Annotated in this window: 50 protein-coding genes and 1 other RNA gene (2 of these 51 cut by a window edge); 23 read left to right on the forward strand and 28 right to left on the reverse strand. The window is 47.1% G+C overall.

Features of this window, described 5'->3' with window-relative positions; genetic code table 11:
• On the forward strand, window positions 1-330 hold the 3' portion of the coding sequence (locus ACN0UN_RS04465; RefSeq protein ID WP_417658909.1) for an alkaline phosphatase. 1,035 nt of this gene lie to the left of the window's left edge; the window shows 330 of its 1,365 coding nt (coding positions 1,036-1,365); its start codon lies off the left edge, out of view; its stop codon occupies window positions 328-330.
• On the opposite strand, the gene asnB is transcribed toward ACN0UN_RS04465, so the two are convergent.
• From asnB to ACN0UN_RS04485, 4 genes are all read right to left on the reverse strand, one after another.
• Complete coding sequence (gene asnB / locus ACN0UN_RS04470) at window positions 327-2,342, reverse strand: asparagine synthase (glutamine-hydrolyzing) (protein ID WP_417658910.1); 2,016 nt, start codon at window positions 2,340-2,342, stop codon at window positions 327-329. The two genes, ACN0UN_RS04465 and asnB, sit on opposite strands and share 4 nt — an antisense overlap.
• A 17-nt stretch (window positions 2,343-2,359) precedes the next feature.
• Complete coding sequence (locus ACN0UN_RS04475) at window positions 2,360-3,424, reverse strand: aspartate/ornithine carbamoyltransferase family protein (protein WP_417658911.1); 1,065 nt, start codon at window positions 3,422-3,424, stop codon at window positions 2,360-2,362.
• A gap of 126 nt (window positions 3,425-3,550) precedes the next feature.
• Entirely contained in the window at window positions 3,551-4,978 is a 1,428-nt protein-coding gene (locus tag ACN0UN_RS04480) for a sodium:solute symporter family protein (RefSeq protein ID WP_417658912.1), read from the reverse strand.
• Window positions 4,971-5,450: a hypothetical protein gene (locus ACN0UN_RS04485; protein WP_417658913.1), complete on the reverse strand. Its 480-nt coding sequence runs from the start codon at window positions 5,448-5,450 to the stop codon at window positions 4,971-4,973. The genes ACN0UN_RS04480 and ACN0UN_RS04485 overlap by 8 nt, the downstream gene beginning before the upstream one ends.
• Before the next feature lie 96 nt (window positions 5,451-5,546).
• Between ACN0UN_RS04485 and ACN0UN_RS04490 the strand changes: the two genes are divergently transcribed.
• Together ACN0UN_RS04490 and ACN0UN_RS04495 are read left to right on the forward strand one after the other, a co-directional pair.
• A complete protein-coding gene (locus tag ACN0UN_RS04490) occupies window positions 5,547-5,963 on the forward strand; it encodes a 2-amino-4-hydroxy-6-hydroxymethyldihydropteridine diphosphokinase (RefSeq protein WP_417658914.1) in 417 nt (138 codons plus the stop codon).
• The gene (locus ACN0UN_RS04495; RefSeq protein WP_417658915.1) at window positions 5,956-6,669 is read left to right on the forward strand and encodes an SDR family oxidoreductase; all 714 of its coding nucleotides are present in this window, start codon (window positions 5,956-5,958) and stop codon (window positions 6,667-6,669) included. The genes ACN0UN_RS04490 and ACN0UN_RS04495 overlap by 8 nt, the downstream gene beginning before the upstream one ends.
• On the opposite strand, the gene acnA is transcribed toward ACN0UN_RS04495, so the two are convergent.
• A complete protein-coding gene (acnA, locus tag ACN0UN_RS04500) occupies window positions 6,666-9,347 on the reverse strand; it encodes an aconitate hydratase AcnA (protein ID WP_417658916.1) in 2,682 nt (893 codons plus the stop codon). The two genes, ACN0UN_RS04495 and acnA, sit on opposite strands and share 4 nt — an antisense overlap.
• Window positions 9,348-9,582: 235 nt before the next feature.
• On the opposite strand from acnA, the gene ACN0UN_RS04505 reads away from it, so the two are divergent.
• Together ACN0UN_RS04505 and tesB are read left to right on the forward strand one after the other, a co-directional pair.
• Entirely contained in the window at window positions 9,583-10,479 is an 897-nt protein-coding gene (locus ACN0UN_RS04505; protein ID WP_417658917.1) for a diguanylate cyclase domain-containing protein, read from the forward strand.
• Between the two features lie 92 nt (window positions 10,480-10,571).
• Window positions 10,572-11,444: an acyl-CoA thioesterase II gene (gene tesB / locus ACN0UN_RS04510; RefSeq protein WP_417658918.1), complete on the forward strand. Its 873-nt coding sequence runs from the start codon at window positions 10,572-10,574 to the stop codon at window positions 11,442-11,444.
• Here the strand turns inward: tesB and ACN0UN_RS04515 are convergent.
• Both ACN0UN_RS04515 and udk read right to left on the reverse strand, forming a co-directional pair.
• The gene (locus ACN0UN_RS04515) at window positions 11,433-12,677 is read right to left on the reverse strand and encodes a NupC/NupG family nucleoside CNT transporter (protein WP_417658919.1); all 1,245 of its coding nucleotides are present in this window, start codon (window positions 12,675-12,677) and stop codon (window positions 11,433-11,435) included. The two genes, tesB and ACN0UN_RS04515, sit on opposite strands and share 12 nt — an antisense overlap.
• A 25-nt stretch (window positions 12,678-12,702) precedes the next feature.
• Window positions 12,703-13,335, reverse strand: coding sequence for a uridine kinase (gene udk, locus ACN0UN_RS04520; protein WP_417658920.1), 633 nt, complete (start codon window positions 13,333-13,335; stop codon window positions 12,703-12,705).
• A 192-nt stretch (window positions 13,336-13,527) separates the two neighbouring features.
• On the opposite strand from udk, the gene ACN0UN_RS04525 reads away from it, so the two are divergent.
• From ACN0UN_RS04525 to ACN0UN_RS04540, 4 genes are all read left to right on the forward strand, one after another.
• Window positions 13,528-16,305 carry a M16 family metallopeptidase gene (locus ACN0UN_RS04525; protein WP_417658921.1) on the forward strand — a complete coding sequence of 926 codons (2,778 nt, stop codon included), beginning with the start codon at window positions 13,528-13,530 and terminating at the stop codon, window positions 16,303-16,305.
• Window positions 16,306-16,428: 123 nt separating this feature from the next.
• A complete protein-coding gene (locus ACN0UN_RS04530) occupies window positions 16,429-17,553 on the forward strand; it encodes an S-(hydroxymethyl)glutathione dehydrogenase/class III alcohol dehydrogenase (RefSeq protein ID WP_417658922.1) in 1,125 nt (374 codons plus the stop codon).
• Entirely contained in the window at window positions 17,546-18,391 is an 846-nt protein-coding gene (gene fghA, locus ACN0UN_RS04535; protein ID WP_417658996.1) for an S-formylglutathione hydrolase, read from the forward strand. Before ACN0UN_RS04530 ends, fghA begins: the two co-directional genes overlap by 8 nt.
• Before the next feature lie 104 nt (window positions 18,392-18,495).
• Complete coding sequence (locus ACN0UN_RS04540) at window positions 18,496-20,016, forward strand: putative bifunctional diguanylate cyclase/phosphodiesterase (protein WP_417658923.1); 1,521 nt, start codon at window positions 18,496-18,498, stop codon at window positions 20,014-20,016.
• Here ACN0UN_RS04540 and ACN0UN_RS04545 read toward each other — a convergent pair.
• Entirely contained in the window at window positions 19,988-20,905 is a 918-nt protein-coding gene (locus ACN0UN_RS04545) for a diguanylate cyclase (protein ID WP_417658924.1), read from the reverse strand. The genes ACN0UN_RS04540 and ACN0UN_RS04545 overlap by 29 nt on opposite strands.
• Window positions 20,902-22,242, reverse strand: a complete 1,341-nt coding sequence (locus ACN0UN_RS04550; RefSeq protein WP_417658925.1) for a diguanylate cyclase domain-containing protein — start codon at window positions 22,240-22,242, stop codon at window positions 20,902-20,904. The genes ACN0UN_RS04545 and ACN0UN_RS04550 overlap by 4 nt, the downstream gene beginning before the upstream one ends.
• 146 nt (window positions 22,243-22,388) lie before the next feature.
• On the opposite strand from ACN0UN_RS04550, the gene ACN0UN_RS04555 reads away from it, so the two are divergent.
• Window positions 22,389-23,741, forward strand: a complete 1,353-nt coding sequence (locus ACN0UN_RS04555; protein WP_417658926.1) for a patatin-like phospholipase family protein — start codon at window positions 22,389-22,391, stop codon at window positions 23,739-23,741.
• Here the strand turns inward: ACN0UN_RS04555 and ACN0UN_RS04560 are convergent.
• Genes ACN0UN_RS04560 through ACN0UN_RS04575 form a run of 4 tightly spaced genes read right to left on the reverse strand, consistent with a single transcriptional unit; the run spans window position 23,715 to window position 25,473 of the window.
• A complete protein-coding gene (locus ACN0UN_RS04560) occupies window positions 23,715-24,164 on the reverse strand; it encodes a SixA phosphatase family protein (protein ID WP_417658927.1) in 450 nt (149 codons plus the stop codon). The two genes, ACN0UN_RS04555 and ACN0UN_RS04560, sit on opposite strands and share 27 nt — an antisense overlap.
• Window positions 24,165-24,218: 54 nt before the next feature.
• A complete protein-coding gene (locus ACN0UN_RS04565; RefSeq protein ID WP_417658928.1) occupies window positions 24,219-24,707 on the reverse strand; it encodes an LURP-one-related family protein in 489 nt (162 codons plus the stop codon).
• A gap of 53 nt (window positions 24,708-24,760) precedes the next feature.
• Window positions 24,761-25,282 (reverse strand): GNAT family N-acetyltransferase, encoded by a 522-nt coding sequence (locus ACN0UN_RS04570; protein ID WP_417658929.1) that lies wholly within the window; start codon window positions 25,280-25,282, stop codon window positions 24,761-24,763.
• Window positions 25,258-25,473, reverse strand: coding sequence for a diacylglycerol kinase (locus ACN0UN_RS04575; RefSeq protein ID WP_417658930.1), 216 nt, complete (start codon window positions 25,471-25,473; stop codon window positions 25,258-25,260). The genes ACN0UN_RS04570 and ACN0UN_RS04575 overlap by 25 nt, the downstream gene beginning before the upstream one ends.
• Window positions 25,474-25,763: 290 nt before the next feature.
• On the opposite strand from ACN0UN_RS04575, the gene ACN0UN_RS04580 reads away from it, so the two are divergent.
• The gene (locus tag ACN0UN_RS04580) at window positions 25,764-27,944 is read left to right on the forward strand and encodes an EAL domain-containing protein (RefSeq protein WP_417658931.1); all 2,181 of its coding nucleotides are present in this window, start codon (window positions 25,764-25,766) and stop codon (window positions 27,942-27,944) included.
• On the opposite strand, the gene murI is transcribed toward ACN0UN_RS04580, so the two are convergent.
• The 4 genes from murI to ACN0UN_RS04600 are packed head-to-tail and all read right to left on the reverse strand — an operon-like array spanning window position 27,941 to window position 31,953.
• A complete protein-coding gene (murI, locus tag ACN0UN_RS04585; RefSeq protein WP_417658932.1) occupies window positions 27,941-28,729 on the reverse strand; it encodes a glutamate racemase in 789 nt (262 codons plus the stop codon). The two genes, ACN0UN_RS04580 and murI, sit on opposite strands and share 4 nt — an antisense overlap.
• Window positions 28,689-30,077: a serine hydrolase domain-containing protein gene (locus ACN0UN_RS04590; protein WP_417658933.1), complete on the reverse strand. Its 1,389-nt coding sequence runs from the start codon at window positions 30,075-30,077 to the stop codon at window positions 28,689-28,691. Before ACN0UN_RS04590 ends, murI begins: the two co-directional genes overlap by 41 nt.
• 20 nt (window positions 30,078-30,097) lie before the next feature.
• Complete coding sequence (locus ACN0UN_RS04595) at window positions 30,098-30,991, reverse strand: aspartyl protease family protein (RefSeq protein ID WP_417658934.1); 894 nt, start codon at window positions 30,989-30,991, stop codon at window positions 30,098-30,100.
• A gap of 50 nt (window positions 30,992-31,041) precedes the next feature.
• Entirely contained in the window at window positions 31,042-31,953 is a 912-nt protein-coding gene (locus ACN0UN_RS04600) for a glycosyltransferase (protein ID WP_417658935.1), read from the reverse strand.
• Window positions 31,954-32,090: 137 nt separating this feature from the next.
• Here ACN0UN_RS04600 and ACN0UN_RS04605 point away from each other — a divergent pair, with 137 nt between their 5' ends.
• Together ACN0UN_RS04605 and ACN0UN_RS04610 are read left to right on the forward strand one after the other, a co-directional pair.
• Window positions 32,091-32,972: a hypothetical protein gene (locus ACN0UN_RS04605; RefSeq protein ID WP_417658936.1), complete on the forward strand. Its 882-nt coding sequence runs from the start codon at window positions 32,091-32,093 to the stop codon at window positions 32,970-32,972.
• Window positions 32,973-33,077: 105 nt separating this feature from the next.
• Window positions 33,078-34,013 (forward strand): ATP-grasp domain-containing protein, encoded by a 936-nt coding sequence (locus ACN0UN_RS04610; RefSeq protein WP_417658937.1) that lies wholly within the window; start codon window positions 33,078-33,080, stop codon window positions 34,011-34,013.
• A 53-nt stretch (window positions 34,014-34,066) separates the two neighbouring features.
• On the opposite strand, the gene ACN0UN_RS04615 is transcribed toward ACN0UN_RS04610, so the two are convergent.
• Window positions 34,067-34,414, reverse strand: coding sequence for a zinc ribbon domain-containing protein YjdM (locus tag ACN0UN_RS04615; RefSeq protein ID WP_417658938.1), 348 nt, complete (start codon window positions 34,412-34,414; stop codon window positions 34,067-34,069).
• A gap of 185 nt (window positions 34,415-34,599) precedes the next feature.
• Between ACN0UN_RS04615 and ACN0UN_RS04620 the strand changes: the two genes are divergently transcribed.
• Window positions 34,600-34,842 (forward strand): hypothetical protein, encoded by a 243-nt coding sequence (locus ACN0UN_RS04620; protein ID WP_417658939.1) that lies wholly within the window; start codon window positions 34,600-34,602, stop codon window positions 34,840-34,842.
• A 114-nt stretch (window positions 34,843-34,956) separates the two neighbouring features.
• Window positions 34,957-35,082: a hypothetical protein gene (locus tag ACN0UN_RS04625; RefSeq protein ID WP_417658940.1), complete on the forward strand. Its 126-nt coding sequence runs from the start codon at window positions 34,957-34,959 to the stop codon at window positions 35,080-35,082.
• Between the two features lie 54 nt (window positions 35,083-35,136).
• Here the strand turns inward: ACN0UN_RS04625 and ssrA are convergent.
• The 4 genes from ssrA to ACN0UN_RS04645 all read right to left on the reverse strand — a co-directional run bounded on the left by ssrA (window position 35,137) and on the right by ACN0UN_RS04645 (window position 39,572).
• Window positions 35,137-35,496: a transfer-messenger RNA gene (gene ssrA / locus ACN0UN_RS04630) on the reverse strand.
• 71 nt (window positions 35,497-35,567) lie between these two features.
• The gene (locus ACN0UN_RS04635) at window positions 35,568-36,206 is read right to left on the reverse strand and encodes a cation transporter (RefSeq protein ID WP_417658941.1); all 639 of its coding nucleotides are present in this window, start codon (window positions 36,204-36,206) and stop codon (window positions 35,568-35,570) included.
• A 116-nt stretch (window positions 36,207-36,322) separates the two neighbouring features.
• Window positions 36,323-38,248, reverse strand: a complete 1,926-nt coding sequence (locus tag ACN0UN_RS04640; RefSeq protein ID WP_417658942.1) for a S8 family serine peptidase — start codon at window positions 38,246-38,248, stop codon at window positions 36,323-36,325.
• A 187-nt stretch (window positions 38,249-38,435) separates the two neighbouring features.
• Window positions 38,436-39,572, reverse strand: a complete 1,137-nt coding sequence (locus ACN0UN_RS04645) for a GNAT family N-acetyltransferase/peptidase C39 family protein (protein WP_128351930.1) — start codon at window positions 39,570-39,572, stop codon at window positions 38,436-38,438.
• 163 nt (window positions 39,573-39,735) lie between these two features.
• Between ACN0UN_RS04645 and purM the strand changes: the two genes are divergently transcribed.
• A complete protein-coding gene (purM, locus tag ACN0UN_RS04650; RefSeq protein ID WP_417658943.1) occupies window positions 39,736-40,782 on the forward strand; it encodes a phosphoribosylformylglycinamidine cyclo-ligase in 1,047 nt (348 codons plus the stop codon).
• Entirely contained in the window at window positions 40,779-41,417 is a 639-nt protein-coding gene (gene purN, locus ACN0UN_RS04655) for a phosphoribosylglycinamide formyltransferase (protein ID WP_417658944.1), read from the forward strand. Before purM ends, purN begins: the two co-directional genes overlap by 4 nt.
• On the opposite strand, the gene ACN0UN_RS04660 is transcribed toward purN, so the two are convergent.
• The gene (locus tag ACN0UN_RS04660) at window positions 41,414-42,115 is read right to left on the reverse strand and encodes a DUF3108 domain-containing protein (protein WP_417658945.1); all 702 of its coding nucleotides are present in this window, start codon (window positions 42,113-42,115) and stop codon (window positions 41,414-41,416) included. The genes purN and ACN0UN_RS04660 overlap by 4 nt on opposite strands.
• A gap of 199 nt (window positions 42,116-42,314) precedes the next feature.
• Between ACN0UN_RS04660 and fadE the strand changes: the two genes are divergently transcribed.
• Both fadE and ACN0UN_RS04670 read left to right on the forward strand, forming a co-directional pair.
• The gene (fadE, locus tag ACN0UN_RS04665) at window positions 42,315-44,774 is read left to right on the forward strand and encodes an acyl-CoA dehydrogenase FadE (RefSeq protein ID WP_417658946.1); all 2,460 of its coding nucleotides are present in this window, start codon (window positions 42,315-42,317) and stop codon (window positions 44,772-44,774) included.
• A gap of 109 nt (window positions 44,775-44,883) precedes the next feature.
• Entirely contained in the window at window positions 44,884-46,443 is a 1,560-nt protein-coding gene (locus ACN0UN_RS04670; protein ID WP_128351935.1) for an AbgT family transporter, read from the forward strand.
• A 6-nt stretch (window positions 46,444-46,449) separates the two neighbouring features.
• Here the strand turns inward: ACN0UN_RS04670 and ACN0UN_RS04675 are convergent, their stop codons facing one another.
• From ACN0UN_RS04675 to ACN0UN_RS04685, 3 genes are read right to left on the reverse strand one after another with little or no spacing between them, the layout of a single operon-like run.
• Window positions 46,450-47,658, reverse strand: coding sequence for a multidrug effflux MFS transporter (locus ACN0UN_RS04675; RefSeq protein WP_417658947.1), 1,209 nt, complete (start codon window positions 47,656-47,658; stop codon window positions 46,450-46,452).
• Complete coding sequence (locus ACN0UN_RS04680; RefSeq protein ID WP_417658948.1) at window positions 47,658-49,376, reverse strand: bifunctional metallophosphatase/5'-nucleotidase; 1,719 nt, start codon at window positions 49,374-49,376, stop codon at window positions 47,658-47,660. Before ACN0UN_RS04680 ends, ACN0UN_RS04675 begins: the two co-directional genes overlap by 1 nt.
• Window positions 49,377-49,401: 25 nt before the next feature.
• Complete coding sequence (locus ACN0UN_RS04685) at window positions 49,402-50,334, reverse strand: isopenicillin N synthase family dioxygenase (protein ID WP_417658949.1); 933 nt, start codon at window positions 50,332-50,334, stop codon at window positions 49,402-49,404.
• Between the two features lie 162 nt (window positions 50,335-50,496).
• Between ACN0UN_RS04685 and ACN0UN_RS04690 the strand changes: the two genes are divergently transcribed.
• Window positions 50,497-51,072 carry a hypothetical protein gene (locus ACN0UN_RS04690; RefSeq protein ID WP_417658950.1) on the forward strand — a complete coding sequence of 192 codons (576 nt, stop codon included), beginning with the start codon at window positions 50,497-50,499 and terminating at the stop codon, window positions 51,070-51,072.
• Between the two features lie 49 nt (window positions 51,073-51,121).
• Entirely contained in the window at window positions 51,122-52,279 is a 1,158-nt protein-coding gene (argE, locus tag ACN0UN_RS04695; RefSeq protein WP_417658951.1) for an acetylornithine deacetylase, read from the forward strand.
• On the opposite strand, the gene rnhB is transcribed toward argE, so the two are convergent.
• The gene (rnhB, locus tag ACN0UN_RS04700; RefSeq protein ID WP_417658952.1) at window positions 52,257-52,844 is read right to left on the reverse strand and encodes a ribonuclease HII; all 588 of its coding nucleotides are present in this window, start codon (window positions 52,842-52,844) and stop codon (window positions 52,257-52,259) included. The genes argE and rnhB overlap by 23 nt on opposite strands.
• Window positions 52,845-52,920: 76 nt before the next feature.
• Between rnhB and ACN0UN_RS04705 the strand changes: the two genes are divergently transcribed.
• Entirely contained in the window at window positions 52,921-54,468 is a 1,548-nt protein-coding gene (locus ACN0UN_RS04705) for an AbgT family transporter (protein WP_417658953.1), read from the forward strand.
• 4 nt (window positions 54,469-54,472) lie between these two features.
• Window positions 54,473-55,258: an SDR family oxidoreductase gene (locus tag ACN0UN_RS04710; protein ID WP_417658954.1), complete on the forward strand. Its 786-nt coding sequence runs from the start codon at window positions 54,473-54,475 to the stop codon at window positions 55,256-55,258.
• Window positions 55,259-55,271: 13 nt separating this feature from the next.
• Here the strand turns inward: ACN0UN_RS04710 and ACN0UN_RS04715 are convergent, their stop codons facing one another.
• Window positions 55,272-57,671: the 3' portion of a diguanylate cyclase gene (locus ACN0UN_RS04715; RefSeq protein WP_417658955.1), read on the reverse strand. The gene runs 417 nt beyond the window's last position; 2,400 of the gene's 2,817 nt are visible here — the last part of the coding sequence; the start codon falls outside the window, past its right edge; it ends in the stop codon at window positions 55,272-55,274.

The following is a 57,671-nucleotide window of genomic DNA, read 5'->3' on the forward strand; positions in this document are numbered from 1 at the left end:
GAAATGATGGCAACTGCGCTGCTCGACTTGCCAAAATCTCAATGGCGTGACTATTTAGCGCCTCGCTTAAACCTAGAGCTAACCGAGCAACAGTGGCAACAAATCACTGCAATCACCATTAGCCCTGAACTGACAGGCCGAAGCCGACTTGCACCAATTCGAAACGAGTTGGTCGCTATCATTAGTGAACACACACGTACCGGATGGACCACCACCGGGCACACCGCAGTGGATGTTCCGGTGATGGCTACTGGCCCAGGCGCTAACGCGTTTAAAGGTTATATTGATAACACCGATATCGCCAAAGCCCTATTGAAGCTGGTGCATTAAGCGCACCAGCCAAGCTCATTGGCCCGTTGTTGGGCCAATGCGGGCACATCGGTTTTGACAAAGTGATGGTGCAATATTTGCACGCCAAGCATATGGTTAATGACTGCATCGAGCTGAACTTTCTCATCAATTGGCACAGCGTCAGACTCATGCTTTTCAAACGTACGCTTCACTTCAGCATAGTCCAGCAAGCCTGCTTCTTTCACCGCTTCTTCTGACAAAAACTGTTCAGCAAGTTTTAACACTGCCTGCCACTTTTTCGGATCGGTATGCGCCGGTGGTGCCATAAACGCGAACTTTTCACGTTTGTATAAGGTTTCCGGCAGTAAGCCTTTCATGGCTTCACGCAGCACGTATTTTTCTTTGTTGCCCTTAATACGTAAGTGCGGTGGCACGGTAAAGGCATACTCGGCGAGATGATGATCTAAAAATGGTGGCCGGGCTTCCATAGAGTTCGCCATGTCGACACGATCGCCACCCCATGTCAAAATTTGTCCCTCAAGCATCGTCTTTATCCAGACATATTGGGCTCTATCCAGTGGATGGCGCCCTTTCAACATCGCCTCATCCAAGGTGTTCGCAATCGCCCTACCCGCGTCATAGTCATCGAGCTCCGCACGGCGTTCTTCGTTGATTAACGGTAAGGCCGTATCGGCACATGACAGCCAAGGTTGCACGCAGCTTGGAGTAAAGCCCATCTTTGCGTTAAACGCCGGACTCACAAACTCTTCGCGAGCTAACATGGCGCCCTTAAACAGTTTGTTATTTTTCTCGAGCAACTCTTGCCAGGCTTTGCGTTCGCTGTCGGGCAAATGATCGAGACCATGCAAAAACATGTCTTTGCGAAATGCCGGGTAGCCAGCAAACAGTTCATCCGAGCCCTCACCCGTTAAAACCACTTTATAACCCACGTCATGCACTTGCTGGCTCATCAGGTACTTGGCGACGCCAAGTGTGTTATAAATAGTGCGTTCCGTATGCCATATCGTTTTGACAAAATGGTCATACAAATCATCGGCCTTCAACCGCATGATGTGATGATCAGCACCGGTCGCTTCAGCCATTTCCTGTGCAATGGGTGTTTCATCATAGTCATTGGAATCAAAACCAATGGTAAACGCTTTTACTGAGGTTTGCGTAGCTGCTGCCGATAGCCCCAAAATAGCGCACGAATCTATTCCCCCAGACAAGTAGCAGCCTACTGGAACATCTGCGGTTAAACGGTGCTGAACGGCTTCTAAAAGGTGTTTACGCACACCCTCAATGTATTGCTGTTCGTCGACGTCATCGCCTGGGTATTCATGTTCGAGCGGAAAGTTAACGTCCCAGTATTTTTGCTCGCTCAGATCAAGTCGGTCTGCATTGCGCACAATTTTCACAACATGCCCTGGCGCGACCTGTTTAATACCCTCAAATGCGGTTGAGCCCGGCACCATCACTTGAATAAGTTGATGGTACAAGCCTTCTGATGAAAACTTACGCTGCACCGCCGGATGCGCAAACAATACCTTCAATTCAGAGCCGAACACCACGCCCTCGGGTGTTTCGGTATAGTAGAGAGGTTTGATGCCGAAGCGGTCACGCACCAAATACATGGCATCTTCTTGCGTATCGTATAAACCAAAAGCGAATTCACCGCGCAAGTGTTTTAATGTTTCGTCTAAGCCTTCACGTTCATACAAATGCAAAACAATTTCTGAGTCGCTTTTGGTGCGAAACCGCGCGCCGCGTGCGGTCAGGTCTGCACGGATTCGCTTAAAATCATAAAATTCACCATTGTGCGCTAACAGTAAGTTGCCGCTATCGTTTACAAAAGGCTGACGCGCCCTATCTTCATCTAAGTCAATAATCGACAAACGTGCATGACTAAATCCTACACCTGAGTTTGGCATTACATGGTAACCAAACCCATCCGGCCCGCGATGATGCATAATCGCGGCCATATTAACGAGGGTTTGTGGGTCTGGCTGTTCACCAGCGTTACGATTAAAAATTCCTGCAATTCCACACATACTTCTGGGTCCTTGTTCTATACGACGTCAATGACACGCTCTGCACGTTCTACCATGCATGTCAGTAGGGCCATGCGTAAAAATACTGCACCGCGAGCTTGGCTGAAGTACCAATTGTGCGCGGTATGGTCGAGGTCAGTTGCAAGTTCTTCGCCCCGCGCGAGCGGGTGTAAAATAATTGCATTTTCTTTTAACGGCGACTTCGCACTCAGGTGAAATGCACTGCCGTAGGTATTAAACGTATCGCCTTCCCAGGAAATCGCGTTGATGTAAACAACATCAAGCGTTGGGAGTATCGGTTCAAGCTGGGTACTGGTGACGATTTTAATCCCCCGCGCTTCCAATTCTTCGCGCTGGCCCGCACCAAATAAATCGGCGGTGCTCGCTTCATCATGAATAATCACCAGCTCGTCAACCGCATGGGGGAATACCGACAGGCACTTCAAAAAGCTGCGTACAGTACGCATTTTATTCGGTACCCCAATAACGCCGATACGAATCTTGCTGTTATTGGCGGGATCGACCAATTCTGGTCGCCATTTGAAAATAGCGTACATGTCTGACAACGCCTGAGTCGGATGCTCATCGGCGCCGTTGCCAGCATTAATAATTGGAATTCGCAAAGCGTCCATCATTTCAAATAATGAGCTTTCGTGATTGTCACGCAACACAACGCAGTCGCCGTAGTTGTTGAACATTTCTGCCACGTCAGCAAGGCACTCACCTTTGGCTATACCTGTGGTTGAGCGATCAGTAATCGACATGATGTCACCACCCAACCGATGCCACGCACTTTCAAACGAAAGCCGTGTGCGGGTGCTTGGTTCATAAAACGCACTAATTAAAATCTTATTTTGTAACGGAGAACTAAACCGCTTTGGATTACTTTCGATTTTTGCCGCCAACCGAAACAGCTGTTTCATTGTGTCTTGATCAAATTGGTCACCCGAAACAATATGCTGGTTCGCCAACTTAACCAAAAAATCACCGTCTTCCTGTATAACGCGTAGCAGTGCTTTAGGATGCGCATCGCCATACACGTCGGGCCGCTCACGTTCAAATGAGACATCGTTCACATTCATAAGTGTGTTACCAAAGTTGTTTAGAAAATAAATCTTTAAGCCATAGCGTAAGCAAAATTACTGGCGCTATCGCTGCTAAAATTAAGCAAATCATTACCAAGGCACTAAAGCCCGTTAAACCAAGCATTACGATGACTCCTGTAATAACTGCCAGTCAAAACGCTGTTTGCTGCGCCATAGTCCAACACAACAGACGATTGCCGAAACGATGCAAGACGTTAGTGCAGCAACGTAGAACCCAATCGTAAAGTACCCCACCAGGCCTAATACAGTGCCACTCGCCATTGCCAGCGCCGCATAACGACCGCAAAGCTTCGGTTGGTATAAACCCAACACAATTGGGAAGATAGTGCTGGCCACAAAAGCGCCGGCAAAATTCAAAAGCGCACCTAACGTTGCAATCTGCGGCAAACAAAATAACCAAGTAACAACACCAATACCGGCAATGCAGTACCGATTAAAACGGAATAAATCGCGGTCTTTTGCAGCCGGCCGTAATTTTTTGTGGTAAATATCGCGCGTAACCAAGTCAGATGTCGCTGCCAGCAATGAATCAAGGCTAGACGCTAAAGCAGAAAAAACCACAATAAAGACAACAATAGCGCCGACCTTACCGAGCACTTCGGCTGCCACCATGGGCCCGACCATGTCGGCACTGGGCGGGAAAATTCCAAGTTGAGGAGCCGCTAAGGCAATAAATCCAGTTACAATGGGTATCGGCAACCATAAAAAACCACCCAATAAAAATGCTTTGAATGCCACTTTCCCTTTAAATGCGAGTGCCCGTGACCACCAAACATTTGAATGAAAAATCTCACCCAAACCAAAGAAAATGTTGTTGAATAGAAACATCACTGCAGCTGGAAACAGCAAATCCAAAAGTTTCGGATGGTTACTCGTCAGTTCGCCATGAACGCTTTCTAAACTAACTGTATCAATTAAAAACCACGCAATTGCCACCACGCCAACAATGATAATCAAGGCCTGAATAAAGTCCGTGGCAATAACGGCGCGTAACCCGCCAAACAAGGTATACCCGACACAAATAATAAGAATTGCCGTCATGCCAATATGGTAATCAAGCCCACTTAACGCTTGCAGTAAAATACCGCCAGCCATGCCTAAGCTGATTAACCAGCCAAACGCATAAACCACCGAGATAACAATAAACACCCACCAAGCCCCTTGCCCAAAGCGTAAGCGTATAAAATCACCCGAGGTGTAGCCGTTGGGCATCAACCGTTTTATCCGGGCTGCGAGCGGTGCAAACAAGATTAAACCAAGCGCGGCAAACGAATAGCCGACCATACCCCAAATGCCAAATTGGTAAGTAAGTTGCGGCGCAACTAAGGTGGTGTTACTGGTCACCCAGGTTGCCATAGCTGTCGCTGCAGCGAGGGCAAAACCAACATTACGTCCGGCTAGCGCGAAGTCTTCATGGGTTTTATTCGAGCGGCCTAAGTACCACCCAAATACAACCCAAATGAGGCCAAAAATAACCACCAAGGCCAATCCGAGCGAACTATCGAGAGCAAAATCTGTCGTTTCAGTCATCGTTGCGACTCCGTTGATGGTTTGTCCATATGAGTCCAGCAAGCGCTAGGAATACGACTAACCCGACCAAAAACAGTCCAATGGCTTGCCATAACGGATAGTGATCCACGCGCACTTTTACAACGTTACTTAACTGAGTTTGGTTCGTTTGGGGGTGGGCTTCGCCACGTAACCGGAAGAAATGTTCGCCGTTACTAAACCCTGACAAGGTCATGCGATCAAAATCACCGAACCACGGATAGGTTCGAATGACCTTGGTGAATTCGGGATCAGTCGAATACTCGACCCATAGAGCCTGACTTGGTGCTTCAGAGAGCGTTAATACAAAATAACCTTCGCGACTTTGAGAGGGAGCCGACAGTGCCGGCAATTCGTCTTGTGCCGATAAAACATAGGCAGACGCGGGTCGCGCATTCAGCGTGATCAATAAAAACAGAGCGATGTATACTGCGAACCTGATTAGGTTTGGCACTATTCCTTCCTGTAGCCCTTTGTTCCTAGGCTACCAAGTGAGGAAAATCATTTCAACTTAAGGTATGCTCACAATCACTACAGTTTAGGAAATGTTATGCCTCAAATTTATTTGTGTACGATGGGTGCAAACCTCGCGCCCGAAACAAACTTTGCCAAAGCGCGCGAACAAATAGCACGATATGGCCGCGCGCATTACTCGCGTGCGCTGTATACGCGCCCAGTGGCTATGGAAAGTGATTTGGATTTCTTAAACGCATTGTTTTTGCTTGAAACTGACCTCGATTGTGACGCCTTAAAATCACACTTTAACGCCATCGAAATCGATCTGGGTCGGGATAGAACAGACCCGTTGAGCAGCCAGAAAGACCGCCCTATGGATATAGATATTTTAGGAAGTCTTACGCATAAAGATATCTGGCAATTAGTGCCAAGTTATCTAAAACCGGTTATTCCAACCCTTCAACCCATGGCAAACAGCTTGCAGCAACAATTGGATGTTCAGCATGAATAACTCTCCGAAAACAGTTTTTATTACCGGCGCAGGTCGCCGCTTTGGGCTCGCCCTCGCTCATGCAATGCTGGATGAGGGCTATCAGGTTATTGCTCACTACAACACGTCCAAAGACGGCGTTGCTGAATTAGAGCAACGCGGTGCTGTATCCGTGCAAGCTAACCTAGCCGATTTAGCGCAAGTGCATCAGCTCGTTGATTCGGTTCAGCAACGCGTCTCGCAACTGCACTTGCTGGTCAATAACGCCTCATGCTTTTTTGAAAACGCCCGCATTGACGCAAGCAATGACAACTTAACGGCCGTGCTCAACGTACACACAGCAGCGCCCTACTTGCTGATCAATGGGTTACACGAACAATTAGCGGCTGCGAATGGCAATGTCATTAATATTACGGATATTTATGTCGACAGCCCGTCGACTGATTATGTTGCTTACTGTGCGGCAAAAGCTGGTCTTGCAAGCCTTACCTTGTCCTTTGCCAAAAAATTAGCCCCAGCTGTGCGCGTTAACGCAATCCAGCCGGGGCCTATTCTTTTTCTACCAGAGCACGACAGCGCTCACCGCCAAAAAGTGTTAGCTGAGACGCCGCTCAACATTGAAGGCGGACTGGAGCCAATGATTGCAACGGTGCGCTTTTTACGCGACAACCCGTTCATCACTGGCGAATCCATCAAAGTCGACGGCGGCCGAGCCCTAACTATTTAGGCCGCTAACATCTGCCGCAGCACATAGTGCAAAATGCCACCGCTGCGGTAGTACTCAAGTTCATTACCCGTATCAATTCGACATTTCACGTCGAACGTAACGGTTGAACCATCCGCTTTTTTGGCGTGCACCTTCAGCAACTGCCCAGGTTTCAGATCATCGTTAAGCCCGGTAATGCTAATCTGCTCATCACCTGTTAAGCCATGAGCTTGCACACCTTCGCCCTCAGAAAATTGCAATGGCAACACGCCCATGCCCACCAGGTTAGACCGGTGAATACGTTCGAAACTTTCGGCAATAACCGCTTTTACACCCAATAACGTGGTGCCTTTAGCAGCCCAGTCACGGCTTGACCCCGTGCCATATTCCTTGCCTGCAAGCACCACCAATGGCATGCCTTCTTGCTGATACTGCATCGCAGCGTCATAAATAGACATTTCCTTACCACTTGGTATATGCCGCGTAAAGCCACCTTCAACACCATCTAACATTTGGTTTTTTATACGAATATTAGCGAACGTGCCACGCATCATCACTTCATGGTTACCGCGACGTGAACCATAGGAGTTGAATTCATCAACTGGCACGCCATTTTCTTGCAGGTATTTACCTGCTGGCGAGTCTGGCTTAATTGAGCCGGCTGGCGAAATATGGTCCGTCGTGATCGAGTCTGCAAATACCGCCAGCACTCGCGCATCTTTTAAGTCACTCAAAGCTGGCAATGGCTTGTCGATACCGATGAAGTAAGGTGGATTCTTAACGTAGGTCGAATCATCACTCCAATTATAGGTTTCTCCCTCACCGACTGGAATCGCACGCCATTCTTCGTCACCTTTAAATACTTCGCCATATTCTTTACTAAACATTGTGCCGTCAACAAACCGCACAGCATCCGCAATTTCTTTATTACTTGGCCAAATATCTTTCAAGAAAACAGGATTACCTTGTTGATCGGTCCCTATTGCATCTTTAGTCAGGTCAATACGGGTGGTGCCGGCCAAGGCATAAGCAACAACTAAAGGTGGTGAGGCAAGCCAGTTGGCTTTCACATCCTGATGAATGCGACCTTCAAAGTTACGGTTACCAGAAAGCACCGACGACACTGTCAGGTTGCCTTCACGAATTGCATCAGTAATTTCATCAGGTAATGGGCCCGAGTTACCAATACACGTGGTGCAACCGTACCCGACCAGGTTAAATCCTAGTTTATCTAAATACTGGGTTAAATTAGCTTTAGCTAAATAATCTGTGACAACTTTGGAGCCTGGTGCCAGTGACGATTTCACCCAAGGTTTTCGATTTAGCCCCTTCTCGAGTGCTTTTTTAGCAATTAAACCAGCGGCCATCATGACGCTTGGGTTCGACGTATTGGTACATGACGTAATTGCAGCAATTACCACGTCGCCATGTGATAGCTCAAAATCCTTGCCTTTCACAGCAATGCTTTTGTCTTTTTCAGCTGACTGGCCGTTGGTTTCTAAGAACAAATCAAAGGCCGAACCTAACTGTGCCATCGCCACGCGATCTTGCGGGCGTTTCGGGCCTGCCAAAGATGCTTCCACGGTACTTAAATCAAGTTCTAACGAGTCCGTGAATACTGGTTCGTTATCTGAGTCGCGCCACATACCTTGCGCCTTCGAGTACGCTTCAACCAAGTCGATAGTGTCTTGGTCACGACCTGACAGCTTAAGGTAACGAAGTGTTTCTTGATCGACAGGGAAGAAACCGCAGGTAGCACCGTATTCCGGAGCCATGTTACCGATAGTTGCTCTGTCCGCTAACGGCAAGTTATCCAAACCTGGGCCATAGAACTCCACAAATTTACCAACCACGCCATGCTTACGCAGCATCTGGGTAACCGTTAGCACCAAGTCAGTAGCGGTAAGCCCCTCGGCCAGTTTGCCAGTCATACGGAAGCCAACCACTTCAGGAATAAGCATGGACACTGGCTGACCCAACATGGCTGCCTCAGCTTCAATACCGCCAACGCCCCAGCCCAATACACCCAAACCATTAATCATAGTGGTATGCGAGTCGGTACCCACTAACGTGTCAGGCATCACATAGGTTTTGCCTTCTTGCTCTTTGGTCCAGGCAACTTTCGCCAAGTACTCTAAATTCACTTGGTGACAAATACCGGTGCCAGGCGGTACCACGCGGAAGTTTTCAAAGGCATTTTGGCCCCAACGCAAAAATTGATAGCGTTCAAAATTGCGCTCCATTTCAATTTTCACATTTTGCTTAAACGCTTCCGGCGTGGCGTATTTATCCACCATCACCGAGTGGTCAATGACCAAGTCGACGGCTGACAGAGGATTGATTTGATTTGGGTCCTGCCCTGCCTTTGCCACAGCATCACGCATCGCGGCTAAATCAACCACCGCAGGCACCCCAGTAAAATCCTGCATCAATACACGCGCTGGACGGTATTGAATTTCACGATCAGATTTTCTATTTTTAAGCCATTTTGCCACGGCTTCAATGTCGGTGTGCGTTACGGTACTGCCATCTTCATTGCGCAGCAGGTTTTCGAGCAATACTTTCATCGATGCCGGCAATTTATTAACGTCACCGATATCTTTCAAATGCTCTGCTGCTTTAGGTAGGCTGTGGTAATGATAGGTTTTACCGTTTACTTCTAACGTGCTTAACGTTTTCAAGCTGTCGGTGCTCGACATAGCTTAACTCCTTTTTCAAACGATACATGCCCTAAGCTTAGACACAAAATAGTGGTTCAGCCATAGCGCGAACTTATATTCACTATGGGTATTGTGGAAGCAAAGATCAACCAAGTAACGTGTTGATACATCATAATATTGCTTCGAATAACGAACACTTAAATGCCAGCTATTCGTAAATTTCGTCTAGCATGGTATAACAGAGTCTCCACCGCAATGGGAACAACAAAGCAGCATGCCACACCGAAAAATCGAAGCCTTTGAGGCGCTTGGACAATACATGGACTTATTGCTGGATGCCATTTGTGTGGTTAATCCTGAGGGTGAATTTGTTTATGTCAGCGCAGGTGCAGAGCGTGTTTTCGGTTATAAGCCTGAAGAAATGATCGGTCAATCGATGTTCGCTTTCATGCACCCAGATGACCACGAGCGCACCCGCTCAACTGCGGCCGAAATTATGAGCGGTGCCAGTAAAGTTGATTTCGAGAACCGTTACATTCGTAAAGATGGCGAGGTAGCAACCATATTGTGGTCTGCTCGATACTCACCCAATGATGATATTCGTATTGCAGTGGCCCGAGATATCACGGCGCAACGGCGCGTTGAAATTGAACGGCAGCAATTGTTTGACCGTTTGGAACGTCTTGCGTTGTACGACCCCCTGACCCAACTGCCGAACCGCAATTACTTTTACCAACGCACTATTCAGGCGCTAACACTGCATAGCGACATCGGCATTGTGTACATTGATTTGAACCATTTCAAAGAAATCAACGACAAATATGGCCATGCTATTGGCGATCAGGTGTTACATGCAGCTGCCCAGCGCCTGCTCAAGTCCGTGCGCAGTCACGATACAGTTGCCCGCATTGGCGGTGATGAGTTTGTCCTGTTACTTGAACGGGTGCAAACGCCGGAAGACGCCTACAAAATCGCAGAAAAGATTATGTCTGCCTTCGATACCCCCATAGAATTAAAGAGCTCTTCCAACCTATTTCAGATCGGTGCCAGTATTGGTATTGCACTCTCTACGGAACACGGCTGCGACATTGAGCTGTTATTGCAGCATGCGGACAATGCAATGTACAAGGCCAAGCAGCAGCGCGATAAACACATTGTTATCGCCTCATAAAGCCACTCTTGTGTAAGCCGCGTGAGGCCTTATAATAGCGCTGATCAGACCAGATGCGGTCGTTACGTGATGAATGATTCGAAGGAACAATAATGAGCCAGGTATTGGACGATCTACTCAACTTATTAAAGCTAGAAACCATTGAACAGGGTATTTATAGAGGCCAAAGCCAAGACTTAGGTTTTGGTGCAGTGTTCGGTGGCCAAGTTATTGGCCAGGCGTTGTCAGCAGCAAAAGAAACCCTACCCGAAGATCGCAAAGTGCACTCACTGCACACCTACTTTTTACGACCGGGCGATGCGCATAAACCCATCGTTTATGATGTCGAAAACATTCGCGACGGCAAGAGCTTCTCTACACGGCGTGTGCAAGCCATTCAGTTTGGCAAACCTATCTTTTATATGACTGCATCATTTCAAATTGAAGAACCTGGCTTTGAGCATCAGGACACCATGCCTGAAGTGCCTGGGCCTGAAGGATTAGTGTCGGATATTGATATTTATCGCGAACATGCTGACCTGATTCCTGAATCAATCCGCAATAAGTTTATTTCTGAAAAGCCCATAGAAATGCGCTTTGTAACGGCTAACAACCCATTTAAACCGACAATTGATGCGCCGCGACGCTACGTTTGGTTACGCGCCAACGGCGACATGCCGAATGATTCGCGGGTACACAAATATTTGTTGGCTTATGCGTCAGATTTTAACTTTCTTCCTACTGCCTTGCAGCCGCATGGATTCAGTTTTGCACAACCCAATATTCAAATGGCAACGATTGACCATTCAATGTGGTTTCACAAAGACTTTCGCATGGATGATTGGTTGCTCTACGCTATTGATAGCCCGGTAGCAACAGGTGCGCGCGGCTTGGTTCGCGGCCAAATATTTAGCCGCGACGGCACGTTAGTTGCGTCCACCATGCAAGAAGGTGTAATACGAAAACATGAGCGCTTAGCCAAGTGAGAAAAAGAAACCTGCGATAGCCGCACTCATCATATTCGCAAGGGTTGCAGCAAGTAATGCTTTAAGCCCTAAACGCGCAATGTCATGACGGCGGCTAGGCGCCATACCACCTAATCCACCCAACAAAATAGCAATCGATGAGAAGTTCGCAAAGCCACACAGCACAAAGGTAATAATAACCTGGCTATGCATGCTCAATTGATCTTTGTAGTTGACGAAGTCGAGATAGGCCACAAATTCATTAATAACGAGTTTTTGACCGATAAAACTACCCGCCAGTTGTGCTTCATCCCAACTTACACCTAACACATAAGCAACCGGCTGGAAGATATAACCGAACAGTTGCTGCAAGGATAAATCAGGGTAGCCGAACCAGCCTCCAACCCAACCAAACAAACCGTTAATTAATGCAATCAATGCAACAAATGCAATCAACATGGCGCCGACGTTTATGGCCAGTTGAACACCGCTAGAAGCGCCCGATGCAGCGGCATCAATTACGTTCACCGCACGGTCTTCAACTTCGACAGCGTCATTACTGTCACCGGTTGAGCCGGCGATAATATTTTCAATATCTTCACGCGGCTTTTCAATTTCAGGGATAATCATTTTAGCCATGAGCAGGCCCGCTGGAGCCGCCATAAAACTTGCCGCAATAAGGTACTTTAACTCAACACCAACACCCGCATAACCCGCTAGTACTGAGCCTGACACAGAGGCCATACCGCCTACCATTACGGCGAACAACTCTGAACGCGTCATACTCGCAATAAACGGGCGAACCATCATTGGCGCTTCAGTTTGACCAACGAATACGTTCGCAGCAGCAGACATCGACTCAGGACGACTGCTGCCGATAATCTTTTGCAGCGAGCCACCAAGAATCCGAATAATCCATTTCATAATGCCAAGATAATAAAGTACGGATATTAACGATGAGAAAAAGACAATTACACTGAGTACCTGAATGGCAAAAACAAAGCCAAATTCAGCGGAGGCTAAACCACCGAACATAAATTGGATGCCCGCATTGGTGAAGGCAATAATTTTTGCTACACCAGATGCCACTGCGAACAAAACATCTTGCCCGAAGGGTACGTACAACACAAAAGCCCCAAGAATAACTTGAAAGGCAAAGGCGCCGCCTACGGTTCGCCATCGAATCTGCTTACGATTCGATGAAAAGGCATAAGCAACCAATAAGATGATGGCGATTCCAAGAAAACTATTCATAAATTATAAGCCGTTATTGTTATTGTTATTCCGCCAATAATTGACGAATTTTCGATTTGATCAAGTCGATAGCAATTTCATTCTGGCCACCTCGTGTTACCACAAGATCGGCAAACTGCTTCGACGGAAGAATGAATTCAAAAAATGCAGGACGCACAGTTTCTTGATATTGCTCAGCAACAGATTGAATGGTGCGCCCCCGCTCTTCAACATCTCGGATCATCCGTCGCAATAAGCAAACATCTAACGGCGTATCCATAAATACCGAAATGTCGAATAACTGTCGTAATTTTGGATCATGAAGAAGCAAAATACCTTCCACCATAATCACTTTACCAGGGTTAATCTTTATCGTGTCTTGCAGTCGCGTATGCTTTTTATAGCTGTATTGCGGCATTTCAACAGGCTCGCCACGTCGCAATTGCTCTAAATGTTGCACTAGCAATTCATGCTCAAACGCCGACGGGTGATCATAATTTGTTAACTGACGTTGCTCGAAGCTCATATGGCTTTGATCGCGGTAATAAGCATCTTCTGCAAGAATCGCGATACCCTGCCCGCCTAACTCAGCGACCAATTCCTGGTAGACGGTTGATGCGAATAAACTCTTACCTGATGCTGATGCGCCAGCGATGGCGATTATGGTTGTTTTTCCCACGCTTAACTTCTTTCAGTTGCCCGACAACAGGCGGCAATTATCGTCGATTAGGCGGCTAATTGGAAGTATTGTAAACCTTTGACCAATCTTGTTACATTTTGTCACCAACAAAACATGTTCCTATTTCATAAGCTTCGTTATGATGGCTTTCGTTACAATTTCATAACGCAATAAAAATACGGGAACATGAATATGTTATTTCGTCATACTCTTACGGCAATTGCCGTTGCCTCTGTGCTACTAGCGGGTTGTCAAAGCACCGCTGAACAAACAAGCCAATCAACAGTAGCTGCACAACAGCTGCCTGCAGTTAACATCGATTATCAAAGCTTCACGCTCGACAATGGTTTACGTGTTGTTGTGCATGAAGACCGCAAAGCACCCATCGTTGCAGTTAACGTTTGGTATGCCGTCGGTTCTAAAGATGAAAGCGTAGGCCAAACTGGTTTCGCACATCTATTTGAACATTTAATGTTTAACGGTACTGAGAATTACGACGACGAATATTTCGGCCCGTTTGAACGCGCTGGTGCAACGGATATGAACGGCACCACCAATAGCGATCGCACTAATTACTTCCAAAACGTTCCAACGCCAGCACTCGACATGGCGCTATGGATGGAATCTGACCGTATGGGTCACCTGCTTGGCGCAGTGACTCAAGAGAAACTTGATGAGCAACGCGGCGTTGTGCAAAACGAAAAACGTCAAGGCGAAGCACAGCCGTATGGTCGTGTGTTCGGCTATTTAGCTGAACAAACTTTCCCTGAAGGTCACCCTTATTCATGGTCGGTTATCGGCTCAATGGAAGACTTGAATGCAGCGTCGTTAGACGACGTGCACCAGTGGTTTAATGATTATTACGGCGCAGCGAACGCAGTTGTGGTTCTAGCCGGTGATATCGATGTAGAAACTGCCAAAGCAAAAATGGAAAAGTACTTCGGCCACATTGCCCCAGGCAAACCATTGCAGAAATTGGAAAGCTGGGTTGCTAAGCGCACTGGCACCAAGCGTGCAACCATGGAAGACAATGTACCTGCCTCGCGTGTTTACAAATTATGGAACACCGCCGAAATGGGCACTGCAGATTCAACCTACTTGCAACTGCTAACCAACATCTTGGCCAGTGGCAAGAACTCACGTTTGTATCAGCGTTTAGTGCACGAAGAGCAAATCGCAAGTATGGTTTCAGGCTTCCAATATGAACGTACCTTGGCCGGCCAATTCTTTGTCATTGCTGATGCAAAACCAGGTGTTGAACTTGAGCGCATCGAAGCAGTTATTGATGAAGAACTTGCAAAAATTATCGCTGAAGGCCCTACCGCAGAAGAATTAGCGCGTGTTAAATTCTCTGAAGTTGCAAATTACATCCGTGGTATTGAGCGTATTGGTGGCTTTGGTGGTAAATCAGATTTACTTGCTGCTGGTGAAGTTTATCAGGGCAACCCAGGCTTTTATGAAACAGCTTTTGAGCAACTGCGTAACGCAACACCTGCTGATATACAAGCTGTTGCACAACGCTGGTTAAGTGACGGTGCTTTTGTTCTGAACGTTGTTCCACAACCGAAGTTCACCACAGCCGAAGCGCAAGCGGATCGCTCTGAATTACCTGCAGTTGGTGACTTACCGAAACTAGAGCTACCGGCTCTTAATACGTTCACCTTGTCTAACGGCCTTGAAGTTGCTTTGGCAGAACGTCATGACGTTCCAACAGTGCAAATGGCACTAATGTTTGACAGCGGCTATGCGTCGGATTTCGGTGGTAAAGTCGGTACCGCAAGCTTTGCGATGAGCATGTTACGTGAAGGTACCAGTAGCCGTACATCGCAAGATATCGCGGAGCAGTTGGAAACCTTAGGCACCAATCTTTCAACCAGCGCTAGCATTGACTCTTCGCGGATTTCTATGGACAGCTTGGTTTCAAACTTAGCACCGAGCCTGGATATCTTTGCAGACGTTATCGAAAACGCAGCATTTGCAACTGACGAAATTGAGCGTAAACGTGGCAACTGGATTGAAAGCATCAAGAAGGAAAAGGCATCACCGACCAGCCAAGCAATTCGTATTTTGCCTGGACTAATTTTCGGTGAAGATCACGCCTATGGTGTTCCGTTGACAGGTTCAGGTACCGAGCAGTCTATAAGCTCACTTTCGCGTGAAGATTTAATCAGCTATCGCGATACCTGGTTGCGCCCAGATAACGCACGCTTAGTTATTGTTGGTGCAACTACTGAGGCAGAAATTAAGCCTCTGCTTGAGCAAGCCCTGAATGATTGGCAAGCGCCTGCTACACCAAAACCAACCAAGCAGTTCACTGCGTTAGCCAAGCAAGAAAGCCCACGAGTGTTTATCATTGATCAGCCAGGTACACCTCAGTCAACAATTCTAGCGGGCCATTTGGCACCGTCAGATCGTGTTGAAAATGCAGACGTTCTGGATGTAACCAATACCATTTTAGGTGGCAGTTTCACCAGCCGTATGAACATGAACCTGCGTGAAGACAAAGGTTGGTCATACGGTGCTCGCACCATCTGGTCTGGTTACGATCAAGCCGGTATGTTCTTCACTTTGGCGCCAGTACAAACTGATAAAACCAAAGAATCCATTCAAGAAATCTTGAAAGAATTGAACCAATACCAAAATGATAAGCCAGCAACTGCTACTGAACTTGAAAAAGTTCAAATGAACAAGACCGCTAAATTGCCAGGCGCTTATGAAACTAAAGCAGCGTTGTTAAGCGCAGTTGTGGATACGTTAGGCAAAGGCAAAGATATGCAGTGGCTGGAAACCTATGGTGAACGTGTCAATGCAATTGATGTCGAAGATGTGCAAAGTGCTGCCACATCATTCATTGATACCCAAAGCTTAACGTGGGTGATCATTGGTGATGCAGCTCAAATCGCTGACGACGTGCGTTCACTAAACCTCGGTGAAGTGACCATGCTAGACAGCGATGGTAATCCACTGTAATTGTTTATTCTGCATGTAAGTGTATTAGCCGCTCTTCGGAGCGGCTTTTTTTTGAGCTTTTTCCAATTTATTCGCGTAGCAGTTACACTAAGCCCTCAACACTGAACCATAAGGGAAGTAACTATGGAAATGATTAAAACACGCGCAGCAGTTGCATGGGCTCCGGGCGAGCCGCTATCAATTGAAGAAGTTGATTTAATGCCACCACAAAAAGGTGAAGTTTTGGTGCGCATTGTTGCAACCGGTGTTTGTCATACGGATGCCTATACCTTATCTGGCGCTGACCCTGAAGGTGTATTCCCCGCCATTTTAGGACACGAAGGCGGCGGTATTGTAGAAGCTGTCGGTGAAGGTGTTACTTCGGTGCAAGTTGGCGATCACGTTATTCCTCTTTACACACCAGAATGTGGTGAATGTAAATTTTGCACATCAGGCAAAACAAACCTCTGCCAGGCAATTCGCAGCACCCAAGGCAAAGGCCTGATGCCAGACGGCACAACCCGCTTTTCTAAAAATGGCAAGCCCATTTACCATTACATGGGCACCTCAACTTTTGCTGAACATACTGTGGTGCCAGAAATAGCTCTTGCGAAAGTGAGCAAAGAAGCCCCACTAGAAGAAGTCTGCCTATTAGGTTGTGGTGTCACCACAGGTATGGGTGCAGTCATGAATACCGCCAAAGTACAGCCAGGTGACACTGTTGCAGTATTTGGGCTAGGTGGCATTGGGCTTTCAGTCATCATTGGTGCGGTTATGGCTAAAGCCAGCCGTATTATCGCGGTCGATATTAATGAATCTAAGTTCGAAATTGCCAAGCAGTTGGGTGCCACCGAATGCATCAACCCTAATGATTATGACAAGCCTATTCAAGAAGTTATCGTTGACATGACTGATGGCGGTGTCGATTTCTCTTTTGAATGCATCGGTAATGTCAAAGTCATGCGCTCAGCATTAGAGTGCTGTCATAAAGGCTGGGGTGAGTCCGTTATCATTGGTGTTGCCGGTGCCGGTGAAGAAATTTCAACCCGCCCATTCCAGCTGGTTACAGGCCGAGTATGGCGTGGTAGTGCTTTTGGTGGGGTTAAAGGCCGCAGCCAACTGCCCGATTATGTGCAACGGTACCTAAACGGTGAATTTAAACTTAGCACGTTTATCACTCATACCATGGGCTTAGACGATATTAACAAGGCGTTTGATCTCATGCATGAAGGTAAATCGATTCGTTCGGTTATTCATTATGATAAATAAGATTAACGAAACCAAAGCATTTGGCGGGCGTCAAATTCGTTATGAGCACAGCTCAAACACACTGAATTGCACTATGCAGTTCAGTGTGTTTTTACCGCCGCAGGCTGAAACCAGCAACGTTCCAGCCCTCTTTTGGTTATCAGGCTTAACCTGTACCGATGAGAACTTCAGCAGCAAAGCTGGCGCTCAACGTGTTGCCGCTGAGTTAGGTATTGCGCTAATCATTCCAGACACCAGCCCACGCGGTGACGATGTTCCTGATGACAGCGACGGCGCCTATGACTTTGGTCTCGGGGCCGGGTTCTATGTTAACGCAACCCAACAACCCTGGGCCAAACATTACCAAATGTATGACTACGTTGTTGATGAATTGCGAGAACTTGTTGAGAGTGAACTGCCATTAAACGGCAAGCGCAGCATTAGTGGTCATTCAATGGGTGGGCATGGCGCCTTGGTCATGGCAATGCGTAACCCAAACCTGTATCGCAGTGTGTCCGCATTTTCTCCTATTTGTCACCCAAGTCAGTGTCCGTGGGGAGAAAAGGCGTTTAACGGTTACCTGGGCAGCGATAAACAGGCGTGGCTGGATTATGACGCTACCGAGCTGTTACTTAAGCTAAAACAGTCTCCTCCACTTCTTGTATCGCAAGGTGAAGCTGATAACTTTCTAGCTGAACAGTTGCGCCCGGATGATCTCGCCGATGCGATTCGCCAAACCGGTGTGCAAGGAAGCATTAAGCGCATTGAAGGGTATGACCATAGCTATTACTTCATTGCCAGCTTTATTGAAGAACACTTGCGTTTTCATGCCAAGTATCTAGTTAACTCGTTAAACTAAAAGAAAATAAAACTGGTCAAAAAATCTGCTCCTTGCTAAGGTGAAATTTACCCATTTCGGTACGTTTTAAGTACTATGCGAGTTAACCTGACAAGGAGCAGTTTATGTCGCCACGTCGAACTGCCGTCGCCATTGCGTTTCTCTACCTCTTTCTGGGCTATCTCTGGATTAGCTTTTCAGATCGCTTTGTTTTAACTCTAGCTGCTGAGTCACTCTATCTTACCGAACTGCAAACCTACAAAGGCTGGGCTTATGTTACAGTTACTGCTTTTTTGCTTTATATACTTGCGCACAGAGCGCTACAGCGAGAGCGTAACTTATCGGAACGCGATGGCTTAACTCTATTGTTGAATCGCCATATGTTTGAACGTGAGCTGCAAAGCGAGCTGACCTACGCCGACGACAACGACCAAAATTTAATTGTTATTATTTTCAATATTGATGGCTTCAAACAAATCAACAGCCATGTCAATTTAGAAGCTGGTGATAAATTTCTCATAGCAGTTGCTGGCGTATTAAGGGAGTCGTGTCATCAACAAGCGTTAATTGCGCGCTTTGGTGGCGATGAATTCGCACTTGCCCTACCTGACGCACGTTGGCCTGATGATGGCCTGCCGTTGTTGCAAAAAATACAGCGCCGTATAAATCGACTGCGTGTACCTGAACTTCCAGAACTTAGTTTCACGTCCAGCGCTGGCGTTGCGTTATATCCGCGTGATGGCCGCAGCGCAGAGAAGCTAATCGACGCATCAACACTTGCATTAGATGAAGCTAAAACGAACAGTCGCGGCAGCTATAAGCTATTCAACGCCGAACTAAGCCAAGTTATGTCAAGTCGAGCCAAACTGTTACTCGACTTAAAATTAGCACTTGACCACAAGCAACTCACTGTTGTTTATCAACCGCAGTTTTGTGTTCAAGAAAACCGCATGACCGGCGTTGAAGTTCTCGTTCGCTGGCATCACCCCGAACGCGGTATAATTCCACCAAGTGATTTTATCCCGCTAGCTGAACAACATGGGTTGATTTGTAACATTACCGACTTTGTGATGCGTACCGCCATACATGAACTGATGGAAACTGGCCTACTCTATCGAGATATTCAACGCGTTTCCTTTAACGTTTCAGCGGCAGACTTTAACGGTGATGAAAGCTGCGACCGCTTTATTGCCAACTTATCGGAGTTACCTGGTGATTGGTCAGTCATTGAACTGGAGCTGACTGAAAGTGCTGCATTGTTGAATTTGGAAGGGGTTAAACAAGTTCTGAGTGTGCTTAATAAGAAAGGCGTGCAGGTGTCTCTAGATGATTTCGGCACGGGCTATTCATCGCTCAACACGCTGCGCTTACTGCCAATTCAAGAAGTAAAAATTGATCAAAGTTTTGTCAGAGATATTGTACAAAATAAACAGGACGCCAAGCTGGTCCGCACCATTTTGGCCATGGCAAAGGCGCTACATTTGCGAGTCGTCGCTGAGGGGGTTGAAACCCATGCACAAGCCAATTATTTGATAAATGCCGGTTGTGAAGAACTCCAGGGATTTCTGTATGCCCGCCCAATGGCGATTGATAATTTAGTTATCTTTATTGGCAATCTCAACCAGCAGAAACGCGCGCAATCTTAATCTGATTTTTGCCCCGCTGCTTCGCTTCATACATAGCCTTGTCGGCCACTCGCAATATGTTGGCTACATCGTAATTAAGATGCGCATCGCCACAATGGCATACGCCCATCGAAAGGGTAACAGGCCAATGATGTTCTGCAAATTCCTGAACTAACATTTTGCGCACACGCTCAAGCACATGCATAGCGTCTTCAAGCGTAGCACCGGCGTGGATTGTAGCAAATTCATCGCCGCCAACACGGGCGACCAAATCACTCACGCGACAACCTGTCTTCACCACGTAGGCAACTTGTTGCAACACTTCATCACCGATTTCGTGACCATAGGTGTCATTAATGATCTTAAAGTCGTCTAAATCAATAAAACAAACGGCAAACTGTCGCTCTTGGGAGCGCAATAATTCAATATTGCGCTCTAATTCTTCAACAAATGCGCGTCGATTGGCAAGCCCTGTCAAATGATCAGTCAGCGCCAACACGCGCTCTTGCTCTAATTCACGGCGAATTTTGTCTTCAGTGAGTTTACTTGAAGTAGAATCACGCACAAACGCAATCGCGAACGGCTCGCCGTCAAATTCAACATGGCTTAACATGATTTCCACGTGGAGCATGCTGCCGTCTTTACGCCGCCCCAAAAACTCAAACCCTTTACCCATCGGCCGATTTTCAGCACGACTGAAAAAAGCTGCAACGTGCTTTTCATGAGCGGCATGAGCTGAATTAGGTAACAAAATATCGAGCCTTTGCCCCACTAGGTCGCGGCGTTGCTGATAGCCAAACATAGTAACGAGCATACTGTTTACCAGAACCAATTCGCTGCAACGATTCATAATGAGCGCGGCATCTGGGATAACTTCTAGCAATTCGGCTATAGTGCGGTGTGTCTTCATGATTTCCGTTTACTTTTATACATCTTACTATCAGCACTGTGAATCAGTGCGTCTAACGTTTTTCCGTTGGCTGGGAACAATGCATAACCTAAACTCGCGGATACATTGATGTCCTCTGATTTATAACGAATTGGCGCAGCAATCACTTCAGCTAATTTTTCACATTGTTCTGCGACAACCTTTTCGTTATCGATACCCATCAACACAACCAAAAATTCATCACCTCCAATACGTGCTACGGTGTCGGTGGCACGCGTGTGGGTCAGCATGCGTTGCGCCAGGGATTTTAACACCAAATCGCCAGCTTGATGACCAAAATCATCATTAATTCGCTTAAACCGATCGATATCAATCACCACAACGGCAAACGGCGTCGGGTGCCGGTCATACAAATGAACTAAGGTTTGCAATCGTTCCATAACCATACGGCGATTCGATACATTCGTAAGTGGATCAAGCATAGCCTCGCCGTAGGATGTGCGGTACCACACAAACAATGTAAACAGCATGATATATAAAGCAACAACATAAGGGTATCCGATCAGTCTCACGCGTTGCTGCTCCCAGAACCCGCCGTTTTGGTTAGCCTCGGTCGCCAAAGCAATCAACCAATGTCCGTTTGGAAAACGCACCCGTTCCTTGAAGTCTGCGTTAGCAAAAACATCTGGAGTACCCCAAAACACGTCGCCGTCAGCGCCTTTACCATCTCGCCCTTGCAACGCTATAGCGTATTTATCCATGAGCGCATCGATGCCAACGGCGTGAAACAGCTTATCCATCTCAATTACGACGGCTACAATACCCCAATATTCATCTATGCCGTTCTCATGACTGAAAATTGGAATTCGATAGATAACGCCCTCGCCGCCTTGCAGCAAGTTAACAGGGCCTGCCAAGATTGCTTTGTGAGTTTCTTGAGCGCGTCGAACAACGTCGCGTTGGTCAGGAATTTGTTCGTAGTTATAGCCAATAATCATCTCATTCCCGGTTAACGGATACACAAATGAAATGACATTATTTGGTGCAATGGCAAGGTTACGTATAATAGGGTTGTCATTAACAACGGTTTGGGCAGGAACTAACCAATCATTAACATCACTACCTGGGTGGGCGGTTAGATAACTTGCTACTCCCCAAGCCCCGTAGATTGCGGCATTGAGTTCAGACTCAATATCAGCTCGCAGCGCGGTAAATTGGGATTGTAACTCGCTAAGTTTTTGCGCTCGAACGCGCTCTTTATTCAGAACGTGAAAATACTCTATCGCAGTTAGCGCTAGCAGTAACGAACTGAGCACCGCGATAATAAAAGCAATTCTGCGCGCTTTCGTGGTGAACACATCAACTCCCGAAACACTAACACTTCACTAAACATATACGAAAGCAGATTATTCGCAACTTAAAACTTACAATACAAAGAACCTTGGGTGGAATATTTCATCAAGCAACCTTACACTAAACGTACTCTAGTCTTTTAGGAAAGCACATGCGACTCAAAGATGCAGCACTGATAGCACTCATATTTCTTGGTATTCCTGGCTGTGCTACTTATGGTGTTATCGAAAATCAATCGCAAACTGAGAGCGTTACGCTGCAGAATTATTCACTCGCCAACTACGCTGCTGAACATTCGCGTTCCGATGACATCACCATTGTTCTTGCATTTTCGGGCGGTGGCAGTCGTGCTGCTGCACTGTCTTATGGTGTTCTTGAAGGCTTACGTGATACCAAAATTCATTTGGACAATCGTGAAGTGCGACTCTTAGACGAGGTTGATTTTATTACCTCTGTCTCAGGTGGCAGTTTCACTGCTGCTTATTATGGCTTGTACGGTGATAAAATATTCACCGATTTTGAAGGTGATTTTCTGCGCCGTGACTACGTTTCGGAATGGCTTGATGGTGTGGCCAGTCCGCTACTTTGGTTTTCCAAAAACGGGCGAACTGACATCGCCACCCGCATTTACGAAGAACGCTTATTTAAAGGCGCAACTTTTGCCGACTTAAATCAGCGTAACGGCCCATTGATACTTATCAATGCGTCCGATCTTGGCGGCGGAGTACGTTTCTCTTTTGTGCAAGAGTATTTTGATTTACTGTGCTCCAATATTGCCTCATACCCAATCGCTCGGGCTGTAACAGCCTCTTCAGCCGTACCGTTAATGCTCAATCCGGTTGTTTTGAAAAACCATAAAGGTTGCCATAACTCAGCTCAAAATTACCTGGAAGAACTGGATGAAAAGCAAATTAAAGAAGCAAAGTTGTCACCGCACTTGCTTGACACGTTGCACGCGCTTCGCAGCTATAAAAACCGAAATGAACGTCAGTTTATTCATCTCGTTGACGGAGGCATTACCGATAACCTCGGGTTAATGGCGTTTTATGAATTAGTCGAAATCGGTGGTGGTATCGCTAACTTTATGGAACGTATTGGCAGTAAACCATCAAAGCGTCTTGTCATTATTTCTGTAAACGCATCCACCAAACCGCGGTACAACATTGAGCACACCAACAAAATTGCTGACATTGAACCGATAATCAGCGCCGTCACCGACACGCAAGTACATCATTATAATTCGGCAACCATCAGTTTAATTCGCCGCAGCATGAAGCGTTGGTCGCAAGAGCTTTCTACGTATTGGGATCCGATAGACCCTTTCTTTATAGAAATCAACTTCGACGGTATCCAACAAGAGCAACGCCGTGTGTTCTTTAATCAGATACCTACCAGCTTATCGTTAAACGACGAGCAAGCTGATGAGTTGACTCGAGCGGGTGTTGAGCTCCTGCAGCAAAACACCGAATTCCAACGCCTACTCAACCAAATCTCCGAGCAGTGATAAACGGGTTGTTACTACATGACCATTAACCACGGTCAGCACAAAAACATCACCGTAGTCTTGCTCGCTTAGCTCAACAGCTTTTCCACCGGCTAATCGCACCAGTTGCGGCACTGTATTGCTATGCCCCACAATCAACGCGTTTTGCTGTTGCTCGACTACGCGCTTTATCAGGGCTTCGCTATCACCAGCAGCATACGTTGTGATTCCAACATTGAACATCTCGGCAGTGGGCTTTGCGGTCTGTTGTGCGCGCTGATATTTGGTTGCATAGACATGCGCCAAATTAACATGCTGTAGCAAGTGCGCTAAATTAGTCGCCCGCTGTTGTCCCCTCGCAGACAATTCTGGATCGGGCTTATCGGGCACCTTTTCCGCGTGGCGAACAATGAATAAGGTCATAATTTCGGCGGGCTCTGCCATAACTGGGCCTCCAAGACAAAACAATAAAACAGCGAGGCAGATATTGTTCATAAATTAATCCGACGCTTTCTTTTCAAGTTGCATAGCTACAATTGCTGCTACGGTAAATAATTCATCATTTAAATCATTCGTTTTCATCTCAACCTGATGCTTGTCACGAATAGAAATTAATTTTTCCGAAGCTTTCGCAAGTAACTTATCGTCATGATAAATCGTAAACGCTAAATCGAGTAAATTTCCCTTAAATTCAGCACCATCATAGGGGCCACCGGTAACCCAGTATTCGCGTTTTAACGAAAAGAACTTCCGCTGCAAAACCATATCGCCAAGTTGCCCACTTACTAAAAATGTTGGGCGAATGGCTAATCGTTTATGGTGTATTTGCATGAGCTCTTGATCAGCTTCGTTGAAAATTCGCCAGCGGCGCCGTAGCAATGCAAACTCACCTTTTGCGTAATAACACAGAGCACCATTCGTGTCCGTAATATCAATACGGCCGAAAAGCGAAACAATTCGCGTGGAAACAATCAAACCCCGAACCATGGTTGCCTCTTTCTTATTGTTTTTGTAAGTATTTGACAAAGAGTGCCATATATTTAGTTATTTAGGTAGCGGTACAGCTTTAGCCGCTCATTTTCAGGGTTACAAACATAACCGATATCTACAAAGTTGAGCTTAGTCAGTAGGTTGATGGAAGCCTGATTGCTCGGATTCACAATCGCATCAATAATCCCCACCCCTTTCTGTTCGGTTAAATAGTTGAGCATTAAGAATGCCGCCTGCCTGGCAACACCCTGCCCTCTGGCGCTTTTTAATAGGGCATACCCCAAATCAATATGTTCCAAAAATTCACGTTTCAATACACTAATAACACCCATCGGGTGGTTGTTATCCAAAGCACGAATCACCCATAGCCCCAGATAATCAGGCTGATTGAGCACGCCTTTCTCAAGGTAGGCCTGCGTCTGCTCTTTAGTACGAACGCCACGGTCGCCAATATTAGTAATAAAGTCCGGGTCGTTCAGCAGCTCTAATAGAAAGCCAACATCGTTCAAAGATACTTTTTGTAAAACAATTTTATCGCTATTTAGCGTTAATAAATCAGAATTAAGCCCCATACTACTCCCATTAATACCAAGGCAAAAAACACGGCCGCCGAAGCGATGTCTTTCGCGCGCCCACTTAGCTCATGCAACTCAGGCCCAACACGATCAACAGCAGCCTCAGATTTCCATGCCAACCTTAGTCCACCCATTGAATTAAATGTGGCATGAATTATTCTGTCAATTCCTGTTTTATTCGCTTTCATATGAACCCTCAGTGCACAATAAAGCAAGTTACAACAAGTTTTATACCCGTTGTACTTTTTGTCATGGTCTATTTGCACATACTAAGTCTATTTCGCTTCGGCTATTTTATACACCAAACCCGTTATTAAAGCGATGAATCCAATTTAGTGAACAGTCTGGCTCCATCGGGCTCTATCAGAGTCATGCCTACAACGTTCCAAGTAATGAATAAATTTTGTTAAAAATTGCTTTTATTGAAGATTATGCCATTCTAAACCAATAACTTAAGCAACTATTGAGTGGCAAAGAAATGGCAACGTGCTGTAAGCGTTTAATCGTCAGTTTTCTTGTGTGCTGTGGGGCCTTACCTCTCGCCGCCTTTGCTGCACCGGCAGAATTAACTTTTGTTGGGTCTAAATTTTACCCGCCGCTGCAATGGCTTGATGAAAACAATCAGCCGCAAGGTTTTATTGTTGAACTCGAACAGTCACTTGCCAATGAAAGTGGTTTTTCAATTACACAAACGCTGTTGCCTTGGAACGAAGCACTGCAGGCTGTCCGAACGGGACAAGCCGACGTTGTCGCACTAATCCCTTCTGAAGCACGCAGTGAATATTTCGATTTTTCTGAACCCTTTTATTACGTTGCCCACGGCATTTTTTCGCGAGCCGACGGTATTCAATATGGTAATTACACGCAGCTTGCAGGTAAAAAAGTTGCCGTGGCATCAGGTGCCTTTGCCCAGCAACAACTCCGTGACAGTGGTTATAGCTTTGAATTACTAAGCGCTAGCGATGAATTACATTGCTTGCAGTTGGTCGACAACCGAACCGCAGACGCGTGTATCGAAGTAACGACAACATCCCGTCATTTAATTACCAATAATAAGTTACAAGTCGTACTTTCTAGCCCACCGTTTTGGCCGCAGTCTTACGCATTTGGTGTACGTAAAGGAAACAAAGAGCTATTAGCGCTTATCAACAAACAGCTTGCGATGGTTCAAGTCAACGGCACCTATCAAAACGTTTACCAAAAGTGGGTGGCGCAACTGGAATGGCAAGAACGTACCCTTGCGAGTAATATCAAAGCGCTCGGTTGGCTGCTGTTTGGCATCGTTTGCATTGCTGCGGCGGGTTTTGGCTGGAGTTATGTTCTAAAAAAGCAAGTTGCGCGCAAAACCTATCGAATTCAACAAGAACTTGATGCACGCAAGGTGCTGCAAAAACGTCTTCACTTTTTGGCCAAACACGAAGTAATAACTGGGCTGTATAATCGCCCTGCTTTTACGGAGTTGTTGGATAAACAAATTAAGGAGCACCCTGAGGACCACCCCACGGTCATCGTGATTCGCATTGCGAATATCGATTCCATTACGTCGGTGTTTGGCTATGACATTACTACCGACTTACTGATTGAGTTCTCGGAACGGCTCAAAAAACAGGGATTCAAATATGCGGCCCATTTCGGCGTTGGCTTATTCGCTGCTGTCGCGGACTCTGAATTAAGCACTGAGGCAATCATCGATCTCGCCATGCAACCGTTAGAATTTCAGTCGATTGATTTCGAGCCACTGCTTGCTTTTGGCCTGATTCGACATAAGGACTTCGGCGTAACCCAGTCGAACGATGCACAAGAACTCTTACGTCAGGCTTTAACAGCAGTCTCCGTATCACAAAAGGACCATAAACTTTGGGTTGAATACTCGCCAGGTTTAGAGCCTAACGCTGATGATTTACGGTTGTTAAAAGACTTTCACCAATATGGTACCCGTGATTTTTTCCTACATTATCAACCTAAGCTCACGCTCGAAACAAACACCATTCTCGGTGCTGAAGCATTATTACGTTGGCAACACCCGAAACTCGGTGTCGTGCCGCCAAGTAAATTTATTCCGTTAATGGAAGAATCGGGTCTTGTTACACAAATTACCCGTTGGGTTATTACCGAAACGATTGCCATGATGAAGCGCCATAAGCTATGTCAAAAAGGTATAGTTATCAGTGTTAATGTATCAACACGTGACCTAACCGAGCTTGGTTTTGTACGGTTTGTGCAAGATATTGTGACCGATATCGATCCGAAGTGCTTACAATTTGAAATCACAGAAACAGGCTTAATTGATGATTCAGAGCGTGCATTGTATGTACTGAGTAAAATGAACGAGCTTGGAATTAGCTGCTCGGTCGATGACTTCGGAACAGGCAACTCATCTCTTTCTTACCTGAGTAAATTCCCCGTAGCTGAAATAAAGCTCGACCGCAGCTATGTGTTTGATATTGCAGAAAACGATCGTAACTATATGATTGTGCGCTCCACCATAGAGCTGGCTCATATGCTGGGCATATCGGTCACTGCGGAAGGGGTTGAAGATATTGCCACAATTGATGTGCTGCGAAAATTCAATTGTGAAACCATTCAAGGTTTTGTTATCTCTCGTCCAATATCCGAAGATGAAATTGTCGGGATGTTTCTTAAAAAAATAAAAATTTAATTCTTTAGGCCCCAGTGTTTTGCAGTACGCTGCAAGGCTTCAACATTTTCTGAAGCTAACAGTTGAATCGGCGTTTGGCAAAAATGATTGGTTAGGCCAAGCTCCTGCTTTAGCCACGCAACCATCGCTTCCCCTGAATGAATCGTTTTAGCTCCATCAAAATAATTAGCTATTTGCGATGCAATAAGCGGAAAATGCGTACAGCCCAGCAGTACAACATCGGGTTTTGCTAATGCTGAAAAATAATGATGCATGGTTTCCCGTAATATCGGGCCATCAAAGAGAGCTTCTTCGACAATGGGTACAAATAATGGTGTAGCAATTGCGTCAACACAGTTAAACCCCAACGCTTGAATTCGTTGCTGGTAAGCCCCCGAGTTAATCGTTGAGCGTGTTGCGATAATTAATATGCGTGCGTCTTTACCAATGCCTTCAAGTTGTTGCAAGGCGAGTACACCCGGTTCAAGTACACCGTAAACGGGTTTATTCGACTGTTGCTGCATTGCAGCCAGTGCAGTGACACTCACGGTGTTACAGGCCACAACTAAACAATCAACATCGGTACTATTAAAGAACTCAACCGCTTCAAGCGCATAGCGTGTCACAGTATTTTTATCTTTGTTGCCATACGGCACACGCGCGGTATCGCCATAATAGAGCAGCTCACTAAAACAGCCACTTTGCTGTAATGAACGCGCAACAGTTAAACCGCCAACCCCACTATCAAACACCCCTACTTTCACGCTATTTTTCCAGTGCCGCGAGAACATCGCGTACAAAATCATGCTCACTAAACCCTTGCTGGCCAGCCATATCGTAACCACGGCGCACAACAACGAGGTCTTTACTCGGGATAATCACGAGGTATTGGCCACGATTGCCACGCGCGGCAATGGTGTCATTCGGGAGTTCAGGGAAGCGTTCATTGTACAGCCACCACTGCGCACCATAACCGGGCGCGCCTTCATTCGGTTGCGCCGGCGCAGGTTTACTAATATAGGCTAACCAGTTTTCCGGTAATAAGCGCTCACCTTGCCAGATACCGTTCTGTAGATGGAGCACCCCCAATCGCGCTAGATCACGCGCGGTTGTCCATACCTGTGATGACATAATAAAATCATCATTCCAATCTGTCTCAAGAAAGGTGTGTTGCATACCAATCTTGTCAAGCAACGCTTCATAGGGAAATTTTAGAAAGTCTTCGCTATTGCCAAAACTCTCTCGCACCGCCCGCATCGCTAACATCGTATCGTTATTCGCATACTTCCAACGCGAACCCGGTTGCACTTCAAGTGCCGTCGTTACAGCCGTATCTACGACACGTCCACCACCCATATATACACGATCGGTGCGGTTGCCAGCGGCATTACTATCTAAACCTGAAGCCATATGCAGCAAATGTTCAAGCGTAATATGGCGGCGCGGATCAAGTATTGATTGCCAATTCCCGATGGTTGCCGGTGCGTTGACCTTCACATCACGATGCAATACTACTGCACCAACAACGCTTGCCGCTATACTCTTGGCAACCGACCAAGTTCTCTGCGAAGTTTCTGGCGAAAAGCCGTCAAGGTAATGCTCAGCTATGATTTTATCGGAGGTTGCAATCAATATGGCTGTGGTACGTGCGCCCGCACCATAATGCTTTGAAAATCCTTTTTTGATCACGTCATCAAGATCTAAATTACCCGTTACCTCATTCACCGGTTGGCGAATCTGCCACGGTTCGCCATTGTCTTTCTCCAGCGCGCTTTCTGCAAACGGACGCGATACTTTATTGGCATCCGCTACCGTTGCTCCGACCGGAAGATCGACACAGCCTAAACGTGCTCGCCATACTGAAATTCGCTCACGCTGACCATCATCGTACGCCACACGCACCAGCTTGTTTTCACGATCAATACCAGCCTTCATTGCCGCAACTTTATCGGCCACCAGCGGATAAATACCAGAGAGCTCGTGCTCGCGTATCGCGTCCTCAGACTTGTTTGCATTAAATATGGCACTGCAGGTGTACCCCGCAACATAACCTGCCGCATAACTATTGATAGTTGTTTCATCTTCTTGCCCTTGCGCTGCCCCAACGAACAACGTTAAGGGAAGAACAAACGAAGATAGGATGCGCCTGCGCATAAGCATTCCTCTTTATCTATTTACTCTGCGTGAATATGTCCGCGACCGAATTTATAGTCAATGGTTAAAATAAAGTGTTGCAGAACATCATAACCAAGTAAGCCATCAACACGCACGCTACCAACACGGCTATTTAACTCAGCTTCGGCCTCGCCGAACTTCGCATTAACGCCGGCTTCAGGTACCGTAATGCCCACATTCTCGAGTAAAAATGGACCAAAACCTAACGTTGGAATGCGGAAAAACTCGACATTCCCTGTTGTATTCACACCTTGTGAAATACCCTGTGTTAACGGGAACTGTGTTAGCCAACCGTTATTCTCTGCCACTTCACGACTTAAATAGACGCCGCTGGTACTGCCGGTATCGAGAATCAACCACACCTCAGTGTCGCCATTTAAATCGACTTTCACAATCGGATCACCAATGCCACGTCGAGGCCGCATGGGTAGATTTTTAACGTTGGCCATATCAATCGAGTCATGATCAATAAACCGCATACGACTATTTGGGTAATCGAACTGCAACACGAATTGCTCAAGTACAGGCGAGCCTAAAATAATCGCCGTATCTTCGCCGCCAAAATTGAGCTCAACATAATCTAATGCCAGGCTTTGACCGAACATATCGGTTTTAACGTCACGGTAAGCAATGCGCTCTTTCGTACCGTGTGCGCCTTGAACTTTAATTTTACCGCGGTGTTTCTTTGGAGTAAGCCCATGTTTTTCTATAAACGCCTGATTAATCCCATTAATATTGGCGCCTGAATCCATAATGGCCCAGCCTTCAACACCTTCAACTTGAACTTTGACACGAATATGGCCGCTGTCATGTTCGAAAGGCACCCATCCTGAAACGCCAGCCATTGCCGACGCTGAAAATATGAAACTGATAACGATTAGTAGCTTACGCACAATACAACTCCTTTTGTTATTTGAATATTTTGGGGCTCGTTAATAAAAAATCAGCGCGAAAATAACTTGTCTTTTAGTCGACGATTTGCGGTACGTAAGCGCGCTGACAGAGTATCTTTTTTATAACGCCCTTTCTCTTCATGGCGAATTATCGAAACCTGCTTTATCGGGCGCGGTGTACCATGCGTGCCGAGTATCCAGCGGAACGCTCGGTCTTCGTATGTTTTTACCCAGCGCTCCTGCGGCTGTTGATAGCAATTAATCTGCTCACAGTAACCATATTTACGGGCGGCATCACCGTGCACAATTTGAACAGCACCCGTTGCTTTTTCAAATGTATGCGCCTTAAATTTTTCCGGAACGAGTACCGACAAATCAACCCCAAACTTTTTCTCATTGCTCTTGCACGAATTAAGCAGCGCATCGTTTTTACACAACAAAGCCGTTCGCTTTACATGTTCAGGGAAAACCAAAATAGAGCGTTCTTTCGAAAGCTGCTTATGCAGCGAGCTGCATGTTTCTGGGCCAAAAATCACATCACAATCAGTAAACCAAATCCAGTCGGCGCGCGTGCTTTTTGCTGCTTGATTACGCCCAATAGCGCGGCGCAACAAGCTTGTTTTAGGTAATGGTTGGAAGTTCCAGCGAATGTTCTTAACGTCAAGTTGCTTATAATGTGCAATCAACTCCACCGTTTTCTTGTCTGCTTCACTGTAGAACCCCGTGTAAATTATTTCAAAATCTTCCGGGGGATAATCCACCAATGATTGCAATTGAAAGGCGAGTAGATGAGAGTATTGCCAACAGTGCGATACAACTTCAAAGGTTTTTAGCGGCTTGGGGTTATGATTTATGAATGGATCGCTAGGTGTTGGATAGAACCACCGCGCCGGCACATAGCCAGAAGCCGCGAAGCGAAGAAAAAATTCCAAGCCCGAGTTCATCATTGTTGGTAAGCTCATAACGTCAGCCCTATTTAATTATTATTATTGTAATAGTGGTAGTTTGCTTCGAAATTTAACCCTAAAGTAACTCGCGGTACCTGAAAAGAAAAAGTTTGTTAAAAATACGAAATTCAACTTAAGGTTCTCGTACAACTATGTCAATTGTTAAAACAATTCAGTATCATCTACTCCGTAAATACAAATCAATTGCTGGTATCTACCTCAAACGTAATGCCGACAAAATGCTTTCCGCCCGTTGGGCGCAGCAACAGGGGCAATTTCAGCGCGCACCAAGCGGCATTAGTCAAACCGTGATGGTAAATTTAACGTCGTTTCCAGCGCGCTTTGCTACCTTGCACTTAACCTTGAAGTCGCTGCTATTACAAAATACCCAGTTTGACCAACTCAACTTGTGGCTCTATCAGAACGACATCGCGCAGCTACCCAGTTCAGTGACAGAATTAACCCAGCACGGCTTAACCATATTGCCGGTAGCTAAAGACATACGTTCGTATAAAAAGCTTATTCCTGCGTTGCAACAATTTCCGGATGCCTTTCATGTTACCGCCGACGATGACATCTACTACCGCGAAAACTGGCTGCACGAATTGACGCGCAATTATCACGGCGACAATTCTGAAATTCTCTGCTGGCGGGCGCACCGCATTATGATAGATAAACGCACCAAGCAAGTACTGCCCTACCGTAAGTGGGAACCTAAAACAGAAGTGCGTGGGCCTGATCCATTACTATTTTTCACCAGTGGCGGTGGTGTGTTGTTTCCACCGAGGTGCCTTGGCGAGCAAGCCATCAATAGTGAACTTGCCCAGCAACTTGCGCCCTACGCCGATGACTTGTGGTGGTATTTTATGGCTCGGGTTAATGAATGCAGCATTCGCCGTGTGGGTGACAACCCCAAGTTAATCACCTGGAAAGGCAGTAAAGGCGAATCATTGTGGACGTTTAACAAGCAAGAAACTGGCGGCAACGACCACCAGTTTGCTCAGTTAAATGCATATTTTGGTGTGTTTAAATAAGCGCGGCTTATAGCCGCAAAATCTAGCATATAACGTTTTGAAATTGCTCATTGAGTACCTTCTGCGTTGTAATACGACCTCACAACGACTCATCGAGAGGTTCATATGCGCGAGATTGTCATTATTCACGAAAACGAAGAATGGTTGGTGCCATTGCGCGAAGAGTTTAAACAACGTGGTGTTAGGGCAACCGAATGGTTTTTAGATACCGGCGTGGTGCCATTTACCGAACAACCTCAAGACGCTGTTTACTACAATCGCATGAGTGCCTCATCGCATACCCGTGGACACCGTTTCGCGCCAGAATATACACGTGCTGTGCTGACTTGGCTGGAAAGCCACAACCGCAAAGTTGTCAACGACACCCGTGCATTAGCACTGGAAGTTTGCAAACTTTCGCAATACGCAGTCTTGCAACGGGCGGGCCTTCGTGTTCCCAAAACCCACGCAGTCATTGGTCAGCAACACCTTGTCAGCGCAGCCAAAGCATTCAATCAATGGCCGTTAATACTTAAGCCAAATCGCGGTGGCAAAGGGTTAGGTGTTCAACGCTTTAATTCGCTCGATGAACTGGCGCGTTACCGAGATAACAACGCACTTGAGGCACCGCTTGATGGAACTTGGTTGTTGCAGGAATACATTCAGCCCAAACAACCATTTATTACGCGCGCCGAATTTGTCGGCCAAGAATTTGTTTATACCGTTCAGGTTAATACCGAAGATGGCTTTGAACTCTGCCCAGCCGACAACTGCAGCATTGAAGATCAGTTTTGCCCAACCGATCAACAATCACAAAAATTTTCGATAACCCACCGTTTTGATGACCATGCAATTATTGCAAAGCTCCAGCAGTTCTTACGCGACAGCGGTATTGATGTGGCTGGTATCGAGTTTATTGAAAATGATCAGGGTGAGCTTTTCGTTTACGACGTGAACACCAATACCAATTACAACCAAGCGGCTGAACAGCGCGCTGATGTTTCGCACACTGGTATGGGTGCATTGGCTGAGTATTTAATTGGATTGGCAAAAACCAGTTAAATCGTGCTCGAAGCGATGCCGACTTAGCAAGCGCTAAGTCGGCGCGCCCTGGATTATTCGTCTTGTCCGCTTTGGCGTTTCACAAACTGTGACTTCAACATCATGTCGCCTGCACCATCGACTTTACAATCAATGTCATGATCGCCATCAACAAAGCGCTTTATCACCGCCTTGGTGCCTACTTTCAGCACCAATGACGAGCCTTTCACTTTCAGGTCTTTAATCAAGGTCACCTTATCGCCTTCTGCCAACGGCGTGCCATTGGCGTCTTTCACCTGAACAGCATCGTCTTCAACAACTTCGTTCGGGTTCCACTCATGACCGCATTCAGGACAAATCAGCAGCGCTTGGTCTTCATACACATAACTTGAATCACACTTCGGGCAATTGGGTAGGCTCATGGTTTCACTTCTTAATTAGAGATAGCGGTTAACAATGGCGTGATCATAGCGTTTTAGCGTAGAAAATAGAATCTTTCCACCACAAGCAACGTGCCTCATCGTGGAAAACTAACCAATCTGAGCTAGACTTTAAATTGCCTAAAGTATGAAACTCAAATGCAACTCAATCGAGTTGAGGAGGCGTTATGAACTTAGACGCTATATTACGAGACCCATCAGCTGCCTACAAAAAGCCTGACGATATTTTGAACGACAGCAATCTCAGCTACGATGAGAAGTTAGAAGTTCTGGAGCAATGGGAATATGACGCACTTGAGCTTCAAGTTGCCACCGATGAAAATATGCCCGGCGCGAAAGAAACTCCCTTGGATGAGATTCTTGCAGCCAAGAAAAAGCTGAAAGCAATCAGTGGCAAGTCCATGACATAGAGCGTAGCACTCAATATCAGGATTAGTGGAAATATTAAAAAACTAGACTAGATTTCAATCTGACCGGGGCAATTTAGCTCTGGTTTCACGTCACCTGATTGCGAGGTATACAACATGAGCATTAAAGCAGGTCAAAAATCCAAAACGGAATCTACTGGAAAAGCCGATAAACGCCAAAGCGTTACACCGGGAAGTAAAACAAAGAATCCGTCAGTAAAGAAACAAGAGCATAAAAAGTAATTGTTATGCTGTAAAAACAAAAACGCCGCTCAATGAGCGGCGTTTTATTGGTATTGGTGGAGCTGGCGGGAGTTGAACCCGCGTCCGTAATACCTACATCCTCGGTCCTACATGCTTAGTCAGTCTTTTAATTAATCACCAAGTCGCCGACAGACAGGCTACTTAAGGTGACGATCCCGATTGGTTTTAACGCTTTGGCTACGGGCGAAGCCTCCACGCGAGTTTGCTTTAGGGTGAACCGACTGATCCTAGTCTCACAAACAAAGCGCTAGGGGTCGGGCACAGCGGGTTATTAAGCCGCTAGAGCGTAGTTGTCGTCGTTTGCAACTATTAGGTTGAGGCTTTTTACGAGGCCAGCCTCACCTCGGCATGCACCTTGGGTTTCGTGTATCCCGTCGAATCCAAATCAGCCCCAAGTACTGCTTCAGTCTACACCTATATGGTGCCGTTGTCAGCTATTTCAAGTGCAACACAAACAATTATTACTAGCCACAACAACTGGAAATATCCGTCAACTCGCCCCGCTTCACTTTACGCGCGTCACCGATAATACGTACTGCCGAGTGCGCAACAAATAAAGCTATCACCAGCGCAATAAGTAAATCAGGCCATGCTTGCTGCTGCGAGCCCACCAGTAACGCTGAGAAAATTACGCCAGTGTTCATTAACATATCATTACGCGAACAAATCCAACTGGCACGAATGTTAATATCGCCGTTACGCGAACTGTATAACAACAGAAAACACGCAATATTTACCACCAGCGCTAAGGTCGCAATCGATAACATGGTGTCAGCATCGGGGTTACTTCCCACAACATAACGTTTTATAACATCAATAATCACAAGGCTGGCTAACGACAGTTGCAGAATACCATTTAGTAACGCAGCATTGGCTTTGTAACGTAAGGCTTTACCTACAGCGTATAGGCTGACTGAATAAACCAACGCATCAGCTAACATATCAAGCGAATCAGCAATGAGTCCGCTTGATTCTGCTATCCACCCCGCCACAAATTCCACCACAAACATGATGGCGTTCAAAATCAACACGATCCAAAGTAACTGGCGCTGTTTCTTATCCAATTGTTGTTGTTCTGATGAGATATCACAACATTCTGCCATGCCAAACTCCGGCCGAAAAATTAAGGCTGAATTCTACCACAAACGCGACAATGCAAAAAATCGACACAAAAAAACCCGCGTTAAAACGCGGGTTTTACGTACAACAATGGCCTTAATTATTGCCATTCAACCAGTAGGTCTACGCCTGAATAGGCTTGATAACCTTGTAAGCTGACATACCAACGGCCACTGCCTGGATTGTCAATCGCGCAGGTTTCGTTGTTGCCTGAACGATACGGACGACAATCATAGCTTGACTCAGTTGGCTGTGAGCCCTGACGAACATACAAGTCAGCATCGCCTGTTCCACCTGACATGGTTACATTCAAAGTTGTCATGCCTGCTGGCAAATCAACATAGTAATGCGTCCATGAACCGGTTGCACCAGACAGGTCGGTTGCTGAAGCAGAACCGCCTTCACCACCACCACTGGTTGGCTCGGTGAACGACCCAGTCAGGTTAACGCCCGAGAAGCTCGAATAAGCGCGTACCATCACATGGTAGGTACCTGCTTGTACGTTCGAAATGGTACAAGTTTCGGTATTACCACCAAGATAAGGTCGGCAGTCATAGGTTGACGTGGTTGGCTGCGAGCCAAAGCGCACATACAAGTCAGCATCGCCCGAACCGCCGTTTATATTGAAGCTTAAGTCAGTTGCGCCCGCAGGCACATCCAAGGTGTAGTAAAGCGCATCACCGGTTGATGCCGCTAGGTTCGAAACCGTTGCACCATTACTTAACTCATTATTCGCTGGTGGCTCTTGACCACCGCCACCGGCACAGCCGTTTGCGGTAATGTAATCAACAGCATCTTTGGTTTGCACCAAACCGTAACCGAAGCGCACGTCACGCCCGGCAGAACCTAAATCTTCTGCGGTGGCGTTTAATGCATCACGAATTTGCTGCGCACTACAACTTGGATGGTGTGACCATACCAATGCTGCAACACCCGCTACGTGCGGCGATGCCATTGAGGTACCGCTCATGGTGCCGTAGTTACCTTGGCTTCCGGTACCTTCAGGGTATGTTGATAAAACATCAACGCCTGGGGCGGCAATCTCAACTTGGCTGTTTTTCTGTGAAAACGACGCCAGAGACTTACTGCTATCAAGTGCCGCGACCGACATAACCGCGTTGTAAGAAGCTGGGTAAGACAATGCATCGGTAGAGCTGTACGCAGAACCGTCGTTACCGGCGGCAGCTATCAATAGCACGCCTTGGTTAAACAAGTTATCCATAGCGTTGGCTTCTGTTTGACTTGAGCCACCGCCGCCTAAGCTCATATTCACCACATCGGAGCCGTTATCAGCACAGGTTTCAATGGCCGCGACCAATGAAGACGAGTAGCCCCACCCGCTTGAATTAAACACCTTCACAATGTGCATGTTGGGATTGCTACCAATCACACCGCGCACACCCAATCCATTGTTTAATGCTGCAATGGTACCCGCCACATGGGTGCCGTGTGGGCCGCCTTCGTCGTACCAATTACCAGTACCACTGTCATTGGTACCATTGATGGTATCAAAACGTGTACCCATGTCTTCGTGCGGAAGGTCTAGTCCCGAGTCAATCACACAGATTTTTTTACCGCCAGAGGCAGCTGACGCGACACTGTCGTCAACTTGATCGGCTTGAACCATGCCAATACCGTAGGGTACGGTTTGCGCCATAAACCGGCGTTTCTGGTCGACTTCAATGTATTCAACGTTCGGATTTTTTTCGAATCGCTTCTTGTCCTTTTCGCTCATTTCGGCGGCAATAGCCAAATTATGGCGCATGCTCACTTTAACTTTACCACCAGCCTTCTCAACCATGCTGCGTGCATGAGCCAAAGCGAGCTCAGAGCGACCGCGACTATTGGCTTTATTCACAGCTTTGCTGTTTTCTTTGAATTTTATGATATAGCGCTGTGATTGCGCTGAATCGGCTTGTTGAACTGCTTGTAATGGTTGGGCTTTCGAGTGGTCAGGAGGCTGCGCTACGGCTGCAGAAATCGATACTGCCAACGCGGACAGAGTAAGGATACTTAGTTTATTCATGCTGTATTATCTCTTTTAGTTTTTATTCATTGACTTGTTGCAAGCCAGTGATACACAGCAGCGGCGGGATACAACGTTTGGCTGCAAGAACTGGTGGTTAAAAACACACCAGTTGTCACAATCTAACAAAGCTTCAGTAACTTACGAATACATACAAAGTTAAGGGATGGTAAAGAGAATCAATCAATTACTGTTTCGGACGGCTTAATACAACGGCAGCCTTTTGCTTGCGCTTGCCGAAGCCAAACGCGCGACGGAAGGTCGCTAGCGGAATTGGTAAATATTGCCGTTCGGCGGCTGATTGCCACGGTAAACTGTCCTGATCGGGGTCATTAATGTACACATAGTGCTCGTCGGCGGCGCAAATAAGCACCCAATGCGGCGCTTTGCTTTCGTCAAAAACATAGGTGCTTATCAAGGCGACCACCAATTTACCTTCACCAAGATCACGCAGTAGCTTGGCTAACGGGTAGTCTCCAACAATTATTGGCACTTTGGCTGCTTCTAACGCAGCGATGTCGGACTCCTGGATGCGCGCCATTATTTGCTTTTTATCAGCGCTGCGCACCGAGTCTAATAGCAAGGGGCCTTTTTCACTCACATGCAACTGAACCGTTAAACCACGTTTGAATGCGGCACGCGCTAAACCGTGCGGGCCGCAACCACCATGCCCTGAGGTCATAAAAATGGTGGTGGCTTCACGCCAAATCTCAAGCTCTTCATGATGCGGGTCATTGCAAGGGATATCAAAATAAGCCATGGCCATTAATAAACTGGCTGGCCCACAGGTAAATTCGGTGGTTTGAGTGCGGTACGGCACCAGGCGCTGATTTTCGTTATCAAGCTCATTAAATTCAAAGCGCGGCAACAACTTTTGCAGCACCAGTGCGTCACTGTCGTCCTCATAGTATTCTGGCCGAATTTCCATGTCGTAATAACCCGCATGGTGATACATTTTTAACGCGGCAAAGTTATCAATCTTCACTTCCAGGCGCATAAACAGGCAGTGCTTCTCATCGGCTGCAGCTTCTGCTGTATCAAGCAACAAGCGGCCGATTCCGCAACGACGAAATTCCGGGTCAACGGCAAGTGAATAGAGGCGCGCCAGCTCGGTCGCTTGGCGATAAAGCACAATAAAATAGCCAACCACGCGCCCTTCAAATTTGGCAACTCTGAAATCGCCAATGTTTTGATCAATAAAGCGTTTGAAGCTACGACGGCTTATTCGGTCGGTTACGAAGCTACGAATTTCTAACTGTTCGAGCTCGTCCAAATCATCACGATTCGCAGCAACGAGTTCAATCTGGTTCAAGCTAAGTTGCATTGCACTGCCATAGCGTGGCTTTCACGCGCAAAGAAATGAACGTTTATTATAATCTTAAATGTGAATGAGAAAACAACTATCTGCGATCAATACGCTATCGCGCAAAGCGACCGAAAGTGTTAAACTTGCGCGCAAATTTTTTGCCCGAGCTGAGGACCCACCCGTGAGCAATGATAAACCATCTTTAAGTTACAAAGACGCTGGTGTCGATATCGACGCAGGTAATGCCCTGGTTGAACGTATCAAAGGTGTTACCAAACGCACCAAGCGCCCCGAAGTAATGGGTAGCATTGGTGGATTCGGTGCATTGTGTGAGTTGCCAACCAAGTACAAACAACCGGTTTTAGTTTCTGGCACTGACGGCGTGGGCACCAAATTACGCTTGGCTATCGACTTGAAAAAACACGACACCGTGGGCATCGACTTAGTTGCCATGTGTGTGAATGACCTCATTGTGCAAGGTGCAGAGCCACTGTTTTTCCTGGACTACTACGCCACCGGCAAACTCGACATTGATGTTGCTGCAGACGTAGTAACGGGCATTGGCGAAGGCTGTGTGCAAGCTGGCTGTGCCTTGATTGGCGGTGAAACCGCTGAAATGCCAAGCATGTACGAGCATGGCGATTACGACATTGCTGGTTTTTGTGTCGGTGTTGTTGAAAAAGAACAAATCATTGACGGCACCAAAGTTGCTCCGGGTGATGCATTGGTAGCCCTTGGCTCTTCTGGCCCGCATTCAAACGGTTATTCGTTAGTTCGCAAAATTCTTGAAGTAAGCGGCGTTAACCCCAGCGAAGAAATGCTTGATGGTAAGCCCCTTGCTGAACACCTGTTAGCACCAACCAAAATTTACGTGAAGTCAGTATTGGCGTTGCTCGAACAGTGTGACGTGCATGCCATTTCCCACATCACCGGTGGCGGCTTCTGGGAAAACATTCCACGCGTACTGCCTGAATCAGCCAAAGCCGTTGTTGATGACAGCAGTTGGGAATGGCCATTGGTGTTTAACTGGTTACAACACAACGGTAACGTGACCACCAAAGAAATGTACCGCACCTTTAATTGCGGCGTTGGCTTAATCATTGCTATGCCGAATGAACAAGCCGAGCGCGCGGTTGCCCTATTGCGTGAACACGGTGAAGACGCATGGGTAATTGGCCAAGTGGCAGCACGTAGTGGCGATGAAGCGCAGGTTGAAATTCATTCATGAAGCGTATTGTCGTTTTAATCAGCGGTTCTGGCACCAACATGCAGGCAATTATTGACGCCTGCCAAGCCGGTAAAATTGCTGGTGAAGTGGTTGCTGTTATCAGTAATAAAGCCGGCGTGGCTGGGCTTGATAAAGCCCAAGCTGCTGGCGTACCAACCGCTGTGCTCTCGCACAAAGACTTCGACTCACGTGAAGCTTATGACCAAGAACTGCAACAGCTGATTGACGGCTACGCGCCTGATTTGATTGTGCTGGCCGGCTTTATGCGCATTCTGACACCTGACTTCACCCGCCATTACCATGGCCGAATGCTCAACATCCACCCTTCGCTATTGCCTAAATACAAAGGGATAAACACGCATCAACGCGCATTAGATGCGGGTGACACCGAGCACGGTGTCAGCGTTCATTTTGTCACCGAAGAGCTTGATGGCGGCCCCGTAATTCTGCAAGCCACCATTCCGGTGTTTGCCGGTGACACAGCAGCAGATCTGCAGGCACGTGTGCACACGCAAGAACACGCTATTTATCCATTGGTGGTAAGTTGGTTCTGCAAAGGCCGCTTGCGTTTAACTGCAAACGGCGCTGAATTGGATGATCAACCGCTGGGCCCGTCAGGTTACGCGGCTGATTAATTAATATGGCTTAGCTGCAGTGTGGCAACCTCGTCACCGTCTTCGCGCTGAGCCATTTTCACTAATACATAGTCTAAGTCAGGCGCAAACCAATAGTCAGTTTCGCGGCTGGAGTTTTCACGCACCCGTTCAACCTTAATCGCTTCAACAGCACCATAAGGCAATTGCAACTGTTCTGTTCCCGCCCGACGAAAGGTTAGTTCGTCAGCCTGCCCTTTTTCATCGAGCACATAATAAACAAATGAATCATTTTTTGAGTGCTGCAAATCATAGCGCAACTGTTCAATGCTGGCAGCTTCATCCATTGCGTATTTACTAGCGTCAAGCGGCAAGGTTTGCTTGGATTCATTGTTTATAATCACCTTATTGGCATGATCAAAAGTGCCACTAAAGCCTTTATTCCGCCCGGTTCCAGAGCGTTTATAGTCAAATTTATGTGACTTTATCTGGTCGTTGTTAACTGTGAACTCAGACCAAAACTGGCGACGGTCAGATAAAAACAGTAACGAAATTTCAGTTTCTGTGTACAAACTGTAGGTACCGTCGCTTAAAGACACTCGCCGCAGCGCTTCACCATAATTACTGCCGCCACGTTGAACTTCATAGCGTGTTTCATAGGTGCTTAATTCAGTTGCCTGCACGACACTCGTCCCTGCAGCCAATACGCACACAAAACCAATAAACTGAATAACTTTCATAGATATTCCTAGCATTGTTCATAATCCAGAATGGATACTATTTCGTTAAGACATACAACACGAGGTAAAGTTTAAACATTTCGACAAAGAATAGTCGTTCGCTCACCGTTTTTTCCCTTGAAAAATGTGATCAAACCGACTACCCTCAACGTAAGCATTACTGGTCAGACCTGTTATCAGAACAACGGAGTTAAGTAACATGAGCATTGCCTTATGGGTTATCGCTACCCTACTCGTTTTGGGTGGTTTTTTGTATTATCGCAGCTCGCTGCTCATTACGAGCATCGGCTTAGTTGGTTTATTCGCCATTGGTAGCTGGTTCGACATTGTCGGCCCGGTACTTTGGGTGCTGTTGGCTGTGGTGTTGCTGCCACTAAACATTACGGCTTTTCGCCGTGGCGTTTTATCAAAAGGAATTTTGGATGCATACCGTAAAGTTATGCCAGAAATTTCAGAAACTGAGAAAGACGCAATTGACGCTGGCACCACGTGGTGGGAAGGCGAATTATTCCGTGGCGCACCGGCCTGGAAAAAACTTCACAGCATTCAAAAAGCAGAATTAAGCGCTGAAGAAAAAGCATTCTTAGAAGGGCCATGTGAAGAACTCTGCAAAATGATGAATGATTGGGAAGCGACCCATGAACTTGCAGACATGCCAGAGCACGTGTGGCAATACCTGAAAGATCACAAGTTCTTCGCCATGATCATTAAAAAAGAATACGGCGGCCTAGAATTCTCAGCTTATGCGCAATCACGCGTGCTGCAGAAAGTTGCTGGGGTCAGCACAATTTTGGCCTCAACCATTGGTGTGCCAAACTCTTTAGGCCCAGGTGAATTGCTGCAACATTATGGTACCAAAGAGCAAAAAGACCATTACCTGCCGCGCCTGGCCAACGGTTTGGAAATTCCATGTTTCGCGCTAACTAGCCCAGAAGCTGGTTCAGATGCAGGCTCAATTCCAGATACCGGTGTGATTTGCAAAGGTGAATGGGAAGGCAAGGAAATTGTCGGTATCCGTTTAAACTTTGACAAGCGCTATATTACGCTTGCGCCTGTAGCGACTGTACTTGGTTTGGCCTTTAAATTGTCTGACCCAGACAAGTTACTCGGCGACAAAGAAGAATTAGGTATTACCGCGGCACTGATTCCGCACGACACCAAAGGTGTTGAAACCGGTCGTCGTCATTTCCCGCTAAACGTACCATTCCAAAATGGCCCAGTGCGCGGCAAAGATGTATTTGTACCGCTTGACTACATTATTGGTGGTCCAAAAATGGCCGGTAAAGGCTGGCGTATGCTGGTTGAATGTTTATCGGTTGGCCGTGCTATCACCTTGCCGTCAAACAGTGCGGGCGGTGTTAAATCAATCGCGTTAGCAACAGGTGCTTATTCTTACATTCGCCGTCAATTCCGCTTACCTATTGGTAAAATGGAAGGTGTGCAAGAAGCGTTAGCACGCTTAGGCGGTAATGCTTACTTAATGGACGCGGTAACCAGCTTCTCCACCAAAGGCATCGACCTTGGTGAAAAGCCATCGGTAATTTCTGCAATTGCGAAATACCACATGACTGAAAAACTTCGCGAATGTATGGACGACGCGATGGATATTCATGGCGGTAAAGGTATCTGTTTAGGTCCAAATAACTATTTAGGCCGTGGTTACCAAGGTGTTCCCGTTGCAATCACCGTAGAAGGCGCGAATATTTTAACGCGTAACCTGATGATTTATGGTCAAGGCGCAATTCGTTGTCACCCTTATGTTCTTGAAGAAATGCTGGCTTCAGCAGAAACCAATGCTGAAGGCTTGAAGCGTTTTGATAAAGCCATTTGGGGCCATATCGGTTTCGGTATGAGCAACTTTGTGCGCTCACTGGTGCTTGGCTTAGGCTTCTGGCGCTTCACCAGCTCGCCATATAGCGACAGCACAGCGCAATACTACAAAAAAATGAACCGCTTTAGCGCTAACCTGGCTCTATTGTCAGACGTTGCCATGGGTGTACTTGGCGGCTCACTGAAGCGTAAGCAGCGCATTTCTGCGCGCCTCGGCGACATGTTGAGCTACATGTTCATTGCTTCGGCAACGCTAAAACGCTTTGAAGACGAAGGCCGTCAGAAAGACGACCTGCCATTGCTGCATTGGGCCTTGCAAGACACCTTGTACAAGCTGCAAGAAAGTCAGCTTGCATTGCTGGATAACTTCGGTGCCGTGGGCACCACCATGAAAGTTGTGATGTATCCATTTGGCCGCATTGTGAAACGCCCTTCTGATCGTTTAGACAGTAAAGTTGCTAAAATCTTGCTTAAACCAAACGCCAGCCGTGAACGTTTAGGTCAGGGTCAATTCATAGCGCCTGAAGGTCAATTCGGTTATCTAGAGCAAACGCTACGTGACATCATTGAAGCAGAGCCACTGTTCGACCGAGTGCGCAAAGCTGCTGATGACCGTCGCATGCCGTTCATGTTCCTTGACCAAGTTGCCGCGAAAGGCAAAGAACTTGGTGTACTGAGTGACGAAGAAGTTGAATTACTTCGCCGCGCAGAACAAGGTCGCTTGCGCGTGATTAACGTGGACGATTTCGCCCATGAAGATCTGATTGCAGGCAAGCACGCACGTGAGGTAGCGCTAGCAAGCGTAAAGAAGCAAGATAGCGCGGCATAACAGCCAGTTATCCTGAATCAAAGGCCAATCCTCGCGATTGGCCTTTTTTATGTGTACAATCCTGCCCTTGTCCGACTAAAACGATACTAAAAACAGGAGCTGGAATTGCATGACGCAAGCCTCATCATCAGCTGAAAAGCGCGGCGCATTTACGCGTTTTCTCGATACCGTCGAATGGCTCGGTAACCTACTGCCTCACCCCATTACCTTATTCGCTCTATTCGCGTTGGGTATTATATTTTTAAGCGGTGTAGCCGGATACTTCGGCTTAAGCGCGCAAGACCCTCGCCCAGGTGGCGAATTGATTGAAGTCGTCAGTTTATTAAATGCTGAAGGTCTACAACGCATCGTGACTGGCTTAGTCACCAACTTCACCGGGTTCACGCCGTTAGGTACCGTGTTGGTTGCCTTATTAGGTGTGGGTATTGCTGAGCGCTCTGGTATGCTTTCCGCCGCCATGCGTGGTTTGGTCATGAACGCACACCCACGCGCAGTAACCGTTGCGGTTGTGTTCGCAGGTGTCGTGTCCAACACTGCTGCTGAACTTGGCTACGTGGTATTGGTGCCACTTTCGGCAATGATTTTCCATTCCTTAGGGCGTCACCCGCTGGCCGGCCTTGCCGCTGCATTCTCAGGCGTATCCGCGGGCTACAGTGCCAACTTACTTATCGGAACCGTTGACCCGTTATTGGCTGGTATCACCACCAAAGCTGCCAATATCATTGACCCTGAATATTATGTGGGGCCTGAAGCGAACTGGTATTTCATGTTCATTTCAACGTTCCTGATTGCCATTATGGGTACCTTCGTAACTGAAAAAATCGTTGAGCCAAAGCTTGGTAAATACGATCCCAAAGAAGCAAGCATCAACCTCAGCGAGCAAAAAATTGAATCGCTCAGTTCAGTTGAGAAAAAAGGTCTTATCGGCGCCGGATTGAGCTTTTTAATTCTGGGCATTTTACTGGCTCTCACCATCGTTCCAGAATGGGGAATTTTACGTAACCCTGAAACCGGAGAAGTTGCTGGCTCGCCATTCCTAAAAGGTATTGTTGCATTTATTTTTATTACCTTTGCTGTTCCTGGCTATGTGTACGGCCGCATCACCAAAGTCATGCGTAGCGACCGTGATGTTATTGATGCCATGTCGGAAAGCATGAGCACCATGGGCATGTACATTGTGTTGGTGTTCTTTGCGGCGCAATTCGTTGCGTTCTTCGGCTGGACCAACTTTGGCAGTATTTTAGCGATAAAAGGCGCAACCTTTTTACAGGAAGTTGGCCTCACCGGACCATCGGTGTTCATCTTATTTATTCTGATGTGTGCTTTTGTAAACCTCATGCTGGGCTCTGCCTCGGCGCAATGGGCTATTACCGCACCAATTTTTGTGCCCATGCTGATGCTTATTGGTTATGCCCCGGAAGTGATTCAAGCGGCGTATCGTATTGGTGACTCGGTAACCAATATCATTACCCCAATGATGAGTTATTTCGGCCTAATTTTGGCGGTGGCGGTGCGCTATAAGAAAGACACAGGCATAGGCACCATGATTGCCATGATGCTGCCGTACTCAATTATGTTCTTACTGGGTTGGGCGAGCTTGTTCTTCTTGTGGGTGTTCGCATTTGATATGCCGGTGGGTATCAATACACCAACCTATTACACACCGTAAGAGCGATTAAAAATCAGCGGCCATCGGCTCTTCTCGTCGAAGTAGGCGGTAAATAATTACCGCCGTTAGGCCGCATGATCCCATAACGAATAACATCGCAAGCGGGTGATAGTGCCCAAACACACTGACTAGTGCCGAAATAATCCCGGCAATCAGGAACTGTAAACTACCTGTCACCGCAGATGCTGAGCCAGCGCGTTCTTGCTGCTCAGCAAGCGCGCCTGCCATAGCATTTGGAAAAACCATACCCAAGGTGCTTACATATAAGAATAATGGCACCAGCACGCCGACAAGCCCGAAATCATTCCAGCCTGCGGTTATCAGCATCAGCGAGATAATGCCCAGAATTGGGAGTGACTTGTTCAATATTTTACGCGAGTCGCGGCGGCGCAGAATCCATGCATTAAATTGTGCCATACCGATAATCCCAACCGCATTAGCGCCAAACAACCAGCTGTAATGGGTTGGTGAAAGGCCAAAGTGTTCAATAAATACCAGTGGTGATGCGGTAATGTAGGCAAACAACCCCGACTGGGCGATACCGCCACTTAGGGAATAACGCAAAAAGCTTGGGTCTTTCAACACGCTCCAATAAATTGGTAGGCTGGAGCGAATGCGAACTGCCGTATTAGGTAACCGTGTTTCGGGTAAACGCACATGCACGATTGCAAGGCAAGCGACGGCTAAAGCCGCAACAATCACGAATATTGCCTGCCAGCCAAAGGCTGCGGTTACATAAGCGCCAGCTAAGGGCGCTAAGATAGGCGCAATGCCCATCACTAGAATCAAAAAGCTAAATACCTGTGCCGATGCTTGCGGCGTATACAAATCACGCACCATAGCGCGGGCTATAACCAACCCCGCACATGAGCCAATCGCTTGCAAAAATCGCAGCACAATAAGGCTCTCAAGGTTCGGCGCAAAAGCACAGGCAATTGAGGTAATAATATACAACACCAACCCGAAATAGAGCGGTGGTTTGCGGCCAAAGCGGTCTGAAGCTGTGCCGTACAGCAACTGGCCGATGAATAAGCCAAGAAAGAATGACGTTAACGACAGCTCAACCCGATTCGACTCAGTTGAAAAGCTCTGCGCAATATCGCCAAAAGCTGGCAAGTACATATCAATCGACAGTGGGCCGAACGCCGTGAGCAGCGCCAACACAACCACGGTCAAATCAAATCGTGCGGTATCCGAAATCTTGTATATTGTCATTACTCGGCCGCTGTATAGCTGATTGTGCTATGCGTAGCTGGCCGTCTTATTGTTTTTATTTTGCGGGCCCAATCCACAAACGATTGCGCATAGTTTACGTAGGTATCGGTACTACGGCCGTCAGCAGAAATCTCCGCTAGCAACGCCCACCCGTCGTTACCGCCAGCCAAAAAGCTATTGGTTACCATGGTATATGTCTGTGACATTTGTATAGGTTGCCAACCGGTTGGTGTTTCTACCTCAAGTTGACTCACACGTTCACCATGAGCAGCGGCTATATTCACGGCAAAGCGAATGCCTGCGCCATGCGGATAAGCGCCATCGGAGCCCCCCGCAGAAACGGCATAAGCAAGCGCCTGTTCCAGCACTTGTTTCACTTCCTGCCCGGTGATCTGCATTTCAACCAAGGTGTTCGCAAACGGCAGTAAACTGTATACGTCGGCTACCGTGAGCTCGCCAGCAATTATTTCACGACGCACACCGCCGCCGTTTTGTAATGCAAAATCCGCTTGAGGTGCGCTCATCATAAAGGCTTCTGCTACAACGCGATGCGCATCAGACTGCCGGCCTGCACCGCACTCAGGGTTAGTTAAGGGGCCCATGCGCCGTAAGCACAGGCGTTCCTCGACTTGTGCAATGACTTGCTGGGTCAACACATCGATTTCTTCCTGATAATGCTTTAATTGTTCTAACACTGCAGGATGCTCAGCAACGGCCGCAAACTGTGCTAACGAGCTAACTTGCTCTGGAGCGTCCTCGGCAACCAGAAAATGGGACTGGCCACCACAATCAGCAACTTTGTTACCATCAAAAGAAACAGCCAATTCGCCGACAACCTGGCTGTATTGCCATGCGTGTGCCACACAGACCAAATCCCCTTCAGCATTGGTGACTTGCATTGGATACGGGCCAACACTTGGCAAACCGAACCGACCGTAGTCACCCATTAGCGTGTGGGAATCCCCGCCAATAATAAAATCTACCGCCGGCAGTTTTTCAGCAAGTTCAAGGTCATTTCGATATTGAATGTGTGTGAGTAACCCAATCTTCTCAATACCAAGCCCACGCAATTCGTCAATGTAGTATCGGGCTGTTTCATATTCATCAGCAAACAACGTGGTTTTATCGGGTTGCGATGAGTTTTTGGTTTTGACGGCAATGTCCAGGCCAATCAAACCAATGCGCTCGCCGCCAACTTTATAAACCGCATATGGCTTAAAACTGTCCCAACGGGTTTTGGGAGTCAGTGGCGAAGCCCCTACTTCGGGCTCAACGTTCGCGCCTAATACAACGGTGCCGCAGGCACTCATGCTTAACGCATCCAGAAACCGTTTCAGGCCGGCGTCGCCGTTATCGAATTCATGATTCCCTAATGCCAGAGCATCGAAACACACACGATTCATCAGTGCCGCGTCTGCCGCGCCATCAAACAAGGTATAAAATAACGTGCCCGTAATCGCGTCACCAGCATGCAGCGTCAACACGTTTTCCTGGCGTGTTCGAATCGCTTCAATTTGAGTGGCGACACGGGCAAATCCACCGGTTTCAACAGCATACGTTTCGCCATTAACGTTAATGGCCGTACGTTGCATCGGTAATAAGTGCGAATGGTGATCATTAATGTGGGCAACCGTTAGCTGAAACGGTTGAGGTTCTGAAAGTTGCGCGCAACTCGCCAGTATAATACTGCTTAAAAGGGTTAACGCTAAACGTTTCATCACCATTCCTTCACCTAGTTATTCGTTACTTCACTAAACCAATTTCGCGCAACCGCTCCATCAGGTAATCATCGGAACTAATGGGTTCAAATTTTTGCGGGTTCGCGTCAGTTATGCAGCTTTCCAACGGCGTTATCATTACATCTGGGTTGAAATGCAAGAAAAACGGAATGGAATAGCGTGATTTATGACTGTATGGCGCTGGCGGATTAACAACGCGGTGCGTGGTGGAAGGCAACACACCATTGGTCATACGCTGCAACATATCGCCCACATTACAGATTATTGCACCTTCAATGATCGTTACTGGAATCCAGGAACCGTCTTTTGCCAGCACTTCTAAACCTGGTTCGCGTGAGCCAACCAGCAGCGTCAGAACATTGATATCTTCATGCGCACCGGCGCGCACTGACGGGGTACCTTCATCAATAATTGGTGGGTAGTGCAACGGGCGTAGAATCGAATTACCCAAGTTCACTTTATTGTTAAAAAAGTCACGCGGCTGCTTCAAGTAAACCGCTAACGCCTCGAGTACCTGCAACCCAAGTGCATCAAGTGCTTCGTAAAGTTTCAGAATTTTACCTTTGAACGCAGGCAGCTCTTGCGGCCAAATATTCGGCGTTAGTTGAGAAAATGGCGGCTCACCTTCAATCTCACGGCCAACATGCCAAAATTCTTTTAAGTCAACATGCTTGGCGTCCTTGGCAATCTCTGTGCCAAATGGTGTATAGCCGCGTGCTCCACCGCCGCCAGGTATGTGATATTGCTTTTTTACAGCTTCTGGCAACGCAAATAGTTCACGACAAATGTCTAACGCATTATCGATAAGCTGCTGATCAATACCGTGCTTTGTCAGCGCGACAAAACCGTTGGTTTCATAGCCTTCACCTACATGTTGAGCAAAAGCATTAAAGTCTTCGCCATACAGGCTCATATCAATATGCGGAATGGATTTCATGGATGTCGTTTCCCAAGGAATGAGTTCATACAAAATAGGCGCATATGCTAAGTACTTTAGCTTGTCTAAACAAGGGTAAATCTTGCGTAAACCGCCTTTTGCTTACAATTTTAAGTTGCTACCGTTTAATGCAGATTCTAGCAAAAAGTGAGGTAAATCACGATGAAATTGCAACAAAGCGTTCTTTGCGCGACTCTGTTTGCGTCAAGCTTAGTGTTAACAGGCACTGCGGCCGCTCAAAGTCAGCAAAATCAAACACAACAACACCGTTACGCGGCATACAATTATGCCAGTGTTGGCGTTGCTGATCACGATGGCGGCGATAGCATTGTGGTTGAGGGGTCGTATGAATTTAAAAGCCCATATTTCGTCAGCGGCTATTATCGCAATTTTGATAATAACGCGGGTAACAGCGCAGATTCACTAAGCGTGAAGCTTGGCCGCTACTTTTGGCTCAACAACGGTTTAACCGCAGATGCCGGCGTGCGTGTCGGTCGCGTTGACTTTGGCCCGGTCGACAGCAACTTCTGGGGTGTTGAAGCAAACTTGCGGCAACGCGTTGATCAATTTGAATTTTATGGTGGCCTCGGCTGGGTTGACTACACCGACGCCGGTTCAGATAACCAATACCAGTTTGGCGTTAATTACTACATCGATTCCAACCTTTCGGTAGGGGTTGGTTATCAAGACAGCGAATATGGTGATGGTGTTCGCTTCCGCGGTAGTTATCACTTCTAAATAATTCAGGTATGCTGTGGCTCATTGACGGTTGTGTTGGAGACCTGTGATGCCACAGCTACCTAGTTTTATTCAAATGTATCGCGATTTAGTCGCGATACCCTCTGTTTCCTGTTTAGACCCCAGTTGGGATACCAGTAACAAACCTGTTATTGAGAAGCTCGCTGGATGGCTGGAAAGTCTCGGGTTTCAAATCGATGTGCATGAACTCGACCGCCAACCGGGTAAATACAATCTGCTTGCGCATTATGTGCCAGACGGTATAACCGAGGGCGGATTATTGCTATCGGGTCACACCGACACCGTCCCATGGGATGAAGGCCGCTGGACACACGACCCATTTAAGCTACGCGAAGACAACGGCCGCTTGTATGGCTTGGGCACCGCCGACATGAAGGGCTTTTTCGCGTTTGTGATTGAAGCGCTACGCAGTATCGACCTGCGCACGTTAAAAAAGCCGCTGTATATTTTGGCCACTGCGGATGAAGAAACAACCATGGCCGGCGCCCGCGAGCTTGATGCCTTTGGGCATCTTAAACCTGATTTTGCAATCATTGGCGAACCTACATCAATGACTCCTGTAGTCATGCATAAGGGCCATTTAACGGAATCAATTCGCGTTACCGGCAAGTCTGGGCACAGCTCAAACCCTGCGGCAGGTATAAATGCAATTGAGGTTATGCATGATGTGATTACGCAATTACGCAGCGTTCAGAACGATTTCCGTAAGCGTTATCACGACGACTCGTTCGAGGTGCCCTACCCAACGCTTAACTTCGGCGCCATTCACGGTGGCGATGCCGCCAACAGAATCTGCGCTTGCTGCGAGCTTCATCTGGACATGCGGCCATTGCCGGGCATGAATATCGATGAACTGTATGGGCTAATTGACGAACGCTTAACGGAAGTAAAAGCGCGCTATCCCGGCGCTATCTGTTTGCAGCATATGCATGAGCCTATTCCTGGCTATCGCTGTGACCCTGAATCAGAAATAGTGCAGTTGGCGCAAGGCTTAACAGGTAACCCTCCGGAACCTGCCAATTACTGCACCGAGGCGCCGTTCGTACAGGCGCTAGGTTGCCAAACCATTATTATGGGCCCGGGCAATATAGCCCAAGCCCACCAACCCGATGAGTTTATTCGAATCGATGAAATTGCACCGGCTCAAAATCAGCTGCGTGATCTTATTCGTTCGGTGTGCTTGTAGTGGCTAATAACCGCGCTACTGGCCCGAAACTTTTGCGGTGGATACTGCAAGGCCCATGAACTTGCAAAGCTTCTAAATGGGCCTTGGTTGGGTATGCTTTATGTTTGGCAAAATCATAGTCAGGATAAAGCGCGTGCCATTCAAACATTTGTCGGTCACGCTCAACCTTGGCCAAAATCGATGCGGCACCAATACATGCCTCCAAGGCATCACCGCCCACAATCGCCTCAGCAGGCACGTTTAAGTTCGGTAGCTTATTGCCATCCACTAAAACTTTGCTGGGTGCAACAGGCAAAGCTTCTACTGCACGTTTCATCGCCAACAATGACGCCTGCAGAATATTTATCTGGTCAATTTCGTCCGCATCACATTGCGCAATCGACCAATACAGCGCCTTCTTTTTTATTTCCAGACTCAACGCTTCACGCTTTTTCTCCGAAAGTTTTTTTGAATCCGTTATGCCCTCAATAGGTTGAGCCGGGTCTAAAATCACCGCTGCTGCAACCACCGGACCGGCTATAGGCCCCCGCCCTGCTTCATCTGTTCCACAAATCATCTGTTTCATCTTGTTGTTGTTGTGTATTGTTACCTTATGATACTTTCGTCTTAATCATAATAACAATACAACAAGGGGTTTCCTCATGAGTGGTTCGCAAGAATCGTCCACTTTGCTTAATCGCATACTCGATAAAGTCGAGAAAGTGGGTAACAAACTTCCTGATCCAGCGGTGATGTTTTTTGGTCTTCTAATTATCGTTTGGATATTCAGCTTTTTATTATCTGGCGTTCAATTTGATGCTATACACCCGCTGACGGGCGAAAATGTTGGTATCAATAACCTGCTTGCTGGCGACGAAATGGCTGACTTTTTGGCCAACATGGTGGGCACCTTTATGGGGTTTGCGCCACTTGGCGTTGTACTCGTCGCCATGCTCGGTGTTGGTGTCGCTGAGCGCAGTGGCTTTATTAATGTCGCCATTAAGCTCATGTTGAATGTCACCCCTAAATTGTTGCTAACACCGGTACTGATTTTGGTTGCCATTGTTAGTCACACTGCGGTCGATGCTGGCTACGTGTTGGTTATTCCATTAGGCGGCGTCATATTCTTTGCCGCTGGGCGACATCCTTTGGCGGGTATCGCGGCTGCATTCGCTGGTGTATCGGGTGGTTTTAGTGCCAACTTTGTACCGTCCGCAATCGACCCCTTACTGCAAGGGTTTACACAAAGCGCAGCACAAATTCTCGACCCAGCCATTCAACTCAATCCGCTCAATAACTATTTCTTTACGGCAGCTTCCTCCATTGTCGTTGTACTCGTTGGTTGGTACTTAACCGACCGCGTTATCGAGCCACGTTTGCAGAAAAATGCCACTATTGATGGCGATCAAGAAGATATGCCGGTGCTTGACGACGTGACACCGCGTGACCGCAAAGCATTCTATGCTGGCGTATTGACCATGGTTGTTGGCTTAGTTGCACTCTATTTTGCTGCGACGACGGAAAACACCCCGCTGGCTGATCCAACGGGTGAATTGGCATCGTTTACCGCACCACTGATGCAAATGATTGTGCCATTAATTTTCTTGTTATTTATTATTCCGGGTATTGTGCACGGCTTCATTTCGGGCAGTTTCAAGAATTCGCAAGACGTGATTGGCGCAATGACTAAGTCGATGGAAGATATGTCGTACTACATGGTTATGGCGTTCTTCTGTGCCCTATTCATTAAAGCTTTTGGTGATTCAAACCTAGGAACATTGTTGTCGATTAAGGGCGCGCAATTCTTGAGCTCGTTGCAATTAACTGGCGGCGTAACCATGGTTGGCATGATCATCCTTGTTGCCTTTATCAACTTGTTTGTTGGCTCGGCCTCAGCAAAATGGGCGCTAATCTCACCAATATTCGTACCTATGCTTATGCAACTCGGTTATTCACCTGACTTAACCCAAGCGGCTTACCGCGTCGGTGATTCCATCAGTAATATTATTACGCCATTATTGCCTTACTTCCCTCTGGTGGTGCTGTATTGCCAGCGGTATGTAAAAAGCACTGGTATTGGTTCGTTGGTTGCTATGATGTTGCCATTTACCTTTAGCTTATTAGTTTTATGGTCAGCATTTTTGATTATCTACTGGATGATTGGTATTCCGTTAGGTTTCCAGTCAAACTACATGTATCCAGCGGGTTAATTAAATGACCTACTTTCAAGGTAAAACCGTTTGGTTAACCGGTGCTTCTTCGGGCATCGGTTTGGCCATGGCCCAGCAGCTCGCAGCTGCTGGTGCACATTTAATTCTCACGTCACGTCGAAGCGACGCTTTGGAGCAAGTTCGCAAAGAACTTGCTCACCCTGAACGTCATCAGGTTTTGGCGTTGGATTTAAGTCAGCCTGAACTGGCAGCGCAAACAGCTGAACAAGCCTTGGGCGATCAAGTCATCGATATCTTGATCAACAATGCAGGCGTATCGCAACGCTCACTCATTTTAGAAACAGATATGACGGTTTATCGTCAATTAATGGAAATTGATTATTTCGGCGTCATTGCACTGACTAAATTGGTGCTACCCCGCATGGTGGAACGCCGAGCTGGGCAAATTGTGACGGTGTCCAGCGTAGCGGGCAAGGTTGGTACTAAACTGCGTAGCGGGTATAACGGTGCGAAATTTGGTGTTATTGGCTTTATGGACGCGTTACGCGCTGAAATGGCCCAATATGGGTTGATTGTCACCTCCATTTTGCCGGGATTCATCAATACCCAAGTTGCTCATAACTCGCTAACGGGTGACGGCTCGGCTTTAGGGCACGAAGACCCAGATAATGCAGGCGGTATTTCTGCGGAAGAGTGCGCGCGTAAATCGCTTGCGGCCATTGCCAAAGGTAAAGCTGAAGTGGTGGTCGGTTCCGGGATGTCAAAACTTGCACCCTTTCTGCAGCGATTTTTCCCTGGTTTAGTTCGTAAAATTGTTGCTAACCGCTAATTATCCTCAGCACTCAACCCTCGCCGTAACCACGAACAATACGGTTACGGCCCTTACTTTTCGCTTCATAAAGGGCACGATCGGCCTGCTTAAGTAGTTGGGCTGCACTTATATTCGGTAACAATGCCGTTATGCCGATGCTAACCGTGACCCGTGCTTTAGTGTCCACTTTATCAAAACGCATGGCCTCAATTCCCAGGCGAATACGTTCAACCACTTGACTCGCTTCTTCCATCGCGGTTTGCGGGAAGATAATTGCAAACTCCTCACCGCCCCACCGTGCAACATGGTCAACTTCACGCACAGAATCTGCAATGAAGGAAGCCACTTGCTTCAAAATAATATCCCCGCCAGCATGCAAGAAACGATCGTTAATTTGTTTGAAAAAGTCCAAATCAAGCAAAGCGATAGTTAACGGGGTATCGTGGCGTGCGCTATTTTGCACCTCACGTGCAAGTTCCTGATCAAAAGCGCGCCGGTTGGCTAAACCTGTTAATGAATCCTGCAAAGCCAATGCTTCCAATTCCTTGGTTTGTTCACGCACCATTGCTTGTAGTCGTGCTCGTGCTTTCTTTAAGCTGCGAATACGAATATGCACCGCTGTGCTGGTTAAGGTGAGTAAAACCAGAACTGATATAAACCAGAACCAAGGTTTTTGGTAAAAATAGGCAGCTTTAGTAAATTTAAAATCGGTTGCGGCCGACCAGTCACCGCCAGGATAACGGGTGCGCACCGAAAAAGTGTATTGCCCTGGCGGTAGCGCCGTATATTCTGTTTGTAGCGTATCTCCGCGGTCAATCCAGCGCTGATCAAAGCCGATCATTCGCACCTGATATTCAATATGCTCAGGCATGTGATACCCCAAGCCTACATATTGGAAGCCTATACGGGTATTCCCTGGAGCAAGCGTGTCATTCCAAGCTAGCTTCCCGGTGTCGGAACTTACCGACTCTATAACAGCTGCAGGCGATTCAACCGTGTGCTCTTCAACCAACTCAGGGTTTACTTTAATGGCTCCCATTGCCGATGCAAACCAGATGTGACCGTTGCTATCGATCGTGGAGGCAGGGCCACCCGTGGTTAGCTGTCTACTCACCATACCATCAGCTTCAGTAAATAATTTATAGTCGACGACTTCTCGTTCTTGGTTTAACCAAGCACTTAACTCACCATGGGATACACGTAATACACCGCGAGACCCGCCCAACCAGAGATTGTTTTCAGCATCGAAGTCGATCGTAAAATGTTTATCAAAGGGTATGCCCTGGTCGCGGGACAACCAACGCCAATCGTCCTGTTCCATCGAGCGCGTAATCACGCCATGAGCGGTTGCCAACCATATTCGGTTGGCATGAAAAGTCCCTGCAAAAATGTTTCTCGCATCGGTAAACAATGCCAGCTCAATAACTTCTGGCTGCCAACTGGCGTCGCCCTCTAACGGTGAAAAGTAGCTTAGGGCATTGGTTGAGCCTACCCATAATCCACCGTCGCTGTCTTCGGTGATTGATGTCACAAAATCGGACGCCATACCATCGGCCTTGGTGTAGCGTTTTACCACCCGCAACGAATTTTCCGCTTCTTCTGCAACGAAAAGCCCGTCAGGGGTACCCACCAGAATGTAGGGGCTATTTGCTAATGGCTTAACAACACGTATTTCGTTACTCATTAAGCCATTCTTACGATTTAACTGAGCCGTCACCTGACCGTCCGTAAGCTGCAGAAGGCCTTCTGTATACGAGCCTACGTAAACAACAGACGGGTTCGTACTTGCAGGTACAATACTTAATACCGAAAGCGCCTCTAACACTGGGTGACCGTTTACAGGTTCAAAGCCATTTACTGTTTGTCGGCTTAGCCCATCATTTGTGCCTACCCAAATATTGCCTTCAGCATCTGCATTAACGGACCGCACATACGCGCCGTGTAATCCGTGATTTGGCGTAAAGCTGGTAAATAGTGCTTTTCTTAACTGAGCAAAGCCACCATGTGTCGATACCCAAATATTGTCTTCGCGATCGCGAAAGATATCCAATACGTGTGAATTAGGCAGACCGTCCTGAAGGCTTATCCATTCTTGCGTCGTATTACAAATACGCCCTAAACCGTATTCAAAGGTTCCCACCCATAAACACCCGTCCGAGCCCTCTTTGATTTCGGTAATCGGGCCACGAACAGGTTGCGGCCACACCTTGAATTCATGTTCCAACGGGCGTCGATAGAATAAGCCATCATCACTTGCAACGAGCATCACGCCATTCGAAATCATTCTTATGGCGCGTACCTGCGAGCTTGGAATAGATTGCTCTTGAATAAACCGATCAGTTTCTGCATCCCAATACGCTAAACCTTCACGGGTGCCGACCCAAATTGTAGCCGCACGATGCTCGGTTTGCTCTGAACGATACAGGCGAAA

This window comes from Pseudidiomarina sp. (assembly GCF_048267825.1).
Lineage (GTDB): Bacteria > Pseudomonadota > Gammaproteobacteria > Enterobacterales > Alteromonadaceae > Pseudidiomarina.

Coding starts and splice junctions, on each gene's coding strand:
- asnB (WP_417658910.1), bottom strand. CDS start 2,342: ATGTGTGGAATTGCAGGAATTTTTAATCGTAACGCTGGTGAACAGCCA.
- ACN0UN_RS04475 (WP_417658911.1), bottom strand. CDS start 3,424: ATGAATGTGAACGATGTCTCATTTGAACGTGAGCGGCCCGACGTGTAT.
- ACN0UN_RS04480 (WP_417658912.1), bottom strand. CDS start 4,978: ATGACTGAAACGACAGATTTTGCTCTCGATAGTTCGCTCGGATTGGCC.
- ACN0UN_RS04490 (WP_417658914.1), top strand. CDS start 5,547: ATGCCTCAAATTTATTTGTGTACGATGGGTGCAAACCTCGCGCCCGAA.
- ACN0UN_RS04495 (WP_417658915.1), top strand. CDS start 5,956: ATGAATAACTCTCCGAAAACAGTTTTTATTACCGGCGCAGGTCGCCGC.
- acnA (WP_417658916.1), bottom strand. CDS start 9,347: ATGTCGAGCACCGACAGCTTGAAAACGTTAAGCACGTTAGAAGTAAAC.
- ACN0UN_RS04505 (WP_417658917.1), top strand. CDS start 9,583: ATGCCACACCGAAAAATCGAAGCCTTTGAGGCGCTTGGACAATACATG.
- tesB (WP_417658918.1), top strand. CDS start 10,572: ATGAGCCAGGTATTGGACGATCTACTCAACTTATTAAAGCTAGAAACC.
- ACN0UN_RS04515 (WP_417658919.1), bottom strand. CDS start 12,677: ATGAATAGTTTTCTTGGAATCGCCATCATCTTATTGGTTGCTTATGCC.
- ACN0UN_RS04525 (WP_417658921.1), top strand. CDS start 13,528: ATGTTATTTCGTCATACTCTTACGGCAATTGCCGTTGCCTCTGTGCTA.
- ACN0UN_RS04530 (WP_417658922.1), top strand. CDS start 16,429: ATGGAAATGATTAAAACACGCGCAGCAGTTGCATGGGCTCCGGGCGAG.
- ACN0UN_RS04540 (WP_417658923.1), top strand. CDS start 18,496: ATGTCGCCACGTCGAACTGCCGTCGCCATTGCGTTTCTCTACCTCTTT.
- ACN0UN_RS04545 (WP_417658924.1), bottom strand. CDS start 20,905: ATGAAGACACACCGCACTATAGCCGAATTGCTAGAAGTTATCCCAGAT.
- ACN0UN_RS04555 (WP_417658926.1), top strand. CDS start 22,389: ATGCGACTCAAAGATGCAGCACTGATAGCACTCATATTTCTTGGTATT.
- ACN0UN_RS04560 (WP_417658927.1), bottom strand. CDS start 24,164: ATGGCAGAGCCCGCCGAAATTATGACCTTATTCATTGTTCGCCACGCG.
- ACN0UN_RS04565 (WP_417658928.1), bottom strand. CDS start 24,707: ATGGTTCGGGGTTTGATTGTTTCCACGCGAATTGTTTCGCTTTTCGGC.
- ACN0UN_RS04570 (WP_417658929.1), bottom strand. CDS start 25,282: ATGGGGCTTAATTCTGATTTATTAACGCTAAATAGCGATAAAATTGTT.
- ACN0UN_RS04575 (WP_417658930.1), bottom strand. CDS start 25,473: ATGAAAGCGAATAAAACAGGAATTGACAGAATAATTCATGCCACATTT.
- ACN0UN_RS04580 (WP_417658931.1), top strand. CDS start 25,764: ATGGCAACGTGCTGTAAGCGTTTAATCGTCAGTTTTCTTGTGTGCTGT.
- murI (WP_417658932.1), bottom strand. CDS start 28,729: ATGATTTTGTACGCGATGTTCTCGCGGCACTGGAAAAATAGCGTGAAA.
- ACN0UN_RS04590 (WP_417658933.1), bottom strand. CDS start 30,077: ATGCGCAGGCGCATCCTATCTTCGTTTGTTCTTCCCTTAACGTTGTTC.
- ACN0UN_RS04600 (WP_417658935.1), bottom strand. CDS start 31,953: ATGAGCTTACCAACAATGATGAACTCGGGCTTGGAATTTTTTCTTCGC.
- ACN0UN_RS04605 (WP_417658936.1), top strand. CDS start 32,091: ATGTCAATTGTTAAAACAATTCAGTATCATCTACTCCGTAAATACAAA.
- ACN0UN_RS04610 (WP_417658937.1), top strand. CDS start 33,078: ATGCGCGAGATTGTCATTATTCACGAAAACGAAGAATGGTTGGTGCCA.
- ACN0UN_RS04615 (WP_417658938.1), bottom strand. CDS start 34,414: ATGAGCCTACCCAATTGCCCGAAGTGTGATTCAAGTTATGTGTATGAA.
- ACN0UN_RS04620 (WP_417658939.1), top strand. CDS start 34,600: ATGAACTTAGACGCTATATTACGAGACCCATCAGCTGCCTACAAAAAG.
- ACN0UN_RS04625 (WP_417658940.1), top strand. CDS start 34,957: ATGAGCATTAAAGCAGGTCAAAAATCCAAAACGGAATCTACTGGAAAA.
- ACN0UN_RS04635 (WP_417658941.1), bottom strand. CDS start 36,206: ATGGCAGAATGTTGTGATATCTCATCAGAACAACAACAATTGGATAAG.
- ACN0UN_RS04640 (WP_417658942.1), bottom strand. CDS start 38,248: ATGAATAAACTAAGTATCCTTACTCTGTCCGCGTTGGCAGTATCGATT.
- ACN0UN_RS04645 (WP_128351930.1), bottom strand. CDS start 39,572: ATGCAACTTAGCTTGAACCAGATTGAACTCGTTGCTGCGAATCGTGAT.
- purN (WP_417658944.1), top strand. CDS start 40,779: ATGAAGCGTATTGTCGTTTTAATCAGCGGTTCTGGCACCAACATGCAG.
- ACN0UN_RS04660 (WP_417658945.1), bottom strand. CDS start 42,115: ATGAAAGTTATTCAGTTTATTGGTTTTGTGTGCGTATTGGCTGCAGGG.
- fadE (WP_417658946.1), top strand. CDS start 42,315: ATGAGCATTGCCTTATGGGTTATCGCTACCCTACTCGTTTTGGGTGGT.
- ACN0UN_RS04670 (WP_128351935.1), top strand. CDS start 44,884: ATGACGCAAGCCTCATCATCAGCTGAAAAGCGCGGCGCATTTACGCGT.
- ACN0UN_RS04675 (WP_417658947.1), bottom strand. CDS start 47,658: ATGACAATATACAAGATTTCGGATACCGCACGATTTGATTTGACCGTG.
- ACN0UN_RS04680 (WP_417658948.1), bottom strand. CDS start 49,376: ATGAAACGTTTAGCGTTAACCCTTTTAAGCAGTATTATACTGGCGAGT.
- ACN0UN_RS04685 (WP_417658949.1), bottom strand. CDS start 50,334: ATGAAATCCATTCCGCATATTGATATGAGCCTGTATGGCGAAGACTTT.
- ACN0UN_RS04690 (WP_417658950.1), top strand. CDS start 50,497: ATGAAATTGCAACAAAGCGTTCTTTGCGCGACTCTGTTTGCGTCAAGC.
- argE (WP_417658951.1), top strand. CDS start 51,122: ATGCCACAGCTACCTAGTTTTATTCAAATGTATCGCGATTTAGTCGCG.
- rnhB (WP_417658952.1), bottom strand. CDS start 52,844: ATGAAACAGATGATTTGTGGAACAGATGAAGCAGGGCGGGGGCCTATA.
- ACN0UN_RS04705 (WP_417658953.1), top strand. CDS start 52,921: ATGAGTGGTTCGCAAGAATCGTCCACTTTGCTTAATCGCATACTCGAT.
- ACN0UN_RS04710 (WP_417658954.1), top strand. CDS start 54,473: ATGACCTACTTTCAAGGTAAAACCGTTTGGTTAACCGGTGCTTCTTCG.